At 62.8% G+C, this 57,671-nt stretch carries 44 protein-coding genes and 2 pseudogenes (1 of these 46 cut by a window edge); 23 read left to right on the top strand and 23 right to left on the bottom strand.

Features of this window, described 5'->3' with window-relative positions:
* Positions 1–24: 24 nt before the first annotated feature.
* From AC1Z3O_RS34360 to AC1Z3O_RS34330, 7 genes are all read left to right on the top strand, one after another.
* A complete protein-coding gene (locus tag AC1Z3O_RS34360) occupies positions 25–681 on the top strand; it encodes a sugar transferase (protein ID WP_483521671.1) in 657 nt (218 codons plus the stop codon).
* A 326-nt stretch (positions 682–1,007) separates the two neighbouring features.
* On the top strand, positions 1,008–2,093 hold the full coding sequence (locus tag AC1Z3O_RS34355) for an ATP-grasp domain-containing protein (RefSeq protein ID WP_483521669.1): 1,086 nt from the start codon (positions 1,008–1,010) through the stop codon (positions 2,091–2,093).
* Positions 2,094–2,603: 510 nt separating this feature from the next.
* Positions 2,604–3,881, top strand: a complete 1,278-nt coding sequence (gene tviB, locus AC1Z3O_RS34350; protein ID WP_483521667.1) for a Vi polysaccharide biosynthesis UDP-N-acetylglucosamine C-6 dehydrogenase TviB — start codon at positions 2,604–2,606, stop codon at positions 3,879–3,881.
* Between the two features lie 46 nt (positions 3,882–3,927).
* The gene (locus AC1Z3O_RS34345; RefSeq protein ID WP_483521665.1) at positions 3,928–5,013 is read left to right on the top strand and encodes an NAD-dependent epimerase/dehydratase family protein; all 1,086 of its coding nucleotides are present in this window, start codon (positions 3,928–3,930) and stop codon (positions 5,011–5,013) included.
* Between the two features lie 29 nt (positions 5,014–5,042).
* Complete coding sequence (gene asnB / locus AC1Z3O_RS34340; RefSeq protein ID WP_483521664.1) at positions 5,043–7,073, top strand: asparagine synthase (glutamine-hydrolyzing); 2,031 nt, start codon at positions 5,043–5,045, stop codon at positions 7,071–7,073.
* Complete coding sequence (locus AC1Z3O_RS34335; protein ID WP_483521662.1) at positions 7,061–8,179, top strand: glycosyltransferase family 4 protein; 1,119 nt, start codon at positions 7,061–7,063, stop codon at positions 8,177–8,179. Before asnB ends, AC1Z3O_RS34335 begins: the two co-directional genes overlap by 13 nt.
* 66 nt (positions 8,180–8,245) lie before the next feature.
* On the top strand, positions 8,246–9,880 hold the full coding sequence (locus AC1Z3O_RS34330) for a hypothetical protein (protein ID WP_483521661.1): 1,635 nt from the start codon (positions 8,246–8,248) through the stop codon (positions 9,878–9,880).
* A gap of 72 nt (positions 9,881–9,952) precedes the next feature.
* On the opposite strand, the gene AC1Z3O_RS34325 is transcribed toward AC1Z3O_RS34330, so the two are convergent.
* From AC1Z3O_RS34325 to AC1Z3O_RS34315, 3 genes are all read right to left on the bottom strand, one after another.
* Entirely contained in the window at positions 9,953–11,269 is a 1,317-nt protein-coding gene (locus AC1Z3O_RS34325) for a flippase (protein ID WP_483521660.1), read from the bottom strand.
* Between the two features lie 178 nt (positions 11,270–11,447).
* Positions 11,448–12,527, bottom strand: a complete 1,080-nt coding sequence (locus AC1Z3O_RS34320) for a glycosyltransferase family 4 protein (protein WP_483521658.1) — start codon at positions 12,525–12,527, stop codon at positions 11,448–11,450.
* Entirely contained in the window at positions 12,524–13,759 is a 1,236-nt protein-coding gene (locus AC1Z3O_RS34315) for a hypothetical protein (protein WP_483521656.1), read from the bottom strand. Before AC1Z3O_RS34315 ends, AC1Z3O_RS34320 begins: the two co-directional genes overlap by 4 nt.
* Positions 13,760–14,142: 383 nt before the next feature.
* On the opposite strand from AC1Z3O_RS34315, the pseudogene AC1Z3O_RS34310 reads away from it, so the two are divergent.
* The 5 genes and pseudogenes from AC1Z3O_RS34310 to AC1Z3O_RS34290 form a co-directional block, all read left to right on the top strand.
* Positions 14,143–14,475 (top strand): annotated as a pseudogene (locus AC1Z3O_RS34310) (transposase); the annotation flags it as partial.
* A gap of 195 nt (positions 14,476–14,670) precedes the next feature.
* On the top strand, positions 14,671–15,810 hold the full coding sequence (locus AC1Z3O_RS34305) for a polysaccharide biosynthesis/export family protein (RefSeq protein WP_483522142.1): 1,140 nt from the start codon (positions 14,671–14,673) through the stop codon (positions 15,808–15,810).
* Positions 15,811–15,820: 10 nt separating this feature from the next.
* Positions 15,821–16,285, top strand: coding sequence for a low molecular weight protein-tyrosine-phosphatase (locus tag AC1Z3O_RS34300; protein WP_483521655.1), 465 nt, complete (start codon positions 15,821–15,823; stop codon positions 16,283–16,285).
* A complete protein-coding gene (locus tag AC1Z3O_RS34295; RefSeq protein WP_483521654.1) occupies positions 16,282–18,519 on the top strand; it encodes a polysaccharide biosynthesis tyrosine autokinase in 2,238 nt (745 codons plus the stop codon). Before AC1Z3O_RS34300 ends, AC1Z3O_RS34295 begins: the two co-directional genes overlap by 4 nt.
* 89 nt (positions 18,520–18,608) lie before the next feature.
* Positions 18,609–19,280, top strand: coding sequence for an acetyltransferase (locus tag AC1Z3O_RS34290; protein WP_483521652.1), 672 nt, complete (start codon positions 18,609–18,611; stop codon positions 19,278–19,280).
* Between the two features lie 19 nt (positions 19,281–19,299).
* Here AC1Z3O_RS34290 and AC1Z3O_RS34285 read toward each other — a convergent pair whose 3' ends face one another.
* The 4 genes from AC1Z3O_RS34285 to AC1Z3O_RS34270 all read right to left on the bottom strand — a co-directional run bounded on the left by AC1Z3O_RS34285 (position 19,300) and on the right by AC1Z3O_RS34270 (position 23,422).
* On the bottom strand, positions 19,300–19,968 hold the full coding sequence (locus tag AC1Z3O_RS34285) for a hypothetical protein (RefSeq protein WP_483521650.1): 669 nt from the start codon (positions 19,966–19,968) through the stop codon (positions 19,300–19,302).
* 60 nt (positions 19,969–20,028) lie between these two features.
* On the bottom strand, positions 20,029–21,234 hold the full coding sequence (locus AC1Z3O_RS34280; protein WP_483521648.1) for a DegT/DnrJ/EryC1/StrS family aminotransferase: 1,206 nt from the start codon (positions 21,232–21,234) through the stop codon (positions 20,029–20,031).
* A gap of 209 nt (positions 21,235–21,443) precedes the next feature.
* Complete coding sequence (locus AC1Z3O_RS34275; RefSeq protein ID WP_483521646.1) at positions 21,444–22,061, bottom strand: sugar transferase; 618 nt, start codon at positions 22,059–22,061, stop codon at positions 21,444–21,446.
* 239 nt (positions 22,062–22,300) lie between these two features.
* Positions 22,301–23,422, bottom strand: a complete 1,122-nt coding sequence (locus AC1Z3O_RS34270; RefSeq protein WP_483521644.1) for an acyltransferase family protein — start codon at positions 23,420–23,422, stop codon at positions 22,301–22,303.
* Positions 23,423–23,856: 434 nt separating this feature from the next.
* On the opposite strand from AC1Z3O_RS34270, the gene AC1Z3O_RS34265 reads away from it, so the two are divergent.
* Complete coding sequence (locus AC1Z3O_RS34265) at positions 23,857–24,885, top strand: DUF1839 family protein (RefSeq protein WP_483521643.1); 1,029 nt, start codon at positions 23,857–23,859, stop codon at positions 24,883–24,885.
* A gap of 118 nt (positions 24,886–25,003) precedes the next feature.
* On the opposite strand, the gene AC1Z3O_RS34260 is transcribed toward AC1Z3O_RS34265, so the two are convergent.
* The 10 genes from AC1Z3O_RS34260 to AC1Z3O_RS34215 all read right to left on the bottom strand — a co-directional run bounded on the left by AC1Z3O_RS34260 (position 25,004) and on the right by AC1Z3O_RS34215 (position 38,014).
* Positions 25,004–27,568: a glycoside hydrolase family 2 protein gene (locus tag AC1Z3O_RS34260; RefSeq protein ID WP_483521641.1), complete on the bottom strand. Its 2,565-nt coding sequence runs from the start codon at positions 27,566–27,568 to the stop codon at positions 25,004–25,006.
* Between the two features lie 203 nt (positions 27,569–27,771).
* The gene (locus tag AC1Z3O_RS34255; protein WP_483521639.1) at positions 27,772–28,770 is read right to left on the bottom strand and encodes an amino acid--[acyl-carrier-protein] ligase; all 999 of its coding nucleotides are present in this window, start codon (positions 28,768–28,770) and stop codon (positions 27,772–27,774) included.
* A 10-nt stretch (positions 28,771–28,780) separates the two neighbouring features.
* Positions 28,781–29,980 (bottom strand): acyl-CoA dehydrogenase family protein, encoded by a 1,200-nt coding sequence (locus AC1Z3O_RS34250; protein ID WP_483521638.1) that lies wholly within the window; start codon positions 29,978–29,980, stop codon positions 28,781–28,783.
* Positions 29,977–30,228 (bottom strand): acyl carrier protein, encoded by a 252-nt coding sequence (locus AC1Z3O_RS34245; protein ID WP_483521636.1) that lies wholly within the window; start codon positions 30,226–30,228, stop codon positions 29,977–29,979. The genes AC1Z3O_RS34250 and AC1Z3O_RS34245 overlap by 4 nt, the downstream gene beginning before the upstream one ends.
* A gap of 339 nt (positions 30,229–30,567) precedes the next feature.
* On the bottom strand, positions 30,568–32,973 hold the full coding sequence (locus AC1Z3O_RS34240; RefSeq protein WP_483521634.1) for a polysaccharide biosynthesis tyrosine autokinase: 2,406 nt from the start codon (positions 32,971–32,973) through the stop codon (positions 30,568–30,570).
* A gap of 89 nt (positions 32,974–33,062) precedes the next feature.
* Positions 33,063–33,785 (bottom strand): Crp/Fnr family transcriptional regulator, encoded by a 723-nt coding sequence (locus AC1Z3O_RS34235; RefSeq protein ID WP_483521633.1) that lies wholly within the window; start codon positions 33,783–33,785, stop codon positions 33,063–33,065.
* 576 nt (positions 33,786–34,361) lie between these two features.
* Positions 34,362–35,345 (bottom strand): DUF1839 family protein, encoded by a 984-nt coding sequence (locus AC1Z3O_RS34230; protein ID WP_483521632.1) that lies wholly within the window; start codon positions 35,343–35,345, stop codon positions 34,362–34,364.
* Between the two features lie 812 nt (positions 35,346–36,157).
* On the bottom strand, positions 36,158–36,430 hold the full coding sequence (locus tag AC1Z3O_RS34225; protein WP_483521630.1) for a hypothetical protein: 273 nt from the start codon (positions 36,428–36,430) through the stop codon (positions 36,158–36,160).
* Positions 36,431–36,532: 102 nt separating this feature from the next.
* On the bottom strand, positions 36,533–37,018 hold the full coding sequence (locus AC1Z3O_RS34220; RefSeq protein ID WP_483521629.1) for a DNA-binding response regulator: 486 nt from the start codon (positions 37,016–37,018) through the stop codon (positions 36,533–36,535).
* Between the two features lie 231 nt (positions 37,019–37,249).
* Positions 37,250–38,014: a helix-turn-helix transcriptional regulator gene (locus AC1Z3O_RS34215; protein ID WP_483521628.1), complete on the bottom strand. Its 765-nt coding sequence runs from the start codon at positions 38,012–38,014 to the stop codon at positions 37,250–37,252.
* Between the two features lie 602 nt (positions 38,015–38,616).
* On the opposite strand from AC1Z3O_RS34215, the pseudogene AC1Z3O_RS34210 reads away from it, so the two are divergent.
* Positions 38,617–39,141, top strand: a pseudogene (locus AC1Z3O_RS34210) (phage integrase family protein); the annotation flags it as partial.
* Between the two features lie 1,280 nt (positions 39,142–40,421).
* On the opposite strand, the gene AC1Z3O_RS34205 reads toward AC1Z3O_RS34210, so the two are convergent.
* Together AC1Z3O_RS34205 and AC1Z3O_RS34200 are read right to left on the bottom strand one after the other, a co-directional pair.
* Positions 40,422–41,435: a ParB/RepB/Spo0J family partition protein gene (locus AC1Z3O_RS34205; RefSeq protein ID WP_483522141.1), complete on the bottom strand. Its 1,014-nt coding sequence runs from the start codon at positions 41,433–41,435 to the stop codon at positions 40,422–40,424.
* Between the two features lie 16 nt (positions 41,436–41,451).
* Positions 41,452–42,108 (bottom strand): AAA family ATPase, encoded by a 657-nt coding sequence (locus tag AC1Z3O_RS34200; RefSeq protein WP_483521626.1) that lies wholly within the window; start codon positions 42,106–42,108, stop codon positions 41,452–41,454.
* 353 nt (positions 42,109–42,461) lie between these two features.
* On the opposite strand from AC1Z3O_RS34200, the gene AC1Z3O_RS34195 reads away from it, so the two are divergent.
* Positions 42,462–42,665: a cold-shock protein gene (locus AC1Z3O_RS34195; protein WP_006159056.1), complete on the top strand. Its 204-nt coding sequence runs from the start codon at positions 42,462–42,464 to the stop codon at positions 42,663–42,665.
* Between the two features lie 131 nt (positions 42,666–42,796).
* Here AC1Z3O_RS34195 and AC1Z3O_RS34190 read toward each other — a convergent pair whose 3' ends face one another.
* Both AC1Z3O_RS34190 and AC1Z3O_RS34185 read right to left on the bottom strand, forming a co-directional pair.
* Positions 42,797–43,876, bottom strand: a complete 1,080-nt coding sequence (locus AC1Z3O_RS34190; RefSeq protein ID WP_483521620.1) for a replication protein RepA — start codon at positions 43,874–43,876, stop codon at positions 42,797–42,799.
* Positions 43,877–45,534: 1,658 nt separating this feature from the next.
* Positions 45,535–45,738: a cold-shock protein gene (locus AC1Z3O_RS34185; RefSeq protein ID WP_483521619.1), complete on the bottom strand. Its 204-nt coding sequence runs from the start codon at positions 45,736–45,738 to the stop codon at positions 45,535–45,537.
* 345 nt (positions 45,739–46,083) lie between these two features.
* On the opposite strand from AC1Z3O_RS34185, the gene AC1Z3O_RS34180 reads away from it, so the two are divergent.
* The 3 genes from AC1Z3O_RS34180 to AC1Z3O_RS34170 all read left to right on the top strand — a co-directional run bounded on the left by AC1Z3O_RS34180 (position 46,084) and on the right by AC1Z3O_RS34170 (position 49,869).
* Entirely contained in the window at positions 46,084–47,436 is a 1,353-nt protein-coding gene (locus tag AC1Z3O_RS34180; protein ID WP_483521617.1) for an NCS2 family permease, read from the top strand.
* A gap of 490 nt (positions 47,437–47,926) precedes the next feature.
* A complete protein-coding gene (locus AC1Z3O_RS34175) occupies positions 47,927–48,385 on the top strand; it encodes a hypothetical protein (RefSeq protein ID WP_483521616.1) in 459 nt (152 codons plus the stop codon).
* A 110-nt stretch (positions 48,386–48,495) separates the two neighbouring features.
* Positions 48,496–49,869, top strand: coding sequence for a sigma 54-interacting transcriptional regulator (locus AC1Z3O_RS34170; protein WP_483521614.1), 1,374 nt, complete (start codon positions 48,496–48,498; stop codon positions 49,867–49,869).
* 901 nt (positions 49,870–50,770) lie between these two features.
* On the opposite strand, the gene AC1Z3O_RS34165 is transcribed toward AC1Z3O_RS34170, so the two are convergent.
* Positions 50,771–50,932, bottom strand: coding sequence for a hypothetical protein (locus tag AC1Z3O_RS34165; RefSeq protein WP_483521613.1), 162 nt, complete (start codon positions 50,930–50,932; stop codon positions 50,771–50,773).
* A 307-nt stretch (positions 50,933–51,239) separates the two neighbouring features.
* Between AC1Z3O_RS34165 and AC1Z3O_RS34160 the strand changes: the two genes are divergently transcribed.
* Positions 51,240–52,217, top strand: coding sequence for a YihY/virulence factor BrkB family protein (locus tag AC1Z3O_RS34160; RefSeq protein ID WP_483521611.1), 978 nt, complete (start codon positions 51,240–51,242; stop codon positions 52,215–52,217).
* A gap of 133 nt (positions 52,218–52,350) precedes the next feature.
* Positions 52,351–53,925 carry a peptide chain release factor 3 gene (locus AC1Z3O_RS34155; RefSeq protein WP_483521609.1) on the top strand — a complete coding sequence of 525 codons (1,575 nt, stop codon included), beginning with the start codon at positions 52,351–52,353 and terminating at the stop codon, positions 53,923–53,925.
* A gap of 36 nt (positions 53,926–53,961) precedes the next feature.
* Here the strand turns inward: AC1Z3O_RS34155 and AC1Z3O_RS34150 are convergent, their stop codons facing one another.
* Positions 53,962–54,750 carry a sulfite exporter TauE/SafE family protein gene (locus AC1Z3O_RS34150; protein WP_483521607.1) on the bottom strand — a complete coding sequence of 263 codons (789 nt, stop codon included), beginning with the start codon at positions 54,748–54,750 and terminating at the stop codon, positions 53,962–53,964.
* Between the two features lie 254 nt (positions 54,751–55,004).
* On the opposite strand from AC1Z3O_RS34150, the gene AC1Z3O_RS34145 reads away from it, so the two are divergent.
* The 3 genes from AC1Z3O_RS34145 to AC1Z3O_RS34135 form a co-directional block, all read left to right on the top strand.
* Positions 55,005–56,081, top strand: a complete 1,077-nt coding sequence (locus tag AC1Z3O_RS34145; RefSeq protein ID WP_483521605.1) for a LysR family transcriptional regulator — start codon at positions 55,005–55,007, stop codon at positions 56,079–56,081.
* Between the two features lie 470 nt (positions 56,082–56,551).
* Complete coding sequence (locus AC1Z3O_RS34140) at positions 56,552–57,415, top strand: mechanosensitive ion channel family protein (RefSeq protein ID WP_483521603.1); 864 nt, start codon at positions 56,552–56,554, stop codon at positions 57,413–57,415.
* Positions 57,416–57,606: 191 nt separating this feature from the next.
* Positions 57,607–57,671, top strand: partial view of a porin gene (locus tag AC1Z3O_RS34135; protein ID WP_483521601.1) — the 5' portion only. Its footprint extends 967 nt past the window's final position; 65 of the gene's 1,032 nt are visible here — the first part of the coding sequence; the start codon lies at positions 57,607–57,609; its stop codon lies off the right edge, out of view.

Here is a 57,671-nt window from a genome sequence, read left to right as displayed (position 1 = left end):
CGCGAAGAACTGGATGGATCGATCATGAAGCGTTTGTTCGACATAGTTTTCGCCTCCATGGCATTGCTTGTGCTGGCAATTCCGTTGCTGATCCTGGCAGGGGCGGTGCGCTGGAAGCTGGGCAGTCCGGTGCTGTTCCGCCCGACCCGTGCAGGCCTCGACGGCAGGCCATTCAAAGTCGTGAAGTTCCGGACCATGACGGATGACCGAGGCCCTGATGGCGAACTCTTGCCGGATGCGGACAGGCTTACGCCGTTCGGCAGGTTCCTGCGCCGTGCCAGTCTCGATGAGTTGCCTCAGTTCTGGTGCGTTCTGATTGGAGACATGAGCGTCATTGGTCCCCGGCCTTTACCAATGAAGTACGTGCGGTGTTACTCACCGGACGAAGCACGTCGTCTTCTGGTCCGTCCCGGCATTTCCGGCTGGGCACAGGTGAACGGGCGGAACTCCCTGAGCTGGGAAGACAAGTTTCGCTTCGATACCTGGTACGTGGACCACCGCTCTTTCTGGCTGGATCTGGTGATCCTCTGGCGCACGGTGGGCACTGTCATACACCACCAGGGCATCAACGCAGCGGGGGATGTGGAGGTGCCGACGTTCACGGGCAGTCACGATGCCCAGCGTGTGGCCAGCGAGTCCGGGCCCGCGCGGAATGAAGACATTCCGATTCATACGGCATGATGAAACGAGCCCTCGTGCTGATTAGCGAACTTCTCCTGGCAAAGGCGAGTTGCCACTCCGTGGACGCGCGCACATACCGTACTTCCTTCCGGTAGGCCGTTCTGATTAGATGAGACGTGTTGTCGGTCGGGAGCAGGACAACAGCCGCGGTACTAGCGGGAGGGCTCTTGCGCGACCCGTAAGCCCTGGTTCAAGGCCGCAGGTAAGAAATGCCAGTGTCCCGGCGCAGGGCCGAAATCTGGTCCGACGAGCGTATCGCCAGACCTGCGTGTCGGCCTTGCTGGCTATGGCAGGGTCATTGTGATGGGGTCGAGATTGAGGTGATCATGAACGTCTTGCTGACATGCGTAGGTAGAAGGCGCTATCTGGTGGAGTATTTCAAGGCGGAACTGGGCAGTACGGGCATGGTGCTTGGGGTGGACATGCAACACGGTGCGCCGGCTGCAAGTGCGTGCGACCTGTTCCTGGCAGCGCCCGGCCTCTATGCGGATAACTACATTGATTTCCTGCTGGAGGCATGCAAGGCGCATCGGGTCTCGGCCATTCTGCCGCTCAATGACCTGGAGCTACCGCTCATTGCGACACACGCGCAACGGTTTCGCGAAATCGGAACGATACCGATCATCTCGTCGACAGAGGTCATTGATATCTGCGCAGACAAGTTCCTGACTGCGCAGTTCGCCGAGTCAATTGGAGTGTTCACGCCGCGCTCCTATGCGACCTTGGAAAACGCCGAGCATGCGATTGCAGCGGGCCTGGCAGCCTTCCCCCTGGTAGTGAAACCCCGCTGGGGCAGCGCGAGTTTTGGCATCTTCTTCGTCGAGAACCGGGACGAGCTTCGCTTCGCCCATGCTTACTGCGAGCGAATCTGGCGGCAATCGAATTTTGCAAGGATGGGGCAGCCGGGGGCACTGGTGCTGGTCCAGGAGGCGATCCGGGGTCAGGAGTACGGGCTCGATATCTTCAACGACCTTGAGGCTAGGCCGGTCGGATTCGCGGTGCGCAAAAAGCTGTCGATGCGGGCGGGGGAGACGGACAGGGCGATCACGGTCGAAAGCACACCTTTCAGCGACCTGGCCGCACGCATCAGCCGCGAATTGCGGCATATCGGCAATGTCGACTGCGATGTGATCGAGCGCGACGGGCGCCAATACCTCCTGGAGATGAATCCAAGATTTGGGGGCGGTTATCCCTTTACTCATCAGGCGGGAGCCAACCTGGTTCGGGTGCTGCTGAATTGCATGCGCGGCGTGCGACAGAGGCAGGAAGTCCACTATCAGGCTGGTATCGAACTGGCCAAGTGCGACTACCTGGCCAGCCCGCCCTATTCGGCAACGCAAGCAGCAGAGCAATGCGGCCCTGAAGGGGGAGTGCTAGGAAGTCCGCGAGCAGCGTCTCTCGCATCTCATTGATCCCGCGCATCGCATTGACCAGCCGTCTTGCGGCGGGACCTGCCCGGCTCGTCCAGGCCGCACACCGCCATCGTGGATCCGGGCTACCGCAGTGTCGATGCCGAGGTGGCGCCGATCCAGGTGATTCACCGGGGCTGCTCGAAGCCGAGTTCAGCGCGACGACGCCCTCGGGGAGGCCCGGAACGCCGCTGCAGGCGGTTTCTTGCCTTTGCGAATGAACGTGTTCATCGCGCGTTCAGGTTTGCTCGGGAGATTTTGAGGTCCGACCCCTTAAGTTAAAAACAGAATGGGACGCTGCACTAGGAACGCCTTCGGTGTGCCGTGTCGCGATGATCGGACGCACACGGGATCTTCATGGCCTTAGGCGCAGCGCACCCGCCGCATGCATGCGGCGTTCTGTACGCCAAGACACGAACCCCCGCCCACAGAGCGCTGCCTGCACTCGATAATCTTTCAAAAGTCCGCTTTCCTCTGCCGCCGTCAAGCTCACTCACCCGGGAGATCACGGTCATGGACCTCAGTAACGCACAAATCGCCATCATCGGCCTGGGCTACGTCGGCCTGCCCCTGGCTGTGGAGTTCGGCAGGCAGCGGCCCGTCCTGGGCTTCGACATCAATACCGCGCGCATCGACGAGCTGTGCAGCGGATGGGATGCAACGCTGGAGGTCAGTCCGGATCATCTGCGCAGCGCATGCCACCTGCGTTACAGCAGCGACCCAGCAGCCCTGAAGGACTGCCAGGTTTTTGTCATAACCGTACCCACGCCGGTAGACAAGACCAAGCGCCCGGACCTGACACCGCTGATCCTGGCGAGCGAGGCCGTGGGGCGCGCCATGGTGCCGGGCGCCGTAGTGATCTACGAATCCACCGTCTACCCCGGCGCCACCGAGGAAATCTGCGTGCCGTTGCTGGAACGGCACAGCGGCCTGAAGTTCAACACTGATTTTTACTGCGGATACAGCCCAGAGCGCATTAATCCGGGCGACAAAGAGCACCGTCTCCCGGACATCCGCAAGGTCACTAGCGGAAGCACGCCCGAGGCGAGCGAGGCCATTGACGAGCTTTACCGCAAGATCATTGTGGCCGGCACGCACCGGGCCAGCAGCATCCGTGTGGCGGAGGCCGCCAAGGTCATCGAGAACACCCAACGCGATGTGAACATCGCGCTGATGAACGAACTCAGTCTGCTTTTCCACAAGTTGGGAATCGACACGCTGGAAGTGCTGAAGGCCGCTGGCACCAAGTGGAACTTCCTGCCGTTCCGCCCTGGCCTGGTTGGCGGACACTGCATCGGCGTCGATCCCTACTATCTCACGCATAAGGCGCAGGAGGTTGGCTATCACCCCCAAGTGATCCTGGCCGGAAGGCGCATCAATGACCGGATGGCCATCCACGTCGCCGATGAGCTGGTGAAGCTCATGTTGCGCCGGGGTATTCCGGTGCTTGGCAGCCGCATCCTCTTGCTCGGCCTGACCTTCAAGGAGAATTGTCCGGACGTGCGCAACACCAAGGCCGTGGACATCGTGACGACGCTGCGTGGCTACAATGCCGAGATCGACGTCTACGACCCGTGGATCAATGTCGAGGAGGCCGAACAGGAATACGGCCTGGCGTGCCTGCACGAGCTGCCGCGGCACGACCAATACGATGCCATTGTGCTGGCCGTCCCCCACCACCAGTTCGTCACCATGGGCGCGAGGGCAATCAAGGCCTACGGCAAGCCCCATGCGGTGTTGTTCGACGTGAAGGGAGTCTTGCCGAAGAGCGAAGTCGACGCCCGGCTGTAGGGCCGCCCGGCAAGCCGCCGAAACCAGCACAGCGGAAGCGCAGCACATGGAAGCCAACAACTACGCGCGCCTCAAGGCCCGCCTGGCTGCCACGCCATGCACGTGGCTTGTCACCGGTGTCGCCGGATTCATAGGCAGCAACCTGCTGGAAGCATTATTGCGGCTGGACCAGCGCGTTGTGGGCCTGGACAACTTTTCCACCGGGCACCGCCGCAATCTCCAGGAGGTCGAGACACTGGTGTCACCCGGGCAGTGGGCCAATTTCCAGTTCATTGAAGGTGACGTCCGTAACCTGGAGCACTGCCACAGCGCCATGCTCTTTCGCGCCCCTCAGCCTAAGGGAGCAGCCGCCAGCCTGTATCCGGTCGATTTCGTGCTGCACCAGGCGGCTCTTGGCTCCGTGCCCCGCAGCCTGGAAGACCCCATCTCGACTCACAGTGTCAATATCAGCGGCTTCCTGAACATGCTGGTCGCCGTCCGCGACGCCCGGATCAAAACCTTCGTCTATGCAGCAAGCAGCAGCACCTACGGCGACCATCCGGACCTGCCGAAGGTGGAAGACCGCATTGGCAAGCCCTTGAGCCCGTACGCCGTCACCAAGTACGCGAACGAGCTGTACGCCGACGTCTTTGCCCGCTGCTACGGCGTGCATGCCGTCGGGCTGCGCTACTTCAATGTGTTCGGACCGCGCCAGGATCCCAATGGCGCGTATGCGGCCGTGATCCCGAGATGGATCGCGGCCCTGCTGCGGCGTGAAACTGTCTACATCAATGGCGACGGGGAAACGAGCCGCGACTTCTGCTACGTCGCGAACGCAGTGCAGGCCAACCTGCTGGCTGCGGTGAGCGAAGGCCGGGAGGTCGAAAGCCCGGTCTACAACGTCGCCGTCGGTGACCGCACCACACTCAGCACGCTGTTCAGGCTTCTTTGCGTCGGGCTCGGCCCCTACGGCATCCCTGCCGACACCGAGCCGGTCTATCGCGACTTCCGGGCTGGCGACGTGCGCCACAGCCAGGCTGACATCGGCAAGGCGCAACGGCTGCTGGGATACCGGCCCACCCACCGCATCTCCGACGGCTTGGCCGAGGCGATGCATTGGTATGTTCAGATGCATCATGCGCTGGGCACCTGAGCGTAACAGGTGGATAGCGGGAGAGAACGATGTGCGGATTCGCAGGATTTCTCGGCGGCTTGCCTGCCGCTCTGGCCGACCGTGGGGCCACGCTGTCCGGCATGGCACACCACATCCGCCACCGTGGACCGGACCACGGCGACCTCTGGTGCGATCCGAACGCACCGTTCGGCTTCGCGCACCGGCGCCTCGCGATCGTTGACCTCTCTCCCGCCGGCCAGCAGCCGATGATTGCGGCCAGTGGCCGCTTCGTCATTGTGTTCAACGGCGAAATCTACAACCATCCCGAAATCCGCGCCGAGCTAGAAAGCGTCGGCGCCGCGCCGCAGTGGCGAGGGCATTCGGACACCGAGACGCTGCTCGCCGGTATCGATGCCTGGGGTGCGGAGGCCACCATCCGGCGCGCGGTGGGGATGTTCGCCTTTGCATTGTGGGACCGGCAGACGCACACACTGACGCTGGCGCGCGACCGGCTCGGCGAGAAGCCGCTCTACTACGGCTGGCAGGGAACAGGCCTGGCCCGCACCTTTCTCTTCGGGTCGGAACTCAAGGCACTGCGCCCACACCCGGCATTCGAGGGCCGCATCGACCGCGACGCGCTGAGCCTGTATATGCGCTACAACAATGTGAGCGGCACCCATTCCATCTACCAAGGCATTGCCAAGCTTCCGCCAGCGCACTTGTTGACCGTCTCCATGCGGGCGCCCGAGCCTGTGCTGCACGCTTATTGGTCTGGCGCCGCGGCAGCGCTGAAAGGCATGCAAGACCCTTTCGCCGGCGACCCCGAAGAAGCCGTGGACAGGCTGGAGGAGCTCTTGCGCAAGGCGGTGCGTCGCCAGATGATGGCGGACGTGCCACTGGGTGCCTTTCTCTCCGGCGGCATCGATTCCTCGACCGTGGTGGCGCTGATGCAGGCCCAGTCGTCACAGGCGATCCGCACATTTTCCATCGGCTTCCACGACGCGAACTACAACGAAGCCGCGCACGCGAAGGCTGTCGCCGGGCACCTGGGCACAAGCCATACCGAGTTGTACGTCACGCCTGAGCACGCGATGGCGGTGATCCCGGGCTTGCCCGAAATCTACGACGAGCCGTTCGCCGACTCCTCGCAGATTCCGACGCTGCTTGTCAGCGAACTGGCCAGGCAGCACGTGACGGTGTCGCTCTCGGGCGACGCGGGCGATGAGTTGTTCGGCGGGTATAACCGCTATCAGATCACGGCAGAATTGTGGCATCGGCTTGCGCACATTCCCCGCCCGTTGCGGGCGGCAGCGGCATGGGGGCTGACCCGGCTCTCTCCGCGCCGGATCAATCAGATCGCAGCATCACTGCCGAAGGCGTCGCGCTGGGCCAACGTGGGGGAAAAGATCCACAAAGGTGCCGGCGTCATGGCCGCGCGCTCTGCAGACGAGCTCTATCGTGGCATGGTCTCCCAGTGGCAATGCCCGAGGGCGGTCGTCGTGGGTGGCACGGAGCCGGCCACAGTTCTTGACAGCGCCGTGGGTTCACTCGACTCGCTGAGCGACGTAGAACGCATGATGGTGTCCGACATGCTGACCTATCTTCCCGACGACATTCTCACTAAAGTCGACCGCGCGGCGATGGCGCGAAGCCTTGAAACGCGCATTCCGTTTCTCGATCACCACGTGGTCGAGTTCGCATGGCGACTGCCCATGGCTTACAAGATTCGCCGGGAAGTTGCGGGCTACACGACCAAGTGGGTACTCAGGCGTGTGCTTGACCGTTACGTGACCAGTGAACTGATCGAACGGCCAAAGATGGGCTTTGGCGTCCCGATCGACGCGTGGCTACGTGGGCCACTAAGTGACTGGGCTGAGGACCTTCTTGACGAGCAGCGCCTGCGTCGCGAGGGCTATCTGAATCCGGAACCGGTTCGAAGGCGGTGGGCCGAACATCTTTCCGGATGGCGTAATTGGCAGCATCCGCTGTGGTGTGTGCTGATGTTCCAGGCCTGGATGGCACACGAGACCGCACAGAAGACTTCCCCTGAGCAGGCCTGCGGGGTTGCACTCAATTGGAGGCCGGCATGCGCTTTCTGATGATCGCCAGCTTTGCAGAGTCGCTGCTCGCGTTTCGCGGCCAGCTCATGGAGGCATTGCAGGAAAAGGGACTGGAAATGCATGTCGCCGTACCGGACTTGCCAGTGGGAGACCCACTCCGCGCTGCACTGAGTTCGCGCGGCGTGGTCGTGCACCACTTTCCCCTCGAACGTAACGGCAAGAACCCGCTGGCCGACGTGCGCACGCTACTCGCCCTGCTTTCCCTGATGCGGCGGGTCAGGCCCGACTGCGTGATGGGCTATACGATCAAGCCGGTAATCTACGGCATGTTGGCGGCCTGGCTGTCCCGGGTGCCGCACCGCTTCGCGTTGATCACGGGCCGAGGCTACGCCTTTGGCGAAGACAAGGGCAGGAACGGCCTGCGCGCCGTGGCGCAGCGCCTGTACGCGCTGGCACTCAGCCGGGCACATATCACCTTTTTCCAGAACCCGGACGACGAGGCGCTGTTCCGTCAGACCGAGATCCTGCCGCCTGACAGGCGTTCATGTATCGTGAATGGCTCCGGCATCGACGTCGCCAGCTTCCGAGTCACGCCCTTGCCCGACGATGGCCCCCGCTTCCTGCTGATTGCCCGGCTACTGGGCGACAAAGGTGTGCGTGAGTATGCAGAGGCGGCGCGGCGCATCCGGGCGCGGGGCACCAGGGCGCGCTTCAGCCTGGTCGGCTGGATCGACCATGGCCCTAACGCGATCGCGCAACGGGAACTGGATGCATGGGTGGCTGACGGAACCGTCGACTACCTCGGTCGCCTGTCGGACGTCCGCCCCGCCATTGCAGGCTGCAACATCTTCGTGCTGCCGTCCTACGGAGAGGGCACGCCCCGTTCTGTGCTCGAAGCCATGGCGATGGGGCGCCCCATCATCACGACCGATGCTCCAGGCTGCCGCGAGACGGTGGTCGATGGTGATAACGGCCTGTTGGTGCCCGTCAAGTCCGTTGGCGCGCTGGAGCAGGCGATGATGCAGTTGATCGAGGACTGGGAAAAAGTCGTGCGCATGGGCCAGCGCTCGCGCCAGATCGCCGAGAGCAAGTATGACGTGCGCAAGGTCAATGCGGCGATGCTGCGCGAGATGGGGCTTGAGTAAGTGCGGGAGGCGCCGATATGTCCCTGCCGGCAAGCGGAAAACCAACAGGAAGGAGGCAGTCTGACCATGAGCGAACCGAGGCGTAGCTTCCTTGCCGGGCTGGCGGCAGGCGCCGGCACCGTGCTGGCTGCAGGGTCGGGATCGGTTGCCGCTCACGCTGAGGCGGCCAATCCGAGAAGCCCGGCTGATGTGGCAAGTGTCAGGGACTTTGGTGCAAAGATGGATGGCACGGATGAAACCAGAATTCTTCAGACTGCCATCAATTCCTGCCGGGGAAAGACGCTCGTCATCCCCGATGGGCAGATCATGGCGGCGGGCGTCACGATGTTGGACGCGTCGTATAACAATACGACAATCATCTTCCTCGGCGAATTGCTGCTGAAGCCAATGCCGTCCGGAAGCGTCAACTTCGGCGGCTCATGGGTGGGTCTGATCATAGGCCGTTGCGATGGAGTGAAGCTGGACTTTCGCGGTCACGGCAACAGGGCCAAGCAGCCTGCCAATGAACACATACATTTGCTTGGTATCGCAGGCGCGACAAATCTGGAGATCCGTAGCTTTCGCGCGCGCGAGATTCGCGGTGACGGCATGTATATCGGCCAAGCCGACTGGATGGCTAACAGCGCCAATCCGGTTGGGATCAATATCGGCACATTCGAGGCCTACAACGCTGAGGACGACGGTCGCAATGCCCTGTCGATCATTAGCGGCGACAACATCAGCATTGGCACGTTTCGATCCTTCCGAGTCGGAGGAATCATCAATGGCTGGGTGATGCCTGGCGGCCTGGATGTGGAATTGGACCATCCTTACCAGTCAGTCACCAATCTCAGCATTGGATCCGTCTCTGTCGTGACCAGTGGCACGTCGGGGCTGGCGTTCTCCGGAAAGAGCGATGGAAAGACCGCCAATGTAGTGGGCATATCCGTGGGATCATTCGCAGTCAAGAATACCTGTACGCCAACGGTTGCCGATCAGTTCGGCAGGGTGACACAAACCCCCAACCACTGCCTGGTGGTCGGCGATGCGGTTAGGAATCTGATAGCCAAAGGATCCACCACCTTTACAAGGGCGCGAGGCGATGCAGTCATCGTGACGGATTGCCATTCCGTGCACATCCAGGTCAACGTGCAGCATGTCCGGGAGGGGGCGAGGATCGGAGGCGACACCGGCGTGAAAACAGGACCGGTCAACAGCCATATCCATATCAACGCCGAGGACATCGGGCAGCGCGGGATCCGAATAGGCAATGCAGTGAATACCAAGATCAGCGGTCGCGTGTCCGGTCCCGTAAAGAATCACTATGCCACCATATCCGGTGTGTACTTGCTGAGTCCGACAATGAAGGATGTGGTCATCTCGGTCGACGTTGAATACAGCGCTGCCTGGACGCGCACATACCGTCAAGAGGGAACGGCGAAATATGAGAACTGTGCTATTCGCGATTGCGCAGTTCACGGGACATATTCCGATTGGACTACGTGGGTAGGGGATGCCCTGCTGCCCCGCATCAACGTGCAAGGCATCACCGAGCAAAGCACGATGCCCAAAGGCGGCACTTGGGCTCGCGGAACATTTGTGCGAAATGCAATGCCTTCTGAGCAATCGGGCAAGGTGCTGCTGGGCTGGGTGCGCCTGAAGGATGGCAATGGGACCACGCTTGGCGTCGACTGGTCTGCCGCTTATGCGGTCGCCAGTTGAAGGTTGCTGGCGATGATAGGCATGATAGGCGGTTGAATCAAATTCCCGCGTACCTGGCCGCCGGGCGATTGTTCAGCCCTCTCTCTGCCCTACGGTACGCTGACGTGACCACCTTTGGATCAGGTCACACTCCGCAGCGATCACCAAGAGGATTGCATCCAGTGAGGTGCGAAAGACCCAGGCATAAGCAGCCCCAACGATGCCGAACCGCAGAACAAGGAGATAGGTCAGAGTCAGGAAAACCGGAAATTCGACGATATTGATCTTCGCCGTCACGTCGGTACGGCCATCTGAATGTAACAGGGCGATATACATCGTGCCCACTGTATAAGGCAACAATCCCAGGCTCAGTACGCGGACGATCTGTCCGGAAACTTCAGGAATCGCCGCTCCCAGCCACAGCGAGATGATCCATTTGCCAAGGAAGGCAAGCCCCGCAGCGACAACCGACATGACAATCAGCGCAAGCGACAGGGTAAGGTAGAACATCCGCTTGGCATCGTCGGGCGCGCTGACTCTGCGTTGGCTCAGGTAGGGAAATGCTACCGTGGTCAGGGCGCCTATGAGAATCAAGCTTTGTGCCACCATTTCATACGGAATGGCGTAGGCCGTTGCCGCGGCAGTAGAGACAACGGAAGCAACAAAGAATCTGTCTGCCGACGCAACAATAGGACTGAGCACGCCGCTAAGCGTGAACCATCCTCCGAACCGGGCGAGCTTCCTGGCCAGTTCGCCAGAATACGCAGGCGGAGGCGAGCCTCGCTTCAGGCCAATACAGCGCCGAGCCAGCCGTCGGTACATCAAGGCGGCAAGGGCTCTCGATAGCATCAGGCTTAGAATCAGCCAGTACAACTTCGGGCTGAACAATGCAACGAGGCAGGGCACCCCAAAGTTCGCGGCGCCAAGCAACATGCGCAAGAGGCTGATTCCCTTGAAGTTGAGATAGGCTTCATTGACGCCACGATAGACTGCCGAAATGGCTTGCAAAGGAAGAGTAAGCGCCAGCAGCGCGATGGAGCACCGGATCTCGAAGCTTGACACTTGCTCCGCCTTCAGCAAGGAATCGGCGCCAAGAGCAAGGGAAGCCAATACGACAAGGGTGCCGACCATGCCCGTGACCAACGTAATGCGCTCCGCGGTCGTCAGTACGCCAGGGATGGATTTATCCAGGTCGGTCGACTTGCCGCGCAGGGCCGCGATATGGTGCGTCGCAGCGCGGCCGATGCCGAAATCAAGGGTCGTGGCATAGCCGATCAGTGCCCAAGCGAGCGTCAGCAGTCCGAACCGTTGGACTCCGATAGACCGCAGCAACTGCGGCACCGTCAGGGCCGCAATCACGACGGGGACGCCAAGCCCCACCAAGTTCCACGAAATTTGAGAAGTCCTCATATGCCGGCACCGCGAATGGAGGCAGTCGACACGATCTGGTGACCAGGCCGGCGCCTCACCTGCTGGTGAAGAGCATCGTCAAGCGCGCATGGGATGGTAGCCGCGCTCAGGAGTCCGACGAGCTGACCGTCTTCCTCTTCGTGTCCGGTGGGAGTGTCAGGCATAAGACGGGATGTCATCATGTTGATCTTGCGGCCTGTGAGAGCATGGTCGCCATTTTCGGACCTACCTTTTGCACGCAGTAGAGACTCTCAACGAGCCCTCGTCCCGCTTTTCCCATGGTATGCCGAAGGTCGGCGCTATTGAGCAATAGCGACAATCGCGAGATCCAGTCCGCCTCGCCCTGCGCCAGAAAACCATTAAAGGCCTCCCGCACAATCTCTTGGTTGACGCCTATTGGCGAGGCGATCACCGGTAGGCCGCATGCCATGTACTGGATCAGCTTGTACCCGCATTTGCCTCGCTCCCACGGAGAATCAACAAGCGGCATGATGCCGATATCACAATCTGCAATGGAGGTCGCCTCGGTATCCTCGGTCCAGGGGACACACTCCACATCCACGCCCGGGGTGCTGAAGCGGCCGCCTATCACACGCAGTACGAAATCATGGTGGCCGGCAAGGGAAGCCAGCGCTGGCTCCAGAATGCCCAGGTACCTGACGGTGGAGGGCGAGCCGATCCAGACGATGCGCAATGGCGTGGCAGGACCCTCGCTTAATCGACGCTGAATGGCGTAGCGTCCCAGGTCGACGACGGTCGGGACAATCTCGACCCGAGGCGCGCCTGCGTGCCTTGCGCGCTCCGCCAGGTACTCGTTTCCAGCGATGACCAGGCAGGCGCCGGACATCAGGGTGTCCAGGCGACGACCGTACAAGGACCGCACCAGCGTGGAACGATGACGATCATAGACATGGAACTGCGGGTCATCGTAGTCCAGAACGTACGGCACGCCCTCTAGCAAGCCTCTCTCCAGCCAGACCGGGAACCAGGGCAGCGCCTCCTTCTCGATCCAGATCAGGTCAAAGTCTTGCCGCCTGGCCAACGCGAGCAGACGTCGCGCATAGGACTGAAGCAGCGGTGTGATTCCGTAACGAGCACGGCTGTAGCGGTGTCTGAGCTGTTCATCAGATAGCAGCGGCTGTATGGTCAGCGATAGCCCGGCCTGCTCCAGCCACGGCAGAAACTGCAGGAAACGCTGACGGGACGAGGCGCCAAGCCGTCCGTACTTTGACAATACCAGGACTCGGACGGCTGTCATCGTAGATACCCTTCGGCAGCAAGCTGCCCTCGCCTGCTCATAAGATAGGCCACGGGAAGGATGTACATCCATTGGAAGGTGAAGCCTTCAATATACGGGTTGGTGTTGGACGCAATGAAGGCCGCCATGAAGCCGCCGAACATGAAAACATCCAACTCGGATACCCGCCGGTGAGCCCACTGGCTCAAGAACGTGACAATGTAGATCAGGAACGGGAGCAGGTAAATCAGGCTCCCGATTATTCCGACGCGAAGCAGAGTCGCTACCCATACGAGTTCGTATCGCCACGGAAAGTCATCATTCCTTATATAGTCCACACCAATCCCATGACCCGCACCCATTGCCCAGGTTTCGCCTATGCCGTTCATCAGGGCATTAAACTGCTCCGATCTTGCCTCTCCGCCTCCCGATGATATCTTTCCGAAAACATTGTCAAAAATGTATTCTATATTGATAGACCCAAGGAGAATTGACGCTCCGACCAGAATTGCGACAACGGCCAGCCCGAGATGAAGGGTGGATAAGGCGCCCTGGCGTTTCGGCTCAGTACCGGCAGGGGCACGGATGCGTGAGTTCAGCATGATTCCGATCAACAGGCCAGTCGGTATTGAAAGCATCAGGGCAGTGCGCCCGGACGTAATCGCGGCAATCGCAAGGGCTGTCAGGACAAGGATTCTTGAGGCATAGCCTCGCACCAGCCCGGGAGCCGCGTAAAAGCCGCCCGACAGGAAGATGAGCGAACCGTAAACGTGAATGGTAGCGGCCACATTCCCATCATTCAGATTGACGTTGGCTTCCTTGATGAAGAAGTGGACTGCATCTGCACCGCCGCTGAGATACAAATAGAAGAAAAGTGCAACGCTCGCGACGCAAAGAATCGCGAATATGATCGACCACCGTCGAAAGGTCTCTTCATCCAGCAGCGTTGTCAGGCCGGAAGCGATCAATATCCAGAGGAAGGGGGAAACAATATAGACGATTACAGTCTGTCGAGCGGCCTCCATCTCGGCTCCTTGGGCAAGGCCGACAATAATGTAGAAGACGGTAACCAGGCTGGATAGCAGAAAGAGAACGAGGAGCAGGTTAAGCCTGCGGCTGGGTCGAATGAACTTCACAGACAACACCGCACACAGAATCATGCCGCCGGCAGTGATGCCCTGCAGCGCGTTCGGTATTACGACCGACAGGAAGAAGAGAGCAAGGGAGCCGAGCAAAAGCAGGTTCTTAAACATGGCGTGTCGCTGGCACGTGGCGTGCAGCGTGCAGCGTGACGCTGTCACTATTTGCAATTATCGTCAGGCGTGAACCTTCTTCAATACTGGTTCGTGGGTTGCCGAACGAATTACCTTGTCAGGCGCTATGTGTCCGCAGTCTGAAAGAGAACGCACTTGCCATGCCCTTGGGCTTGGAGGCCTCCATCCCGTCAACGGTGTTTGCCGGGTCGCGCGGATACAGGGCAGAGAATGGGAACCCCACCAGGTCAGCGGTGTCGTCAGTGCGCTGCTGAAGTCCTGATCGTTAGCGCCACAACCGGCCGAAGTCAAACTGCCCCACCTGGTGGAGGATGGCGGACCTACCGCCGTTGCTGACACAGGAGCAAGCAGTCGGGGGGCGCGACCCGCAGCACCCAGTGGGGTGCTTCGATGAAAGCCCGACGCAGCACATCGGCGAGGTGCGCCAACCGATCCCGGCAGAGCCGGACAAGCCCTTGCGCTACGGCCGCGAATACAAGCACAACGGCACTGCCGATCTGTTCGTCTTTCTCGATGCTCACCGTAGTTCGTGCAAAGTGAAGATTACCGAACAGCGAACGGCCGATGAATTCGCCCATTGCATGCGCGATCTCGTCGACATCCACTACCTCCGGGCAGAGCGGATCTGGGTCGTGCTGGACAATCCATCGTCCCACGCGCCCACTGCGCTCCCATCCTTTTGGCAAGCCTCCGAACAGACGTCCGAACGCAGCCCGACAGCCTTCCAATCATTGACCGGCGCCACAGGCGAGTGTGCGCGAGCGCACTGAAGTATGGCTAGCGGCTTCCTACGATGCAATTGTGGGGACAGGCATGGGGTGCGAGGTCCAGTCGTATCCATTAAGGAGACTGCTATGAGATCGATCCCAGAACGGATGGAATCCGGTGGCATGGGACAGGATAGGCTCTGCCATGCCATCGCATCATACTTGGTCTCGCTTGGCGCTGCATTGCTGCTGGCCGCATGCGCGGCATCGCCAGGCATGTATTTCGATCCAAAGGCGAAAGTCGACGCGATCGGGCCGGACGCCGTGCCAAACGTGACGCCAATCACGCTGGATCTGATCCGGGAATTGAAGACCAAGGCCAAGGAGGGCAATGACCACGTAGAGGAACTGTTTGCAAAGCCGGAGCCGTATCGGATCGGCCCCGGCGACATCATCTCCGTCGTGGTATGGGACCACCCAGAACTGGTCTTCCCTACACAGACATACAGCATCGGCGCGGCATTCGAGGTCCCCCTGTCGAGCGGGGGTTCCAATGTGCCAGGCTATGTGGTCAGCGCGCAAGGGGACATCCAGTTCCCCTATGCCGGCGTGATGCGCGTGGCCGGACGCACGGCAAATGAAGTCAGGGATCAGATGGCCCGCATTCTCTCGCGCGTGGTGAGAGATCCGCAGATGACCGTTCGCGTGCTTGGTTTTCGCAGTCAGCGCGTATATGTCGACGGTGAAGTAAAGACGCCTGGCATGCAGGCCATTGACGATGCCCCCATGACACTGGTCGAAGCGCTCAATCGCGCCGGCGGTGTACTCAACCTGACCGGGGACAACAGCCGCATCCGTGTCACGCGAGGTGAACGGAGCTGGTATGTCAATATCCCGGCCCTGCTGGCCAAGGGCATCGATCCAGCTCGTATTCTCTTGCGCTCCGGCGACATCGTGCGTGTCGAACAGCGCGAGGACAACAAGATCTTCGTCACCGGCGAAGTGGTGCGCCCCACCACATTGCTGATGCGAAACGGTCGCATGACGCTGAACGAGGCGCTGGGTGACGCCGGCGGTGTCAACCCCAACTCCGCCAATGCAGAACAGATCTTCGTGATCCGGAAGATGGCCGATGGCGAGCCCAAGGTGTTCCACCTGGACGGCAACTCGCCCGTGGCCCTGGCCATTGCCGAAGGCTTTGAGCTGGAACCCAAGGACGTCGTCTATGTCGACGCGCGTGACCTGGTGCGCTGGAGCCGTGTGATCAACCTGCTACTCCCCGTCACCCAGCCCGTGCTCAGCACGGCCAGCGTTGTCAAGTAGGCGCGCAGGCATGATCCGGTCCATCCTTGTGATCTGCGTAGGCAATGTTTGCCGCAGTCCGATGGCGGCGTGCCTGCTTCGGCGCGCTTTGCCGGATTGCGACGTCGCCTCGGCGGGGCTGGCGCCCCCCGTGGGCGCGAATGCCGATCCGCGTGCGGTCAGGCTGCTGGCGAGCGAAGGCTGCGACCTCGCCAGCCACCGCGCGCGCGCCGTCGACGCGATCATGGTAGCTGCTGCCGACCTGGTTCTGGTCATGGACAACGAACAGCGCAGAGAACTGGAGTTGCTCTTTCCGCAAGCCCGGGGAAAGACATACCGACTTTGCGAATTCGTGCATGCGGACGTACCGGATCCGTACGGCTGCTCCGTCAGCATGTTCAACATCGTACTTGAGCTGATCAAGCAAGGCGTCGCAACTTGGTTGGCACAATTTGAGGCGGTTGCATCCGCTCGAACCGATGGAGAAGCACCATGAAAACAGTCGGTAAACGCGATGATATGTCCAACGGTCAGGACGCCCATGGCGAGTCGATCGACCTGACTGCCTATCTTGACGTCCTGATGCGCTACCGCTGGACGTTCCTCTTCACGGTGGCACTGGTAGTCGGCGCAGGCAGTATCTATGCGATCTTGGCCCGCCCGGTCTATCGCAGCGACGTCGTTGTGCAAGTGGAGGAGACCAGTGCCGCCCCCAACAACAAGCTCAGTGCCGGCCTTGCACAGGCATTCGACCTCAAGCCGGGGGCCAGCGCGGAAGTCGAGCTATTGCGTTCGCGCATGGTGGTGGGCAAAGCTGTCGACAGCCTGCGGCTCTACATTGAGGCAGCACCTCGCTATTTTCCTTTCGTGGGCGCCGCCATCGCCAGCTTCAATCACGAGCTGTCCAACCCAGGCTTGTTTGGCTGGGGTGGTTTCGCCTGGGGGAATGAATCGATCACGGTCTCGCAGCTAGACGTGCCCCCAAACATGGAAGGCCGCAAAATCCTGGTGACCGCACTGGGCGGTGGCGAGTTCCGGGTAACGTTCGCCAGTGACAGCGCCTCGGCAACGGGCACGGTGGGGAAACCGCTGTCGATTGCGACGGCCGCAGGCCCGGCCACCATCCTGATAAGCGGGCTTGACGCCAAGGCCGGCAGCCGCTTTGTGCTGCGACGGCTGCCACGCAGCGATGCCATTGCACAGCTGCAGAACCGGCTGGCTATCAGCGAGCGGGGCAAGCAAAGCGGCGTGCTCGGTGTCTCTCTGGAAGGCGATTCGCCGGAAATGATCGCTACCATCCTGAATGAGATCGGCAACGCCTTTGTGGAGCAGAATGTGCGGCGCAAGGCGGCTGAAGCTGAGAAATCGCTGGCATTCCTCGAACAGCAGCTGCCTCAGCTCAGACAACAGGTAGAGACTGCGGAAAGCCGCTACAACGCCATGCGCAATCAGCGCGGCACCATCGACCTGAACGAAGAATCCAAGCAGGTCCTTGCGCAATCGGTGCAGATCCAGACCAAGCTGCAGGATCTCAAGCAGCGGCGGGAAGAACTGGCCTCACGCTTCACCCCCAGCCACCCGGCCGTTGAGCTGATCGACAGCCAGATAGCCAGCCTAAGCAACCAGCTCAACAGCGTTTCGCAGCGCATCCAGAAGATGCCGGACGTTGAACAAAACGTGTTGCGACTGATGCGTGACGTCAAGGTCAGCACGGAGATGCTCCAGTCTCTGCTCAACGACGTGCAGCAGCTTCGGCTGATGAAGGCCAGCAAGGTTGGCACCGCCCGTCTCATCGATCCGGCGGAAGCTCCATTCGAGCCAGTACGGCCGAAACGGGGAATGATTGGGGTGCTGGCGGTCGTCCTGGGCCTGGTGGCCGGCGTGCTGCTGGTCATCGTGCGCCACGTATTGAATGGCGGTGTGGCTGATGCGGACGAAATCGAAGAGAGAACCGGGATGATTGTGTACTCGACCATCCCGTTCAGCGTGCAGCAGGCGCATCTGGAGGCCCCAGGCAAAGATCTGGCCGGCTTGCTGACAAATGAGCATCCGGATGATCCTGCCACGGAAAGCCTGCGCAGCTTCCGCACCGCGCTGCAGTTTGCCCTGGCTGGCAAAGGCAATCGGGTGGTGGTGTTTGTGGGTCCCGCGCCGGGTGTCGGGAAATCCTTCGTCTGCTCGAACTTCGCGGCCATTGCCGCGGCAGGGCACCGCGTCGTGCTGGTCGACGCGGACCTGCGGCGCGGAGAATTGCATCGCCGGTTCAATGACAAACGCAGTCCCGGGTTGACCGAACTGCTAATGGGCGCACCTCTGGATCGCGTGTTGCGGCGCCAAGTGGTGCCGGGCCTGGACTTCATCCCGACTGGCACAGAGCCGCCACATGCCGCGGATCTGCTGTCAAGCCCAGGCATGGACGCACTGCTTGACGAACTCCAGTCGCGCTATGACATGGTGCTGATCGATACGCCGCCCGTGCTGGCCGCTTCCGACGCCGGCATCCTGGCGGGCAAGGCGGGTGCGGTCTTCATGGTCGCGCGCGCAGAAAGCACCACGATCAACGAGTTGATCGCCTCGCAACGCGAAATCCAGAAAGTCGGCGCGGACATCAAGGGGGTGCTCTTTAACGGGCTGATAGTCGAGGGGCGTTGGTACCGGGCGCATTATTACTTCGGCAAGTATCGCTACCCCAGCCAATACGGCAGCACGCAAGCCAAGCAGCGGGCTTGAATCGGGCTTCGGGCACAGATGGGCCGCGGATAGCCTGATCGATGTCAGTCATCAACTTCGTCCTTGTTCCCTAGGAGGATCGAGTCGCTATGCCACTTGTCCAAGCGCCTGCCGTTTCCTCCATTGTGATCGCCGGTGCCGGCGGCCTTGGACTGGAGCTTTATGACTATCTCCAGGAAGAGGCGTTGCACTGCCGCGGACCGGCAGTGGCGGGTTTCATTGATGATGCGCCAGGCAAGGTCCCCGATGGCGTGCATCTGCCAAACCTGGGAACTATCAGCCAATTCCGCCCTGCGCCAGGCCAGGCGGTGCTGGTCGCGATAGGCACTGTGCCAGGCCGGATGGACGTACTTTCGCGGCTCTCGCGCACCGGGATCATGGTTCCACCATATGTACATGGAACGGCCCTTGTTTCGCCTTCGTCATACTTGGGCATCGGAACATTGATTTTCCCCTTCTCCGTCGTCAGTCGGGGCGCGATAGTAGAAGATGGCGTGGTAGCCAATGTATTCTGTGGGATTGGTCACGGTGTTCGCGTAGGCGCGTGCTCGATTCTTTCGCCTCATGTGGTACTCAACGGCAACTCTGCCGTCGGACCGGGGTGCTTCCTCGGTACTCGCGTCACACTCTACCCCGGCGTAAGAATCGGTGCGGATTGCATTGTCGATTCTCACACCGGCGTTTCGTCGAACGCAAAAGACAGGCAGTTCATCACTTCAGGCACTTACCAAATTAACTCACGCCGCATTCGCGAATCGTGATGCGCCCCTGGTTCACGACTCAGAATGTTGATGAACAATCCCTGTGAAAGGGCAGGCGGCATTGCTTGACAGTCACCACGGTCCGACCGGATATTGGATCGAAACCGATGGACCTTGAATAGCGCTCAGTGACACCAAGCCAATTCAGTCCCGAGGATAACAACCGGACTTTCAGAGGTCTGATAGATGCCGGCACGACGATCATCAGGAGCCCACACAGCATCAATTGGGTGAAAATCGGCGATGGACGTACATGCGCTGGCCAGCGAGGAGGACGTACGTGCGATAGCCAGTGAGGAGGACGTATGTTGATCCAGGTCACGATCAAACCGACAATCGTGCCGATCAGAGTTTCCGCAGGCGTATGGTAACGCCCGGCAATCAGGGCGCCAGCCCCCAATAGCGCGAGACATATTCCGGCAAACAATCCGAATCTGGCCGTGCGCGTGCTCCATATCGATCCCAACACCGTCAACAGCACAGGATAGACGGAAGCGGTGAGCATGGCGTGCCCGCTGATGCTGTATATGTTCAAAGACGGCACGAACCATCCACCGAATTCGAACGCCAGCTTGCCCGTAAGGATGACAGCTGCACCGAGACCCAGCGATAAGCACCAGTAGAATGCTTGCTTCCACAAGCCCAGGTAGGCCAGACGAAGTGCGACAATCCCCGCGAGGGGAAACATCAGGGAGGCATCTCCGAAATATGTGACCAGAACCCAGGGATTACGCACTGTCTGCCCCATTCACGCCAGGATCTGCACCCCTTTGGCCTCGTAGTATGTCGCGCTATCGACAATGTCGCACACAACTGACGCGGTCTTGTTGATTTCCTTCTCCGACAGGGTCGGGTGTACCAAGAACATCAAGCTGGTTTCTCCCATGGCCTTGGCAACCGCCAGCCGCTCGGCCGGGCGAAACCCCGTATGGTCGAACGCTTTCTCCAGGTACACTTCCGAACAAGATCCGGAGGAGCACGGCACGGCGGCCGCATTGATCTCGGCCATGATCCGGTCTCTGTTCCAGTCGGGCTTCAGATTCTCCGGCCGGACAAATGCGTAGAATTTGTACCAGGCGTGCTGAACGTCCAAAGGGGGTAACGGGACGCGTAGCGCCTTACACTGCGCGAGCGCATCACTCAGCCTCGTCGCGTTAGCCGTGCGACGCTCGGTCCATTGCTTCATCCGCCTGAGTTGAATTCGACCGATCGCTGCCGACATCTCCGTCATGCGCCAATTGGTGCCGAAGGAGTCGTGTACCCAGCGGAAACCTGGGGAGTGTGTGCGGCCATACACTGCCTCCCAGCTTTTCCCATGATCCTTGTATGACCACATGCGAGACCACAGCTCGCTGTCGTCGGTCGTTACCATCCCACCTTCCCCGCCAGTGCTCATGATCTTGTCCTGGCAGAAGGACCATGCCCCGATGTGACCGATCGTGCCGACTGATCTCCCTCTGTACATGGCGCCATGTGCCTGGGCGCAATCTTCAATGACTTTGAGTCCGTGCATGTCGGCCAACGCCATGATTGCGTCCATCTCGCAGGGAAATCCTGCAACGTGTACACAGATGATCGCGCGCGTACGTGCGGTCAACGCACGCTCTATGGCTGAAACAGAGATATTCCCGCTGTCGATATCGACATCCGCAAAAACGGGAACCGCCCCTGCATTGACTACGCTGGAAATGCTGGCGATAAACGTCCGAGGCGTCACAACCACCTCGTCACCAGCGCCGATGTTCAATGCCTTGAGTGCGACATCAAGTGCAAGCGTGCCGTTCGCCAAGGCCACCGCATGACGCGCGCCGCACCACTCGGCAAACTCCTTCTCAAACTTGCGACATTCATCCCCCGTCCAATAGTTGACTCGATTGGACAGCAGGACTTTCTGCACAGCTTCCGCCTCTTCATCGGTGAAGCTCGGCCATGGGGCAAATTGGGTGTCCAGCATGAAAAAATTCCCTCCTTCTGGAAAGGGCCGTACCACCATTGACTTGGCCACGACAGCGCGATGGAGCCCGCGCTGGCCTGCTTAGGAATGCCCTAGGATTGACCTGCACGCAACAAGATCAGGGCTCCATGGGAAATACGCTGTGAAGGGAGATTGGCAGAACCGCCGGCACCTTAATCTCTGGCGTTCCCCTGCAACTTCCCGATACTTCATATTGCGTCGGCATCCGGGCCCGCTGGCTTGCTTCCCCGGAATCGCGGGGCCGAGAATTCTCCGGCGGCGCTGATACCTTCGCGCGCCAGCACCTTGACGACGGTTTTCCACAGGATCACGATGTCCAGCCAGATCGAAACATGGTCTACGTACCAAACGTCCAGCCGGAATTTCTCCTCCCAACTGATGGCGTTGCGCCCGCTGATTTGTGCCAGTCCGGTGATGCCGGGACGAACGTGATGGCGCCGCGCCTGCTCCCGACTGTAGAGCGGTAGATACTCCATCAATAGCGGGCGCGGACCAACCAGGCTCATGTCGCCCTTAAGGACATTCCAGAGTTCCGGCAGTTCATCGAGACTGGTAGATCGCAGGAATGCGCCAAATTCCGTCAACCGGTCTGGATCAGGCAGCAGCTCGCCATCCTCTCCGCGAGCATCGGTCATGGTCCGGAATTTTAGAATCTGAAATGGATTGCCGTGCAGGCCCGGTCGCACTTGCCGGAAGAAGACGGGCTTGCCCAGTCTCAAGCGGATCATGCAGATCAGGACCAAAAGCGGGATTGCAAGCAGCGCAAAGCCCAATAGGGATAAAACAACATCAAAGATGCGTTTCATGATTCATCAATTAACCATTGCCCTTGCCCCAAGCAGAGGGAAAATGCCTTAATGTCTCTAACCGCACAGGGATGCTCCCGGGGGAGAATTCAAGCGTTGCCAGCTCCCGGACGCCGTGGCCCCCTCAGGGCTTCTGCTACGCGCGCAAACAGTGAGTGCCTGGGCCCCACTGTCTCAATGTAGTCGAGTGGGGAAGCGTACACAGCATCGGTATGTGGCCGTGCTCACATAACGCAAGCTTAGCTTTCCACACCGCTATCCCGCGGTGTGGACGACCGGGCTGTCTCGTCCCACCTGCCACCATAGGAAACATGAATTTCCCGAACTTTCTTTCGGAATGTCCGCAGCTTCTCTTCAATCGGTCGCTCTAGCATCCGGTAGATGATTTCTCCCACTATCACCGTCGCCACCACCAAAAGGAGACAAACAATGTCGCCCGGCAAGATGCGTAGCTTATCAATTCCGGCCAGTAACCGCGCGAATGCCGGAATTGATAATGTCTGCACCAGATATAAAGAATACGAAGAATCTCCGACTCTCGGCAGCAATCGACTCTCCACCCAGCCATCGTCAGCCTCCCAGAACACCACCCCACTAACCAGCAAGGCACCCGGAATCCCCGCGCAAAGAACCCTGTGCTCCATGGAGGAGCTAGGAGTCCATACCAGGAACCCCACAAGACCCATTGCAGCAATAGCAAGGGAAGCCGATCTGGATATTCTATGACCCGCAACGTAGGCCCAACCAAACAAAGAGCCCAGCACGAATTCGAGAAGCAACGGATCCGTCAAAAACCTGAAAATAAACTGTATAGGCCTGATTAGCGACATTGTGGAAAGCAACACAAAAAAAACAGGCAGCGCGAACCGCATGCGTCGCTCCGAGAAGCAGACCGACGCAGCAAAGACAGCATAGAAAAACATCTCATACGTCAGCGTCCAGCCTACATAGAGGACGGGATAAGCGTTACCGTGCTCTTTGACCTCGTATGGGATAAAGAGATATGACGTCACTATTTGCATCATAGTGAAATCGGAGTTCCTAAGACTCGGAACCGCCCACGCAATGATCAGCATCACGCTTGTGAGAATCCAGTACATCGGCGCTATTCGCATGATCCGAGCGACCATGAAATCCCTCGCCGCTTGAGGCCCGCGGTGCCTCTCCGAGGTCGTGATCACCATCACAAACCCGGATATAAAGAAGAAGATATCAACGCCTGCCCACCCCCACTGGCCCGCATTGCCGACGACACCTGACGTCCATCCGAAGATTCTTGACGTTGCGGCGGAGTGATAGGCAACTACAGCAATCGCTGCGACGGCGCGCAGCGATTGCACAGCAGACAGCTTGTGTTTCACGATGCGCTCCAGTGCGTTGCCCCTGGCATGAGGCTCTCGTTAGCACCCCGCGAAAATTCTGGCTCTTGAAGCGTTTCCGCACCGTTAGCTAGCTCACATTTCGCGCGCTGTTCGAGACTTGCGCAATGCCATTCGGAGAGGCGTTTGCGACGAACGGGTGCGACGGCGCGGTGACTTCTGCGGAGTCAGTGCCCCCCGGGCACCTACGCAGAAATTGGTACGCAGCGATACCGGATCACTCCTGGCGCATCACTCCGTGGAGGCAATGCCCATTGAAGCTGACCGGATCCAACCCTTCGTTTGCCCACACCGACGGGCACGTCGCCGCTTCTGTTGGGAAGCGTACCGATAGGCGGCTGTGGAGTCGCTGCAATGGGAGTCGACACGCATGCCCAATGGCAACGCATGGGGGAATGACGGTGCGGAGGATCTAGATGAAACAGACGACAGCACGCCGTGAGGGCGGAGGCTCACTCGGTAGCACCGAGCCGAAGATTTCGCATTCGCACCCGCTGCATGGATCGGATGCCATCTGGCAGGAAACCAATTGCTATATCGACCTGTGGGTGGAGTTGCTGCATGGCTGGACGCTCGAGCCACGCGCGGCACTTGCGTTCACCGTTGCACAAGACTTTGAAGGCGACCACTTCACCTTTTTCAAGTACCCCCAAATGGATCTGGAGAAGGTGTATGGGATCGTTGTGCAGGAAATGGCGGTCTATGACACGCTGCAGGCGCACGTTGTGGCGCAGGTAGAGCGCGGTCACACAGTGCTTGTCGAAGTCGACAGTTATTATCTGCCCGACACTCATGCCACCGCCTACCGACGAGAGCACGTGAAGACCACGGTGGCAATCGACCGCATCGACAGCCAGGCCCAGCGTGTCTGGTACTACCACAGCCTGGGCTACCACAGCGCGCAGGACGAAGACTATCGCGGCCTGCTAAGGCTTTTGCCCGAACTCACCAGCAATGGCAATATTCTGTTCCCTTACGCTGAATGTGCGAAACGCATGTGGGCACCGCTCGCGTCGTCCGCGCTGGTCGACGCCTCGGTCGAGCTGATGCGCCACCATCTGGCCAGGCGTCCTGCGGACAATCCAGTGCGACGCTGGCGACAGGTGTTTGGCACGCATATGGACTCCCTGTTGGCGCGTGACGACGCCTATTTCCACCTGTATACCTTCAATTTGCCGCGCCAGTTCGGCGCAAACTTCGAGATGCTGCACCACTGGATGCGATGGCTGGACGAGCAGGGATGCATGGTGCCCCGCCCCGTGTCAGACGCCGCACGCACGATCGCGACGGAAAGCAAGGTGTTGCAGTTCCGCCTGGCACGGGCTGTAGCGCGCCGGCGTGCCGACCCCTGCATGGAAAGCCTGGACATGCTCGAATCCTGCTATGAGCAGATCACGGCGGGCCTCGTGTCCGCCTTCGGTTGCGCTGACCACGCAAGGGCGTGAATCATGTAATGAACACACTCAGGCGGCAATTCACAGCATCAGTTTCCCCGTGAATCTGTGCCTGGCTCTTGCCGGGTTCGCCGCCTTGCTTCCGAAGCGCGATTGAGGGTCGAAAGAATCAGCCGTCATAGCCAAGCGGGCGCTCCGCGTTGATCGCGTAGATTTCGCCGGAAGGGTTGGGAACAGCATTTCCCCCGGCCTTACCCTCGTACTGCAGGCGCAGCCGTCGGCTGCTACCGGGCGCGAGATGAAACCAGTTCTCGGAGGCCTGGTAAACAGGGTCCTCGATGTGCACCCAGCGGGCAAAACGCTGCGTTGACACCGTCAGCCACCATTCGCCTTCCACCCGCTCAAGCTGCGCCTGCAATGCCGGATCCTTGAGCGTGGCAGCACGGCGGTCAGGCAGGTACGCGGCCTGGCTCAGCTGCTCGCCGCTGTCGGCGGCAAGCAGCTGGGCCAGTACCACATCGTGCGTCGGCGGGCCGAAGCGGTAGGCATAGGTGAAGTCGAAGAAGCGGTCCAGCAGCGCGGCCGCCTCAATACGTTTCGAGCCACGGGCGGGCAGTTGCAGACTGTGTCGGGCCTCCGCCGCCACGGTCTCACCGTCGCGCAGGCAGCGCAGCACCAACAGCAGCTCGCGCGGCTGCGGCGTTTCGTTGAGCACGTGCAAATGCAGTCCATTGAGGCCTTCATCGGTCATCAGCACCTGCAGCGGTTGCCAGACTTGCCGTAAAGCGTGCCAGGCTGACTTGGGGCGCCCGAACGCATCGACAATACCCCAGCCGGCGCCGGGCAACAGGTCCTGCAACTGCCAGACCAGGCCGCCGGCGCAACTCGACCCGACCCGCCGCCACTCGCTGAAGACTTCACTCATTATCTCTGCCACCACGGCACGCGACAGCATCAGGTAGCGCTGAGGCTGCTCATATCGCAGGCGCGGCGGATCCACGTCATACAAGGTGTGCAGGTAGTGCTCGCGCACATCCTCAAAATCCCACGGCGCACCCGCGTCGCGCGGTACCGCGGCCTTCCAGCGGGGAGAATGCAATGGCGGCGTCAGGCCGTGCTCCGAAAGCGAGCGGACACAGGGCACATTGGCGAAAGCCAGGCATTCGGTTGCGAAGCGCACCTGCGCCAGGCGCGCGTCTGCCAATGGGCGCTGGTAGGCACCGACACCGTAGTAGTGGCTCACGCCGGTGTCCGGCTGGAACGGCCAGGCGCCTTCGCTTGGAGAATTGCTGACATACACCACATCTGGCCGATGGGCGGCAACCAGGCGGGGAATCAGTTCTTCGAACAGCGGTTGCTTCCACTCGCTGCGCGATGCGCCCAGCATGGCGGCCTGCTGCTCAGTCTCGCTACCTCCGCACAGCACCGCAACACTCGAATGGGATCGGGTTGACGTCAACCACTCGCTGACTTCGCGCGTGATGTCCTCGGTAAGAGCCATGCCAGGTCCGATGCTGCCATAGTCAAAGTTGGCGAACATGAAATCGTGCCAGACCAACAAGCCGAGTTCGTCGCAGATTCGGTAGAAGGCTTCGCCCGGATAGCAAGTGACGCCGCTGATGCGCACCATGTTCATGCCGCCCTTGCGCGCCAGCGTCAGCCAATGCCTGGACGCCTCCTCAGTGTCTGCAAGGCCGGGCAGATCGTTGCTGGAGACGCACGCCCCGCGGCAGAACAGCCGCTCGCCGTTGATGTGCAACGCGAAGGCCCCGGACTCGCCGGTACGGTCCAACGACACGGTGCGAAAGCCCACCCGGCCACAGGTAAATGCGTGCCCGTCGATGGTTGCATCGACGCCGTAGAGTCGTGGCTCACCATGCGTATGCGGCCACCACAACCCTGGATGTTCGATACGTAGTATGCCTTCGAGGGTTGACCTGTCGGCGCGCGACAGGGAACCACGATAGCAGCGCCCCTCGCCGTCAACGGCCTCGAATGTTCCCGAAGCCGGCGCGGATGCCGGGAAATGCAGGCGCAGTGAGATCACGCCGTGATCTCCTTGCACCTGCCCCCATAGGTCGACGCGCATGCCATGCAGGATGTCGTCACTGGCGAGATCGATCAATTCCACCGGCCGCCAGGGGCCCACCGCATGCACCGGTGGGCACCAGCCAGGCATGTGGCCAAGCAGCGTCGTGCGTACCGCCCGCAGACCGGGCGGTACGATCATCCGCGGCTTCCACCGCACCGCGCCGCGCTGCGTGCGCAGCCATGGATGGAGTGCTCGAAAGCAGAGGTACAACAGGTTGTCGCCGTCGAGGTGGACCTCCACCTCATGCGCGACAAACATATGCCGCGCGCTCAGGACAAGTTGTCCGTTGAGCCAGGCTTCAGCCACCGTTGCAAGGCCGTTAAAGCGCAGCAGATGCCGGCCATAGCCCGCAAAGCTCACACGATACCAGTGGTCATGCAGGTGCAATGGCGGCGGCAATGCGTCGTCCCATCGCCCGGCCGCGCGCAGCGCGCTCGCTACAGTACCGGGGACCGGGGCCGGCAGCCAAGCTGCATCCGCATCCAGCGCGGCCGGACTGTCGGCCGCACCGGCGCGAGTCTGCACCCAAGTCCACTCTCCATCGAGCGCGGCACTTGCGATAGCGACCCCGGAGCAGCCGCCAGGCAGTGCCTGCTGACCGGGCGCAGAATTGCTGGTGTTCGGATCAATGAGGTCCTTCATGACCTGCAGCCGCTGTGATAACGAGCCAAGCTCGGAACGCTGGCCTGACGGAACGCTCCCAAATGCTCCCTGCCGTCGCGGGACGCGCAGGCGCTCAAGCCATTAGCTGACGCGACCGATCGCGTAAGTCTGGCCTAGCTTGCCATGGCGCCATCACGGAGGGGCTTGGCACGTACCGACGCCCGCATGCGCTGTTCCGTGCGCTAGATGCCTCCGAGCACGTCACGCACGTGCTTCGGCCAATTCGCCAGTTCGAAGCCGTGGTGGCGCAGCAGGGCCAGTGTCAGGCGCTCGATGCCAAAGCCTACACAGCCGGTGTGTGCCGGCGCATCGTCCGCGGTGCGCAATGGCCAGGCATGGGCGAAATGGTCCATGTGGTAGTTGAAGCTCATGCAAGCCGTGGGCGGTGCGCCATGGTTGATCGGCACCAGCAATTCGAACTTCAACTTCAGTTCCCGCTGACTATCGGCAACGATCTTGCCGCCGCGGCCGAAGAACGGGTCGTTCGCCACATCGACCTCATGTGGCAGACCCAACATGACGGCCAGTTGTTGACCTCGCTCCATCCACAATTGACGGAATGTCACGATCTGCTCGGCTGTGCCGAGCCGCACATATTCGCGCTGGCGAAACATCTGCATGCGCGCAGGGTCAATCGAAGGCTCATGGCGAAAGCAGTATGTCAACACATCGATCACCAGCCCCTCTCGAGGCATCGGCCCCCGATCGGCCACTACCGGATACACCGGGTAGCATGCTGCGGGCGTCAGCACCACCCCTGTCGAACGCTGCTGATCGGTCCACTCCTCGCCCTGTTCCACTCGGGCCAGGAGGCGGCGATGCTCGCGCTCGCTGCCACAGAAGCTGTGCACCGTTCCCGCCAATTGTGGAAAGCTCTTGAGGTATTCACTCGCTTCGAAGTCCTTTCGCGGCATGGCGGGAGGAAAACGCATCACCTCTGCGTGCTGATCGGCTCCGAGTTGGCTGATTGCGAAGTTCAACCCGTCGGCAATGTTCTCGAATAGTGCGCTGCGGCCAAAGATGCCGTCGACCGCCGTCGGAAACAACACTCGGGCATCGATCAGTGCCTGCCGGAAGGCGCGCCGGCCTGCGTCGGCATCCTGCACGGCGACGGCCTGGCGATCACCTGAGGTGGCTGGTGCGTCGTCGTCGGCAGCGTACATGCTGCTGGTATCGTCCATGAGCGGCTCCTCAAGCGGATCGGTCCGCCAGCAGCAGATTGGCGGTATTGGTCAGAATGCGATCATTGTTGATCATCAGGGGAGCGGACCACAGATCGCGCAGGTGGCGTCCCAGGCTGAACGGGGTGCCATGCTTGTACCCTGCCATGCCGCACACCAGCATCGCGATATGCACCGCATCGAGTGCCAGCGCTGACACGCTGGTCTTGAGGCCATTCATTTCCGCCGCCAGGTTGAAGGCCGCCGAAACGCTCTGGCTTGCATGACGCTGACGCTGGTGAGCCAACGCCAACTCCAGCCGGCCCTCCATCATCTGGATAATGGCCACGGCTTCGGCCACACGCGTGGCCGAGGGAGGAAGGGTACCGGGTCGAGCACGGGCCTGTCCCTGAAACAGTGCCTTGGCGCGCTGCACCGCGTCCGCAGCGATACCAGTCCACAGTGCCGACCACAGGATGTGCGACACGGGGGTCATGGTAACGTCGGCAATCTCGCCGAATGGCACCGGCAATATCTGGTCGACATGGCCACGGGCTTCCAGACGAAAACCATTGCTGCAGGTGCCTCGCATGCCCAGGGTGTCCCAGGTGGAGAGGCTTTCCAGCGTGTAGTCTGGTTTGAGCACGCTGACCATTACCTGGTCCGATGGCGATGCATCGGGGTGTCGACGAGCGGTCAGGAGAATGCCGTCAGCATGAGCGCCATAGGATATGGTTGGCGCCATCTTGAGCAGATGCAGATTGCTACCGTCGGCATTGACCGCGCAGCCACTGCTGCGCAAGGCGCCGCCAATTGCCTCTTCGGAAGTGGCCGACGCCAGCAGCAGCTGTTCGCTGGCAATACGCTGCAACAGCTGGGCGTGCCATGCACTGGTACTGGCATGGTTGACCAGGCATGCGACCTGGATCTGGTGCATGGCGTAGATCATCCCGGTCGATGCGCAAGCACCGCCCAGAACGCGGCAAACCGCTGCGATCGTTTCAAGCGTTGCGCCACCGCCCCCGCACTCCGTAGGCACCATGGCGCCTAGCAACCTCTGCTCACGCAATACCGCAAGAGCCTGGTGCGGAAAGCTTGCATCGCTGTCAACCTGATCGGCATGCCGCGCAGCCTCTGCTGCTGCGATCTGGGCCCCGCCCAGCCAGTGCCCGGTGGTGCCAGTCTCGGTTTGCGAATGGACCAGTTCAACACTGGCGTGGGCGGCGCTCATGCGGCCTCCTGTTCTTGCTTGATTTGCTCGGCCGCCGCAGCCAGCGAATTGATACTGCGGAACAGCTGGCGTGTCAGCATGTGGTCAGGTATCTCGATGCCGAAGGTGTTCTCGATCGCGAGCATCACGTGCACGGTGGCCAGCGATGACAATCCCGCTTCGTACAGATCGGCCTGGTCGTCCAACGAATCAACCGGCACTTCAAGCCGGGCCACTTCTGAAAGGATGCTGCGAATGGTCGCTTTCATACCAGGGGCCTCCATGTGTTGGGTTCTACTCAGTATTGGCTTATTGAGCGACAACCTTCGGCTTGCATCAGTGCGTTCCCACACTGAAACGTGTGGGAACGCAAGCCTTTCTCCGTGTTGACGTCTGCCGTGCATGACTGGACGCAATTGGTGGCAATGAAAGGGCGCGATGGCGATGCGGAGCGCAGAGCGAACTGGACTACTGGCGAAGTACGACGCCCGCTGCCTATGAGGTCCGATTCGGCAGTGCGTCACTGCTGACACGATTGATGCCGGAAGCTCCATCAGCGCACGCAGAAACGGGTACGCTGGAGCTCCCGGCCAAGCGGATTGCGTGCTTCAGCCCTTCTCCATCTCATCGGCCTGCCTGGTCAATGCGGGCCGCTGCGGCTCGGCCGGCGGCAGCGGCAGCCCCAGGTATGGATTGACATTATTGAAGTCCGCGCGGTTACTGCGTCTTGGCATGACACCGTTCAGGATGCCGCCGGCCAGGCGGGCGCTGGCATGCGCCAGGCGCTTGAGGGTTTCGTCGACCTGGGATGTCGGGGTGGCATCGGCGCGCACCACGACCAGCGTCGAGCCTGCCAGGCTGGCTACCAGCGTCGCATCGGCCACCGCCATGACCGGCGGCGTGTCAACGAGAACCAGGTCGAATCGGCCGGCACACTGGTGCAGGCTTTCGGCCAGCGTGGGCAGCATCAGCAGCTCGGACGGATTGGGTGGCGTGGCGCCGCGGTTGAGAATGAACAGCCCACTGACAACAGTCGGGCGGATTGCGTCCGATATTGGCATGCGGCCTGCCAGGACTTCGGCAAGGCCTGGTTCCACGGGCTGGTCGAACCACTCGGCGACCTTGCCGCGGCGCAAGTCTGCATCAATGAGCAGGACACGCTGGCCGGCCTCGGCGAAAAGCACCCCCAGGTTAACGGCGGAAAAGGTCTTTCCCGCGCCCGCGGCAGGGCTCGTAACGGCCACTACGCAGTTTGGCGCATTGCGCAAGGAAAAATGCAATGCGGCGCGCACAGTGCGCAGGCCCTCCACCGCACGTGAATGGGGCGCCCGCCGCGCCAGCAGGAACTCGTCATGCAAGCCCTGGCGCAGCAGTCCGTCGCTGTCGGCCAACCATGGCTGCGCGGTCTGGCCAATGAAGGGTGCGTCGACGACAGCGGCGCCCGGCTGGGGGCGTTCCAGCCGCGCGCAAGCCGGCATGGCAAAGCCTGCGGCAATCCCCAGGCGCCGCCTGGCTTCAATGGCGCGTTCGAGTCCGGCCTGTTCCTGGCTGAATGCGATGTCGCCCAGCATGGCCATGCCAAGCCGCTCCTCGGCGTCGGCTGCGCTAGCCACTGACGGCTTCAGGCGCTGACGCACACCAATGCCGGCAATGCCAAGGCAAAGGCCCAGCAGCGCGCCGCCGGACACGAACGGCCACGTGCCCGGACCGACAGGCGACAGTGGCGCAATGGCGGCGTCCACTACGCGCAGCTGGCTTGAACCGTCGGATCGGATCAGGGACAACTGCTCGACCTTGCTGCGCAAGGCCATGTACATGTCCTCGGCCACTTTCACATCACGCGACAGCGCAACGGATTCGCGCTCGGAAGCAGACAGGCTCTGCATGCGTGCGTCGATCTCGGCGCGCTCGTGCGTCATCTCCTGGATCTGGCTATCGACGGTCTTGACCTCGTTGGCATCGGTGGTGAAGCGCTGCAGCAGACGCGCGCGTTCCAGCTTCAATGCGGCAATCTGGCGCTGGTATTCCATGCTGTTGTTCAGGAATGACTGGGCGTCGCGGCTCGGCTGCAACGACCCGGTGCGGGCGCGATAGCGTGTCAGCGCATCTTCGGCGCGCGCCAGTTCGGCCTGCACGCGCGGCATCTCCTTGTTCAGGAAGGCCAGCGTGCCGGCCGCGTCGTCGCGGCGTTGCGCAGTCTGGCCGGTGATGTAGGCGCTGGTCACGCCGTTGACAAGGGCGGCAGCAAGTTGGCGGTCCGGATATTGCCAGGCCACCCGCACGGTGCCGGCGCCGGCATTCCCACTTTCGCTTTCCACGCTAAGGTCGCGCCGAACCTCGTCTGCGGTCCGGGCCAGGTCATGCCGTGTCAGCACGAATCGGGTGCCAGGCGCGGCTTCAATGCGCGCCACGCTTAGTTCTACTCCATTGCCGGCAGCGTTTTCGCCGACCCTGCCCTCCACCAGGACCGTGTCCTCATGGATGACACGATAGTAGCCTTCGCGCAGCACCTCGAGGATCAACGGCTGGTCGACCAGGCGCTCGGGCACGGCCAGGCTGTCCACGACCAGCCGCTCGCCGCCCCACGCGTAGCCCAGGCTTTCCGGCCACGTGCCGCGCGGCTGGCCGGGTGTGGAAAGCCGGTTAATGAGGGCGCCGACGAGCGGGGCCCGCAGCGGCTCTGCGGTGATGTCCAGGCGCAGCCGCTCGACCACCGGCCCCACCACCGCCCGGCTCTTGAGCAAGCCGGCATCGAAGGGGGTGGCCTGGGGCGACTGGGCGACATTGCGTACTGCTCCGTCGCTGGCTTCAATCTGCACCAGCGCGTGGGCGCGGAATTGCTGCGGCGTGGACAGCGCCAGCACGCCGCCGATCGCGGCGCCGGCGGCGCTGGCGGCCACGATCCAGCCCAGATGGTCCATCAAGGTACGCGCTGGCGGCAAGCCGCCTGCTTGCGCTTCACGCCGGGGCGCCTCCCGGTTGGCCGGTCCGCCGGCATAAGACAGTCTGCTCACGAATCCAGCTCCTCAATACGATACGACGGCAGATGCAACGAGTGGTGTCTGCGGCCAGATCGGTTCGCGTGTGCAATGCAAGCGTGTCGTCACGCATGCGCCATTGCGGGCAGCAGGCGGTCATACTCGCGCTTGACGAGCTTGTAGCATTCGCAGGAATGCTTCTCCAGTCCGCATCGGTCCAGTACGGTAATGTGGCCGCGGCTATGATGGATCAGGCCGAGGTCTTCAAGCTTGCCGGTAGCTTCGGTCACGCCTTCGCGCCGCACGCCGAGCATGTTGGCGATCACCTGTTGGGTGATCACCAGTTCGTTCGAGCTCAGGCGATCGATCGCAAGCAACAGCCAGCGGCATAGCTGCTTGTTGAGCGGATGGTGCCGGTTGCACGCTGCGGTCTGTGCGATCTGGGTCAGCATGGCCTGGACATAGAGCAGTGTCACGCGCTGCAGTGTAGGTGTGCGCTGCAGTTCGGCGCGCAATGCGCGCGCCGGGATGCGATAGGCCAGGCCGGGGCTACGCACCTCGACGCGGCTGGGCATGGTGTCCCCGCCGGTGACGACCGGGATGCCAACCAACCCTTCATTGCCTGCCGCTCCGATTTCGACCGTCGCGCCGTCTTCGAGCAACGACAACAGGGAAACCACGGCACTAGTCGGAAAATAGACGTGGACGATGCGCTGCCCGGAGTCCGTCAGCAGCTCGCCGGCACGCAGGCGCACCAGCTCGAAATGCTGGGCGAGCGCCTCCCATTCGCTGCGCGGCAGGGCATTCAGCAGATAGTTGACATGCAGATCCGAACGATGCGTGATCATTTTCGTACCCCTGTCCAACCCCAATACTGGGAAAACTGCTATCCGGTGCCTGTGAACCCTGTCCCATGCTGCGAAATGGTTCATCGCGCCGGGCCGATGCTCCGCCGGCCCCGAGAGAGGTCCGCACACTCTGTGTCTGACTACCTCGCCTGCATGGCCGCTGAGCTAGCGCGGCAACCCAGCAGACGTGGTGACTTTAATTAAGTGCTATAGAACACCAAAGGGACAGTAGGCATACGGCTGGTACGCCGTCATCCATTGGTAGGTCGGCCGGAAGGGCGAACGCGCCGGGTCAGCGCCCGACGCTTGGCAAGGCAGGTGGGCAGCGGGACTCAGCCCGCAGGGCTGGCCGGCGTAGTGCACGGCGCTGGCTTCATCCACGGCGTGCACGGCCCGCCATCGTGCAAAAGGCGGATACGCCGGCTGAGGCCCCGTGCGAAGTGGAACCAGTCCTAAGCCGACTGGAATTCGATATCTTCGACATGCGCCCCTTGGGCAAAGTGCGCAGACGACACCTCGAACCACCATTCGCCGTTGACGCACATCACCCCGGTGTGCACGGGGCCGCCAGTGCGCTCATGGCCCACTTCCGCCGAAATGGCTGGCCAATGCCGGCACACTTGCCTGGTAGGACGCTTCGAGCTGGTCAAGGCAGTCCTCGCACTTGTCGGGCTTGCGGCTGATCACCGCGCGCATCAGCCGGAACTGCATGACCATTGCTTCGGAGGCCATCGTGTAACACGCCTCGGCCATTTTTACGGGCACGCGCTCGCCGTGCATCACCAGCCAGCGCAGGTAGCGCGCCAAAAGCTCGAAATTGGCCCCAAGCTGGCGCAGCACGCCTGAGGCATAGTGGTGAAACCCGGACTCGCCCCGACACATCAGCCGGTCGAGATGCTCCGGGAAAGCGGTGCGGAACGTTGTGACCGGGTTCTCCCGTGGCCGGTTGGCAAGATGAAAGCGCAGCAGCGCAAGCGAGGCCTCCAGCAGGGCGGCATCGCGGCGCGGCTCGGCAGTGCGCCTCACGACGTCCGCATGCGTGAAGGACAGAGCCTCGGGGCTGCGTACGCCCGGGGCCAGGCGAAAGATGGCAGCATAGTCGCCGCCGCTTGCCGTGTGGTATCCATCCCAGTGGAAATAGCCCACCTCGGATGCCTCGGGTATCAGTACGTCGATGCCTATGCACGTGGAAGAGCCCTGGCGCTGGTAGCCCGCGCCCGGTGTCGGCGGCAACTGGGCACTATCGACTTCCATCACCACGATATTGCCCCGCCTGGTCTGCGCGGCGACGTGCGCTTCGAGCGAATCATAGAGGGTCATCGCGTGGACCTTGATGCCGAAGAGCCGTTCCAGGTCTGCCTCGGGAAAGCGGCACTGGGTAAAGTGGTCGGCTTCGAAAGCCTGCCGCACCGTGCATGGCAGTGCGGCAACCGGTGCAAAGTCCAGGCCATGAAGGAGTTCGATCCAGAGATCGATGTGGTTGTTGGCGTGAGACCAGACCGGATTGCCACCGCGCAATCGGGAATCGCCGCGCCTACCTGTTCTCGTGTCGCCGTACACTTAGTGACCTCCGGGCAGGCCATCACAATCCGTTCGCGCACGCGCATGACCAACATCGAACCAGCGCCTTCGCGCGGACAGTTCGACAGTTTGTGCACTGACTTCAGTCATGCGCGCCTCCCCCTGTACCGTGCCAGATGCTCGTGCCATCGGTCGTGCAGGGATGTTTGCGCGCGCGTTTGCAGGAGTCTGTTGGACGGCGCACAAAGCCTTTAGGTCTTGTTAGGACGGCACTCACTGCGTCCCCAACAACGTGGTCCGACACGCATTGCGAATGCCGCTGGATCGCAATCGCCTCCATCCAGAAGGTTGAGCCAATGTGCTCGCTGCAGCGGCGGCGTGAAGGCTGTCTGACGGGATCCCACGACAGTTCCACCAGCGCTGCCCGCGGCATGCTGCTTCTGGTTGATACAGGACGCGCCGGCGATTCGCTATCGTCAATGAAGTGGCCGGGCATGCAGTATCGTCCGGCCCTTTCCAAAGCCCGCATGGTCCCCCGGTCGGCGGGCTTCTTTTTTGGCGCGTGCCGCGCCTCGCTCGTCTCGCTCGCATGCGGGAACCAACGCCGGGGAAGATTGCAAAAGAAACGGGCCGCGGCACGCCGGCTTGTCGCTGCCGGCTCCACCGCGGCCACCGAGGTCCGGCGCAGCCTGGTACTGCCGCCGAAGTGCGCGTGTGCGCATCGCTTGATGCTGGCGATTGCGCACCCGGATCGCTCCGGGTCCCCCGAACACGCGTTGGCTATCGCCCCTTCCGATGGTGCAAGCGGCACCACGGCCTCCAGGCCATTCCGGCCTCAGCGGCGGTGCCTGTCATCCGTTGCTTATGCTGCAATATGCGTGTAGCGCCAACAATTGAGCGCGGACCGACTCGACTCTGCGCATGGCTTCGCGCTCGCCCGCCTCGTGCGCCGCGAGAACCGCGGCCGATTCAGTCGCGAAGGACCTGCCATGCAGTTCCCCACGATAGAGCAACGGTTCATCGCGTGCCGTGGCGAGCCGGATTTCATAGCAGCACGCCCATTTCCCTCGTCCTTCGCGCAGCGCGAACCCGCGCACGACGAGAACGTCCAGACCGTCATTCATGCGACCCCCTCCCTGCTACAGCTTGGCGGGCGCGCCTGCTTGTTGGGCGCTGCCTCGTCGACGACTTGCACTACAGCATAGCCGCGGGCGCGCCTTTGCGCCTCATCCGGTGGGTGTAGTACGCATCGAACAAAGGGACGAGACGGAAGATGGGAACGAAAGCGGGGCTCGCGCGGTCGCGGCGCTCGCCATGCGTCCGATACGGGGGAAGCATTGGCCGCCGGCGCGCACCAGTTCTGCGGCACGCCACACGCGCTCGATGGGCGCTGGCGCAACTACGCAGCCGGCCGCGCCCAGAGTCAGCGCCAGACGCACCAGCCCGGGATCCGACGCGGGCAGCAGGGCCAGCCAGCGTGCGGGCGCCAGCCGGGCACGCAACGCGCGCAGCAAGACCGCCGGTTCGGCCCGCGCATCGGTGCAGTCGAGCAGCGCGAAGTCCACCGTGCGCGTTGACAGCCTGGCGCCGGCTGCACTGATCAGCCATTCCGGTGCCTGCCTGACGAGGGGTGCGGAAAAGCGGCCCGCCCGCAGCCGCCGCGCGAGCGTCTGGCACAGCAAGCGATTGTGTGCGAGCAGGATGGTCGTCATTGACGTGTTCTAGTGGCCCGGGGGCGGCAATGCCCAGGGTGCAGGCGGCAGGCACGCGCGGGAACCGCGCATACCCTGATCCAAGCGTAGCAAGGATGATCGTGCGTCGCGTCGTGCGTTTGGCCTAGCCGGCTCCGCCGAATGGATGAGACCCCGGCCGCGGTCTCCCGCGCAAGGGATGCTGTGCGGCGGACTTGGGTTGGCTGGGTCCGCCGCAAGGAGAGCATCTGCTCAGGCGGCTTCGCGGATCGGGCGCTGGGCCGGCGCCGGTCCGGCCCAGTTCAGTGTGGCGCCGCGCTGCAGGGCAACGTAGACCGCCTCGCCCTTGTTGCGCACCTGCAGCCGGTGGTAGAGCGTGCAGGCATGCGTCTTGGCGGTCGCCACGGAAATGTTCAGCACCCGGCTGACGGTCTTGATGGGGTAGCCCCGCGCCAGCAGCGCCAGTACTTCGTACTGCCGCTCGGTGATATTGAGCAGGTGCGAACCGGACAAGGGCGTCTCGTCACGTTCGGCGCCCCCCGTGATCGCGTCGACGTCCAGCGGCATGCGCCTGGGAGGCTCGGCGCGGCCTGCCTCCGTGCTGAGCGCCCCTGCCGCAGCCGTCAGGGCATGAGCGGGAAAGCACTCGCCACCGGCCAGCACGAGGTGGATCGCCGCCTCGAGCACGCCGGCGCTGCTGTCCTTGGTCAACACGCCGCGCACGGCGTCCGGCAGTTCACCAAGCGCAAGAGGAGGGCCGCCGGCCGCGTCGACCAGCAGCAGGATGCGCTGTGGCCGGTACCGCGCACCGACTTCGTGCAGCAGCTTGGCGGCCGCGCCGGGATCGGCGGACAGGCCCAGCAGAAGGAGATCCGCATGACTCGTACCGACGCCCTGAGGCGCCGACTCGTCGGGATCGACATCGATGATCGCGTCATGCAACCGCGATTGCGCCAGCAGATGGCGCAGACCCAGGTGCAAGAGTGGATGAGGCTCGATCAGCAGGATGGAAGCCATGGCCGCTCTCTTTCTTATTCACCACAACGGCGCGCGTCAGCGGTACCGATGTGCGACTGGAAGCACGCCGCTATGTTGCGGCTATGCATCCCAACGGTCCGTCGGCATCCGGGCTTGCGGGCCGATCCGTCCAAGTGCGGCCACGCAGACTTCCCCCCCGAGACGATGTCGGACCACCCCGGTTGCGTCACGAGGACGCTTCAATTCGTTTAAATCAGATTTAAGGAAATCTAATTCTTGGGGTCAGCATAGGCATTGGCCATGTCGATTTCAAGGAAAGCCCGGGCGGTTGGTGCGGAGCGCAATGTGGCCAGGCCGGAGCATGACCGCGTCACCGATCAGCCTTAGATTGGCCTTGGATTGGCCGTAGGCCGTCCGATGGCGAAAGCGCTCGGTGCGGGCCGACAGTCGGCTCCATTTAATGTTATTTTTGATCCACTTTTGTGTTTGACCGACACAACGCATGGGGTGCGCCTTTCCTTTGGCAGTCTTCCAAGCGACGCAAAAATAATTTACATTGCACTTCAAGTGACGAAATCGGCCGGATCAAAGCACGGGCCGGAAAATTGGGTTTTCGATCAATCACTTAGCTCAGGATTGCCATGTCTGCCAGCCAGGATGCTGTCGCCGCCACAAAGCTGACCCGTACGGAGTTCGCCGTCGTGCGTGCCTATGCACAAGGCATGCGTCCGGTCGAAATCGCCAATCGCTACCTGCTGGATCCGGACGATGATGGCGAGCTCTCCGAACACCAGGCCATCCAGCGCATTCTCGGGCTGCGAGATCGTCTGGTGCAGTTTGCGCTGCAGCATGAACGCCACGACATCGCCGAGATGTTCGACGCGCTCAAGGGGCGCTCGAATACCGGGATGGGGCGGCGGGTGGATGCCCTGTCGCAGCTGGAACGGCTCGGCCAAGGCACGCCGCACCTGGATCATGCCGTGGGACTCTGGTTCGGCCCGAGCCTGGCGCGCCGTCTCCAGGCTGCCGGCATCGGACGTATCTCGGACCTCGTGACGCTGGCCAATCGGCGTGGCGGCGGCTGGTGGCGCAGCGTGCCGCGGATCGGAGCGCTCTCGGGTGAAGTGGTGACACGATGGCTGCTGGCACAGAAAGGACACCTGCGTGCGGCGAACGGGCATGCCTCGCTGGCCCCGCACGTGGTGCCCAGTTCGGACCACGCCGCGCGGCCGCGGCTGCAGCCCTTGCCATTGGCATCCGCCATGGCGTACCCGGTGCCGCTTGAATCCATGTTGCGGGGTCAGCGTGCCGCCATCGACGTGCCCAGCCATGCCGATGCATTGGCCTTGGTCCGGCAATGGCTCGCCCATCGCGCGCGCAGCACCAGTACCTATCAGGGCTATCGGCGCGAATGTGAGCGGTTACTCCTATGGTGTACTAAGCAGGAGAAGGATCTGCTATCCCTGGCCGCGCCAGATATTCTCGCTTACGATGAATTCCTGGCGGATCCGCAGCCCGCGGCCTTCTGGCAGGGCCCGTCAGGGCCGCGCGACAGGCATCACTGGCGCCCGTTCGAGGGCGGTCTGTCACAAGCGTCCCGCCGGGCCGCGCTGCGCATCGTACGCGCCCTGTATACGTTCCTGCACAAACATGGATATACCGCACACAATCCGGTAGCTGCGCTGGAAACCCTGGCCGGTGCATCGGCGCGCCCTGCCCCTGCCCGCTCGGAGCCGGCCGGCGCCGTACCTGATCTGCTCGACGCATTCATCTCCTGGCTTGGCCACCCCGCCCACGGCGCACGGCACCGTACCGCGCACGCAGTCACCCTGCTGATGCGCCGCAGCGGACTGCGGCTGCGGGAAGTGGCGGCACTGCGTTGGAGCCAGTTGCGCAGGGAGGGTGAGGCGATGTGGATTCAGATCGAGGCCCGCAATCCCGTCAGGCGCAGGCGCCCCGTGGACAGTGAGACGATCGGCGTATTGCAGACCCATTGGCGCGACCGGGGGCTATCCGATGGCGCCATGCCGGCACAGTGCGCACTGGTGGGGCCCCTGAATCTGCCGGATACACAGCGCGGGCGCAACAAGGCATTGGCCGGCCCGCTGGCTGCCTATTCCGGCAGTGGGCTCGAGACGCTGTTGCGGGCTATGTGGTTGGAGTTCGCCCGGCAGGCGGGGGGAAACTGGCGCAGGAGACTCGCTTCACCCCGCGAGCACTCGTCGGCGCGGCCTGAGTGGCCTGAGTGGCCTGAGTGGCCTGAGTGGCCTGAGTGGCCTGAGTGGCCTGAGTGGCCTGAGTGGCCTGAGTGGCCTGAGTGGCCTGAGTGGCCTGAGTGGCCTGAGTGGCCTGAGTGGCCTGAGTGGCCTGAGTGGCGGGAGATTCGGACGGAGGCGGCATCGCCGCCCCATCTTGGCTGGCGGACCCTTCCCGCCAATGCCCAGTTTCAGATCAGCGCCTGGTCCAGTCCGAATCGCGTCTTCAAGGCTTCGACCAGTGCCTCGCGTGCGTTGCGATCGGCGATCTGGACATCGAGCATGACCCGGCCGGAATCCCACTCCTTGATGGTACCGAGCAACTGACCATTGTCCGTTCGGATCTTGTACTGGCGGCTGATTTCCTTGACCTTGCGCGGCTTGCTCTCCTGTGCGTGCTTGCGGATGGCTTCCACCTCGCGGCTGGACAGCCCGTCGTTCATGATGCGCACCGCCAGTTCGCGGGTGCGTTCCTCGCCCGCCGTCTTGTGATACAGCGTCAGCTCATATCCTGCGGCAATACCGATGGCGCTAGGGCGCTCGCGCATCACGGCGAGAACGGAGTCCGGCAACTTGAGCAAGGCCAGGGTCTTGTTTACGGTGCCGGCCGACATGCCCGTCAGTTCGCAGATCTCCTCCTCCTTCTGTACCTTGCCCTCGTCGATCAGTTGTCGCCAGGCGATTGCGTTATCCAGCGCCGATTGGTCCGAGCGTTGCTCGTTCAGGAGGAAGGACAGACGGTAGAAATCAAGGTCGCTCAGGTCGTCCTCGACGAAGCACTCCATCTCGAGTTTGCCGGCGGAGGCAAGCGCTCGTTTACGGTAGTGACCGTCGATCAGGATGTAGTGCCCAGGCCGGGCAGGATCCGGAGCGGCAAGGCCGGGAGTCTTCTGGCCATGCGTGGCGATGGACGCAGCACGTTCCTGCACGACCGCCGGGTCATAGATGCGCCGGGCGTTGAAGGGGTTGTCGTGTAGCTGGATCAGCGGGATCCGCTTGAGCGTGCGTCCGCCCAGTTCCTCAGGCGCACTTTCAGCGCTGAAAACGGCCGCAATCTCGGTCGCCCTGCCCTGCAACAAGCCATTGGGGTGCTGTGAGATGGCGGCTTCCGCCCGCGCAAACCTGTCTATTGCGCCGCTGCGGCTCTTCTCGGCCGCCATGCCTGCCAGCATGCCTGCCTTCAGACTCTTTAGTTTCGTTGCCATGCTCAATGCCTATTGCTTATTCAATCAGGGACAGTATTTCGTCGACCATCAGGTCGACTTCCTGCACGGATTCGCGTGCACCGGCCACGCCATGCACCGTGCAGCCAATGGCCTGGCACTCGCGGAACGCCGAGCGCGAGCCCACCATGGAATGCATCAGAGGGACATCCGCGTCGTCGCCAAGAATTTCGATGGCCTGGCGAGCGATAGAAACGCGCCGTTGCACCATATTCGCCAGCACGCGGATCAGCAGGCTCTCGTTCTGGACCTGGGCATGCTGGGCCAGCGTCTTGGCGGCGACCGCTGCCCACAGGTCGGGCGGGGATGGCACCACGGGAATGACCGCGAGATCGGAAATCAGCAGGGCACTGGATGGCGCTGCCGAATGCACGGCCGGAGGACAGTCGACGACGATATAGTCGTAGTCCTGCACGAACTTGCGCACCTCGCGGTGCATGGCGCCGCCGGAAGGCGCCAGCCCGATCACGGAGGCCGGAAACGGGCGCTCATCGCTGGCCTGCGCCGCCCATCGTGTCGCCGTGCCTTGCTCGTCCATATCCACGAGCATTGACCGCGCACCGCGCAATCCAAGCGTGCCGGCCAGGTGCATGCTGACCGTCGTTTTGCCGCACCCGCCCTTCTGGTTAAAAACAGTGATGATCTTGGCTGCCACTGCGACCTCTCTTTCAGCGCTGAAAGCGCGTTTGTCATTAGCCGCCACTTTAGACAAAGAGGCTTAATGATTCAACTACAGGGGAAAATAATATTTGTAAATAATGACGTGATCGGTGATTGCGAACGCCCAGCACCTTCCTCTTGAAATCCGAGCCTGGATGCGCCTACAGTATTAAGAGGTGCGCTGTACGACGCACATGACACACGCAGACAAAGTGGTTATGATGCCCTCGACAGTCGAGTCAAGTCGTGTCACCCTCGTCGGCTTCCGTTCGGTATCTACGAGAACTCAACGTGCTTGAACGGTTGTTTGCGTCGTGTACAAGAACTTGCTTCGAAAAGGAAATCCCTATGGCAACCGGTACGGTCAAGTGGTTCAACGAGACCAAGGGCTTTGGCTTCATTACCCCGGATGATGGTGGCGCGGATCTGTTTGCGCATTTCTCTGAAATCCAGGGCAGCGGCTTCAAGACCCTGAAGGATGGGCAACGCGTCACCTTCGAGGTCAAGCAGGGTCCCAAGGGCCTGCAGGCTTCGGCCATCAAGCCGGCCTGACTCTCGGGGCATCGCCCGATCCCTTGCAGCGGGCCAGCCCTACTGCAAGGGTCCTGAAATGTGAAAGGCAAGCGCATCGCGCTTGCCTTTTCTCCACTGGCCCCTGACGGCCGCGGCGGCCTCGCCTGCGGTCAGGCCAGCTTTCGCACGCTGGTCCTGGAAGGCTGCAGAATCAGAGCCTTCGATGAGTCCGCATCCACCTTCGCGTCCGGGTAAACGACCAGCACGTCCTTCAGCGCCTTGCGGAACAGTGCTCGGAACTTCCGTTCGCTCTCCGTCTCCGTGCCGAACTGCATCTGCAGGGCTTCCCAAGGGATTTCCGTGCGCCGTTGGATCGTGAAGAAGCGATAAGTCAGCCACGAGTAAACGTCGAGCGCGAACGGCGACTGCTTGAGTGCCTTCAGTGCGCGCATATCCACCGGCACAGGCCGGTTTACCAGCTCGTTGAAGAACGGCTCGGACAACACCACGAAGCTCTCGAACATCGAGCCCTGCCCAGGCTGCATCGGATCCCACCAGGTCGACAGCTGGTCGGCCAGCAGGTAGCCGACACGGTCGATCGATAGCGGCTCGTTGCTTGGCGTCGTCGACTTGTTCTGGACGATGGCAATGCTGGCCGAGAACAGGCGGATCATCTGCTGACGCACCAGCGTCATCGTGCCCCGTTTGCCACCTGTGGCCATCGGAATGCCCAGGTTGTACATGAACTCGGACAAGGAGTTGCCAAGCGAGATGCGGCGGTCCTCGACCGTCCCCGTAAACTCGCCGCGCTTCTTCTTGGCCATGATCTCCTTACCGATCCACGCCAGCATCAGCCGGGGATAGGAACCGTAGGGATAGCCGAGCGAAACCGTCTCCGAAACCAGCTTCTGCCGGCCGTTGCTGGCGCGTTCGGAGCGTTGCTGGGTGAAGTAGCCCGGCTGGATCATCAGCGAGATGTTGCCGCTGGTACGCGTCCAGACAGGTGGCGCGCCTTTCGGCGCACGATACGGCAAGGTCACCTGGACGCTGGCGCGGCTCAGAAAGCCGACTTCGCCGCTTTGCCACGCGTCTTCCCGTTCCATTGCTTGAGCCTCGTCGAACAGGCGCTGGAACTTCTCGGACGGCACCAGGCCGTTCTCGTTGCCGGGAACGATGATTCTGGGAGGCTCGCGATCCGCATCGGTGAACGGGCGATCTCCCGCAATGACCGGGGAGCGTTTGATAGGCATAGGTGGCTTGCTTCGGATTACCCGCCTTTGTACTCGAAGCTACCAGCCTTGTCACGCAGAAACAGGTACGACTAGCGAATTTCGCCAGTGCTAGTGGTTGGACTTTGTGGGTCTCTTGCTTGCTGGCATGGAGGCCTGGCGGTGGGCAACCCGGGCAGGGTTGTCCACGGACGGAATCCATCCACTACCGGTAAAAAGTAAGCGTATTGGTTAACTACTCGTAAACCGTATACGGAAGGCTAAGTCCTTGATCTGATGGGGGTCTGGACCGCCAGTCGAACCCGATTCTGCGGAGGTTCGTACTCGATTCTGCGAAACCCTGAACCTGATTCTGCGCCGGGCCGAACCTGTTTCAGCGCATAGCCCGAACCGATTTCTGCGGGGATAAGTCGCGAAACCCACAGTCTTGTCCACAGCACCTGGCGCGAAAGCGTACCCAATTCTGCGTGCTAGAGGCGCCGGATGGCGTGTTTACCAGCCTTTTTCGCCCGAATCGCTCCCTGAGACGTCCAAAAATTGCCGAATCAGGGGCGGGCGTACCCGTTTCTGCGTGCCGACAACGCGCCGAGCGTACCCAGTTCTGCGGGCGGGTTGCGGCATCCCCTCGGTTTACCGTCCCGTACCCGTTTCTGCGGCGTACCTGATTCTGCGAAAGACGTATACGTGCCTGTTTGCGCTCCGCCGTACCCATTTCTGCGCCCAGAAACACACTCGGTATACGGTGCGCCGTACCCATTTCTGCGGCGTCCGTGCCAAGCCTGTGACACCAAAAAGAATACGAAACACCATTATACACCTGCCATATATTGAAAGCGAGCACTTGCGTACAAATCGATGATGGGCGAGCTAGCGCTCTGCTGTGCGTACCCGTTTCTGCGTACCGTCCGGCAAGAGGTTCTGGCTGCAAAATGGCGGAGGGCGGGGTCGATCGCCCTGCCCGTACCTACTTCTGCGGACGATTCACCACCGGCTACCGGTCGCAAGGGCGTACCCACTTCTGCGTAGCGTGATGTCTGGCGCAGAAACGGGTACGCCTGCCCGGCAGCCGCTTGATCGGGAACTGACCGTGTCTGCTTACGGTGAGGCATGGCGTACCCATTTCTGCGTTTGCAAGCCAGGGATGAAAGTGGGGGCGTACCCGTTTCTGCGTGGAATTTCCGATCAGAGCGGCCTATGAGGCACTTTATCCGCGAGGGGCGTACCCATTTCTGCGGTGGCGGCGGCCCAGCACGGCGTGTCTGCGGTCACCAGGGAGGCATCCAATCGCCCGGGGCGTACCCGTTTCTGCGAGGCTCTGGGACAGTGCCGCGAGCCCCAGTGAGGGCCGCCGCGGTCAGTCGGGACGCGAAGGCGTACCCATTTCTGCGTTCGTCGTCATGGCAGGGCGGGATGGACCAGGCATTGCCTGAGAGACTGGGCGTACCCGTTTCTGCGGGCAACCGGTCGACCGCAGATGCATGCAAGCGCCTGGCGCCGGGAGATCACGAGGCGTCGCGCGCCGCAGGGGCTGCGGTCACGCGCCAGATGTGCGTGTGCCTGCCTCGGCGAACTGCGGGCAGGCGGTGTGGGCCGAAAAAAGGCGAAAAAAAACCCCGCCTTGCGGCGGGGTTCTTTGCTGACGGCAAAGCCTGCAATTGCAGGCTTGTGCGTCGCGCGACTTACAGCGGGGTGATGTTCGCTGCTTGCAGGCCCTTCGGGCCATTCTTCACTTCGAACGAAACGCGCTGGTTCTCTTGCAGCGTCTTGAAGCCGTCGGCGCGGACTTCGGAGAAGTGAGCGAAGAGATCGTCACCGCCGGCGTCCGGCTTGATGAAGCCGAAGCCCTTGGCGTCGTTGAACCATTTCACGATACCGGTTTGCATGGGATTGCTTTCCACAAAAAAAATAAACACACGGCTGGTGCCAGGCACCGCCGAACAAAGCAACTCAAGGAAAGGACACCATGGACAACCGAAGTACCAAGACGGTGGCTAACGAATGTGCTGTTGCCTCGTCGCTTGAATCTAACGGCTTTATACGGGGGATTGACGCCAGCGTCAAGATGGGGCTATCCCAGGCCGCGCTTCGCGCCGAGGACCGCGCTGTGGGATCATCACGCCTTTTCACAAAACGTGTATTCGCTGGCATTGCAGCCCGCGTCACATATGCCCCGCGTCGTCCTTCGCAGACACAGGTGCATGCGCCAGGACGATGCCAGCAGACAGACCATGCACAACCCTGAATCCGCATCCCATCCGCCCCGCCACCAGGCGGCGCCCGCTTCGCTCGTCGAACGACTGTTCAAGCTCCGTGAGCACCAGACCGATGTCCGCACCGAGGTGCTGGCGGGCCTGACCACCTTCCTGACAATGGCCTACATCATCTTCGTCAACCCGAGCATCCTGGGCGATGCGGGCTTGCCGAAGGACGCTGTCTTCGTCGCGACCTGCGTGGCAGCCGCGCTGGGCACACTGGTCATGGGCTGCTACGCCAACTACCCGATCGCGATGGCACCGGGCATGGGCCTGAACGCATATTTCGCCTATACGGTGGTCAAGGGCATGGGCCTGCCTTGGCAGGCGGCGCTTGGCGCGGTCTTCATTTCAGGCTGCCTGTTCCTGCTGGTGACGCTGTTGCGCGTGCGCGAGGTGATCGTCAATGGTATTCCCCATTCGATACGCATAGCGATCACTGCGGGCATCGGGCTCTTCCTTGCCATTGTTTCACTGAAGAACGCGGGCATCATCGCAGCGAGTCCGGCGACGCTCGTCACCATCGGCGATCTGCACAGCAGATCGGCGGTGCTGGCCGTCATCGGTTTTTTCGCGATCGTCTCTCTCGACTACCTGCGCGTCAGGGGCGCCATCCTGATCGGCATCCTGCTGACCACGGTGCTGAGCTTCATCGTTGGCGACAACACCTTCCACGGCGTCTTTTCGGTGCCGCCGTCGATCGAGCCCACGCTGTTCAAGCTCGATATCTCGGGTGCGCTGTCGATCGGCATCGTCAACGTCGTGCTGGTCTTCTTCCTGGTCGAGTTGTTCGACGCCACCGGCACGCTGATGGGCGTCGCCAACCGCGCAGGCCTGCTCAAGGCGGGCCGCATGGACCGGCTGAACAAGGCACTGATGGCAGACAGCACGGCCATCATGGCCGGCTCGCTGCTGGGCACCTCGTCCACCACCGCCTTTATCGAGAGTGCGTCCGGCGTGCAGGCGGGCGGTCGCACGGGGCTGACGGCCGTCACCGTGGCGGTGTTGTTCCTCGCCTGTCTGTTCATCGGGCCGCTGGCCGGTACGGTGCCTGCGTATGCTACTGCGCCGGCGCTGCTCTACGTGTCCTGCCTGATGTTGCGCGAGCTCGTGGAGATCGACTGGAACGACGCTACCGAGGTCGTCCCCGCGGTGCTGACCGTGCTGGGCATGCCGTTCACCTACTCGGTGGCCAACGGTGTCGCGTTCGGCTTCATCACCTACGCCGCGCTGAAGCTCCTCACCGGCAAGGCGCGCCAGGTGCCGATGATCGTCTGGATCATTGCGGCGGTCTTTGTATTCAAGTTCTACTACCTCCCCGGACACTGACACCGAGGCGTAGAAGCGATGGGGGGCGATTGCCCGCCGTCGCGCCCGTCGCGGCGTACCCAATTCTGCGAGCGCTCCCGACCGGTTGAGCGTACCCGTTTCTGCGTTGAAAGTGAGTGCTCAATTACATTTAGAGTGCGGAATTTTGACCCGAACGGGCGTCATCCTTAAGGATGAAATTCATGCACTGCGCGCCGAGAAGGCTGGACAAACTGCTGCAAATGCACTGAACTAAAGGCGTGGCAAACACAGGGGCGCTTCGAGGCGCCCTTTCTTGACTCCCGGGTCTTCCGGAAGTCGCCCGCGCGTGCCTTGCCCGATGCAAGGGTCCTGACCGCGAACAGCAATGACTGAAAAATGACCGTCGGATAGACGGCTTCGCCACCACGAAAAGAGCGCGCGACCCTACGCGCGCCGGATGAATACAAATTAAGACAAGTGGTAATCGCGAACGAGCAGTGCCGGGGGTGTTGTAAAACGGGGATCCACCATGAATGCAGGAGAAGTTCAGCAAGCCGCAATGGGGCCTATCAGCGAGTCAGCCAGTCTTCCCATTCACCGAGCCTGGGCCGCCCTGCGTGCTGCGGGCTGCCGGGACGCACTTGACGTCACCGGCGATGAGCAGGACGACGGCGTGGCCGGCGGCCTGTCGCGCGATGCCATCCTGCCGGACAGCGTCCAGCAGTCGCTCGACGCCTTGCTCAAGCGCAACCGCATGCTCGAGGCCGAGCTGTCGCGACAGCGTGCGATGCTGCAGGACTGGATGCTCAGCCAGCTCACTTACAAGACGCTCTACTTCCAATATTCCGGCCAGAGCCCCGACGCACCCCGCACTGAACTGATGCGGGAGAAGGAAATGGTACGGCGGCGCATTCGCGAGCAACTGCTCGCTGGCGGCGACCACGAGGCCATTCTCGGCGACCAGACTCGCCGTCTGTCCAAGCTATGACGTTCTCGTTGCGGGTGCCCGATCCGCGCGCCGCCTTGCCCCGTTCCTGCAATGGACGGCGGGCAACGCGAGCCGGATCCAATAACAAGCCCAACAACCGGGAGAACGTCATGGAGCGACTCTGCAAGGCAGCGGCACGCACCGCGCAGGTGCTGGTCGTGTCGCGCCATGAGGACTACAGTATCGAACCCTCGCAGTTCGGTGCCGGCTGGGAGATCCGCCGGGTCCACCAGCTGCGCGAGCTCGAGCGAATCGTGCGCGTGAGCGCGCCGATGGCCGGCCTCATCGATCTGGAAAGCGATTACAGCGATGCCGAGCTCGTGCTGCTCGAGCAAAGCCTGCAGCATCCGCAAGTCATGTGGGTGGCGATCACCAACAGCCATATGCTGGAGAACGAGCGCGTGCGGCGGCTGATCCGCGATTACTGCGTCGACTATGTGCGCACGCCGTTCTCGTTCGACAACCTGCTCTATACGCTCAAGCACGCTCATGGCATGGCGTGCCTGCATGGCACCCAGACCGGCGAGGCGGTCGGCCAAGGGAAGATGATCGGCGAATGCGCGCCGATGCGCATCATGTTTCGCTCGCTGGCCAAAGTGGCCCACAACGAGGCGCCGGTGTTCATCTCCGGCGAGTCGGGCACAGGCAAGGAGCTCGCCGCGCAGGCCATCCACGAGGCGTCCAGCCGCCGCAAGGGGCCGTTCGTCGCCATCAACTGCGGCGCCATTCCCTCGCATCTCGTGCAGTCCGAACTGTTCGGCTACGAGAAAGGCGCCTTCACCGGGGCCAACCAGCGCAAGATCGGCTGGATCGAACAGGCGCAGGGCGGCACGCTCTTCCTGGATGAGATCGGCGACCTGCCGCTGGAGAGCCAGGTGGCGCTGCTGCGTTTCCTGCAGCAGGGCACCATCACGCGACTGGGCGGACACCAGTCCATCCCGCTCGACCTGCGCATCATCTCTGCCACGCACGTGGACCTGGTGGCGGCACAGGCCGACGGACGCTTCCGCTCCGACCTGTTCCACCGCCTTTGCGTGCTGACGCTGGCCATCCCGCCCCTGCGTGAGCGAGGCGAGGACATCCTGCTGCTGGCCAATGCCGTGTTGGCCCAGCACGGGCAGGAGGCGCGGCGGCGCATCCGCGGATTCTCGCCGTGCGCGACGCAGGCCATGATGCAGTACGAGTGGCCCGGCAACGTGCGTGAACTGATCAACCGCGTGCGGCGCGCCATCGTGATGACGGACAACCGCAAGATCACCGCCGAGGATCTGCAATTGCACGGCGGCGCCGAGAACCCGCGGCGCACGCTCGATGCGATCCGCGAGGAGGCAGAGCGCGAGGCGATCCGCAACGTGATGGCCAGCCATGGCTTCCATGTCGTGCCGGCTGCGCGCGAGCTCAACGTGTCGCGCGTCACGCTGTACCGGCTGATGCACAAGCACAATATCCGCGTGGAAAGCCAGCCGATGCCGGGCGGCGAGTAGCCGTCATCCGCGCAGCCGACGGGCGCAACCGCATCCACGCCTGGCCCTGGGTTGCGCGGCCACGTCTCGCCGTCACGTCTCTCTATGGAGGACCGCCAGCGCCCCGCCCGCCGTGGCGGGGAGGCGGGCCATCACGACGACGGTGGTGGTCTGGATGCCCCTGGCCTGCCTCCCTGCTGCCTATAAAAAAGTGCCCGCCGGGGGACGGAGCACAATCGGATGCTGTCCTGCGCGAGACACCGGTACGCGCCACCTGGCGGCCTATCGCATTGCCTTGCTGCGATAGGCCACGAGGGGCAGGGCGTGACTCGACGCCTGACAAAACTTGGGTGCATCCCGCGCCGGCAGGCGCGGTCGGGGGGCCTCGGGCGACAGCTGCCGCATCACCGGGGGCATGGGCCGTCCCAGGTGAAGCAAGCGCCTGCGCGCCGTCATGCGTGCTGCTGGTTGACGCATGGCTCCGAGCTCCCCCAAATCTGTTCTCACATGTTCTTGTCATGCCTGTAGGCTGACTGTCACCGGATGCATAGCGACAAACATGCCAGTGCGCGCAAATGCTTGATTTGTGAAGAGTTGAGAGGCCGGCATCGACACTTGCGGCGCCGGCGGCGCCGATTCTGTTGCGGCCATGCAACCCGGATACCGCGCTGCCGGCGGTCCGCGCGCGGTCAGTTGCCTGCCGGGTCCGCCTGCATGGCGGAAAGCGGGCACGTGCAGGCATGTGCACGGTGGCGAGGCGCACGGAAGCGCGTCGGTTGCACTGCTGATACAACGGTTTCGGGGGCGCGGTACGCACCGGGAAGGATGCCTTGCCGCGTGCCGTTCATCGTGAACGGCGTATGCCTGGCACCTTCGCAGAAACGGGTACGGACGCCGCCGCGGCGAAGCAGCGGCAACCGTCTTAGCGGGCAGGTGGCTGGCTGGCCGCCGTCGGCGCAGGCGCCTGGCTGGAGATCGGTTTCGGGCCCGGGCCGGGCTTGGCACGGTCGCAGCCCGACGCACACAGTACCGGCAAGGCCAGCGCCGCGACGGCGGCAAGCCGTGCGAAGGTCGAGCGGTTCATTTGGCGTCCTCCTTGCGGGAATCGCTGCCATTCTGCCGGTGGCGGCTGCGCACCGGTGTCCGTGCATGTACTGTAGCAGGCGTATCGGCATGCGCATGGTGGACGTGCCCAGGGCCGCCCGGCTTGGGGGATGTGCGCGATGCGCGCTATCATGAACCGTTCGTGGGCTGGTTTTGCCTGTGCCGCCTGTGCCGGATTGGCATGGCGGCAGCCGGCCCTTCTCTGCATGCGGGAGTTCCAGGAAGGGGGAAGACACGCATATGCGCGCAACGTCGACCGGCGGCCCGCGCGGCCGCGTCCCGCTGCCATGAACGCCCAGGACCGGCGACGCCGGCTGCTGCAATGGTTGCCGAACCGCCACACGCTGGCGCGCACGGGACTCGTCGTGAGCGGCGCCGTCCATTCCTGGCTGGAGCATCGTGCCGCGAGCAAGGGCGCCGCGCTGTCCTTCTACATGCTGTTTTCGCTGGCGCCCATCCTGGTGCTGGTGATTTCCATCGCCGGCCTGTTTTTCGGCGCGGAGGCCGCGCGCGGTGAGATCTTCGCCCAACTGCGCGACCTGGTCGGGGAGCAGGGCGCGGCTGCCATCCAGGAGCTCCTGGCTGCCACCCATCGCACCGGCGGCAGCGGCCTGGCCACGGTCATCGCCACCGGCATCCTGTTCGTCGGCGCGACCAGCGCCTTTGCCGAACTCAAAAGCAGCCTCGACGAGATCTGGCAGGCGCCAGCCGACCAGACCGCGGGCTGGCAGCAGCTGCTGCGGGCCCGCCTGCTGTCCTTCAGCCTGGTGCTGGTGCTGGCCTTCATGCTGCTGGTGTCGCTGATCGTCAATGCGGCGCTGGCGGTGGTGGATCGCTTCTGGGGCCAGATCTGGACCGAGTCCTGGTTCGCGCCGGTGGCCGAGGCTATGTCGGAGGGTTTCTCGCTGGGCGTGGTCACGCTGCTTTTCGCCGTGATTTTCAAGATGCTGCCCAAGGCGCGCGTGGCCTGGCGCGACGTGGCCATGGGGGCGGTCGTCACGGCGCTGCTGTTCGCCGTGGGCAAGCGCCTGATCGGAATCTACCTGGGCAACAGCGCGGTGGCATCCTCCTATGGCGCTGCTGGTTCGGTCGTGGCCCTGATGCTGTGGATCTACTATTCGGCGCAGATCTTCTTCTTCGGCGCCGAGCTGACCCACCAGTACGCACTGCAGTTCGGCAGCCTGCGTGCCGCGGCCCTGCGCGCCGGCATGCACGAGCCCGGCCAGGGCGGACCGCAGCCCCCGGCGTCGAACCCGGTAGAATAGCGGCCAATTCCCCCGTGCGTGTCCCCGGGGCCACCGCCTGTCCAGTTCGCCAACCCCGGCGCAACGGCCGCGCCGCGTGGCCGGGCAGGCGCATTCCGGGTCCCATTCTCCCCTTTTCCAGCCAGTCGAATCCGTGAGTTCGCTCGTTTCCGAAATTGCGCGCCGGCGCACCTTTGCCATTATTTCCCACCCCGACGCGGGTAAGACGACCTTGACCGAGAAGCTGCTGTGGTTCGGCGGCGCCATCCAGGTGGCGGGCGAGGTGCGGGCGCGCAAGGCCGACCGGCATGCCACCTCCGACTGGATGGAGCTGGAAAAGCAGCGCGGCATCTCGGTGACCTCCTCGGTGATGCAGTTCCCCTACCTGGAGAACATCGTCAACCTGCTCGACACGCCGGGCCACGAGGACTTCTCGGAGGACACCTACCGCACGCTGACCGCCGTGGACTCGGCGGTGATGGTGATCGACTCGGTCAACGGCGTGGAAGCGCAGACCATCAAGCTGCTCAACGTCTGCCGCCTGCGCGCCACGCCCATCCTGACCTTCATCAACAAGCTGGACCGCGAGGGCCGCTCACCGATCGAGCTGCTCGACGAGATCGAGGACGTGCTGCAGATCCAGTGCGCGCCGATGACCTGGCCGATCGGCATGGGCAAGGCCTTCCGCGGCGTGTACCACCTGATCGACGACAAGGTGCAGCTGTTCGACCCGCACGGTGACAAGGGCACGGCCGCCATCGTCGACGGACTCGACAATCCCGAGCTGGACCGCATCCTGGGCAGCCAGGCCGACGAGCTGCGTGTGGAGATCGAGCTGGTGCGCGGTGCCTCGCATGCCTTCGACAAGGACGCTTTCCTCGCCGGCAAGCAGACCCCGGTCTACTTCGGCTCGGCCATCAACAACTTCGGCGTGCAGTCGCTGCTCGACGCGCTGTGCCAGCTGTCGCCGCCGCCGCTGACGCGCAATACCGAGACGCGCCAGGTCGAGCCGCAGGAGTCCAAGTTCTCCGGATTCGTGTTCAAGATCCAGGCCAATATGGATCCGCGCCACCGCGACCGCATCGCCTTCGTGCGCGTGTGCTCGGGCCGCTTCGAACGCGGCATGAAGCTGCTGCACGTGGCCGCCGGCAAGACCGTGGCCATCAACAACGCCATCACCTTCATGGCGCAGGACCGCAACACCACGGAAGAGGCCTACGCCGGCGACATCATCGGCGTGCCCAACCACGGCACGATCCGCCTGGGCGACGTCTTCACCGAGGGCGAGACGCTCAAGTTCACCGGCATCCCGTCCTTCGCGCCCGAGTTCTTCCGCCGCGCGCGGCTGAACAACCCGCTCAGGGTCAAGCAGCTGCAGAAGGGCCTGCAGCAGCTGGCCGAGGAAGGCGCCACGCAGCTGTTCCGCCCGCTCGGCTCAAACGACCTGGTGCTGGGCGCGGTCGGCATCCTGCAGTTCGACGTGGTGGCGCACCGGCTGGAGCACGAGTACGGCGTCGATGCCATCTTCGAGAGCTACGACTGCGCCACCACCCGCTGGATCAAGGGCGACGCGGCCGAGATCGAGAAGCTGATCGACAAGGCCGGCCACAACGTGGCCCTCGACGGCGCCGACGACTACGTCTACCTGGCGCCCAGCATGGTCAACCTGCGCCTCACGCAGGAGCGCTTCCCGAACTTGAAGTTCCTGGAAACGCGCGAGATCGTCTGACGCTGCCGCGCGGCGCGGCCGCCGTGCCGCGCCGCTTCAGCCCAGGCGCAGCAGGTAGCGCGCCACCAGCGCCACGCCGGAGCACAGCACCACGGCGTTGACCATGCGCAGGAACTGCTCGCGCGACATCCCCAGCGTGATGCGCCGGCCCGCCCACAGACCCAGCACCATCGCCGGTGCCAGCGCCAGCGCCAGCTTGAGCAGCCCGGCGCCGGCGTAGACACCGGCGGCCAGGAACAGCAGCAGGCGCGTCAGCGTGCTGGCGCCGATTAGAGTCGATTGCGTGACGCGCATCGCATCCTTGCCCAGCCGCCCCGACAGGTAGATGGCATACAGGAAGCCGCCGCTGCCGAACATGGCCGAGCACACCCCCCCGAACAACCCGAACGGCAGCGCCGCGCGTGGCGTGAAGCTGGCGGCCGGCCGCTTGCCGGCCAGCGACCACAGCGCGTAGCCGGTCACGAACAGGCCCAGCAGGGGCGGCAGCAGGTCGGCGCGCAGCCGGAGCAGCAGCGCGGCCCCCGCGAAGCTGCCCGCCAGCAGCCAGGGCAGCACGCGCCGCAGCTCCGCGCGGTCGGCGCTATGGCCGTCGCGCAGCAGGTTCAGCGCGGCGGCGCTGCAGTCCATCAGGGCCAGCAGCGGCACGATCTGCGCCACCGGCATCATGCAGGCCAGCACCGGCGAGGCTACCAGCGCGGTGCCGAAGCCGGCCATGCCGAAAATCACATAGGCGCAGGCGATGGCCGCGCACATAGCGAGGAATTCGGCGGGAGCGAGTCCGGGCAGCAGGGCGCCGGGGAGGTCGAGAAGCGGAGAGAGTTCCATGCGCAGGGGTGAACACAGCAGGCCGGCATCCGCGCCGGCGGGGTCAAGGGCAACGAGGGCAACGAGGGCAACGAGGGCAACGAGGGCAACGAGGGCAACGAGGGCAACGAGGGCAACGAGGGCAACGAGGGCAACGCCGGGTCTGGCGACGGACGGCTGGCGGCTCGCGCGGCGAGCTGCCAGTCGAGGCAGAGTAGGGCAGCGGGCGCGCGCCGACCAATATCAAATCGGACAGCGACCGATCGCAAAGCGGCATGGCAGCGGCTCGCCGCTCGCCGCGCTGCTGCCGCCGTGGCACACTGCGGCGTGTTCCGCCGGCCTCGCGCCGCGACGGCCTGTGCCGAACTGTGCCGACCTGCGCCGACCGCACCCATGCCGAGATGAATCCCACCCTGAAGCAACTGCGTTACTTCGTCGAGATTGTCGATGCCGGCAGCTACAGCCAGGCCGCCGAGCGGCTGTTCATCGCGCAGCCGGCGTTGAGCCGGCAGATCAAGGAAATGGAGGCCATGCTGCAGGTGGCCTTGCTCGTGCGCAAGCCACGCCATGTGGAACCCACGCCGGCCGGTCGTGCCTTCTATGCATCGGCCCGGCGCATTCTCGATGCGCTGGCGGACGCCTCCGCGCAGGCGCGCCAGGTCGAGCGGGGCGAGCATGGCACGGTGCGGCTGCTGCATTCGAGCTCGGTGCCGCTCATGCCCGACTGTACGGCGCTGCTGCGTGCGTGCCTGGCCGACAGTCCGGGTTTGCGCTTCGACATCTCGCAGGCGTCGAGCGAGCAGCAGGCGGTGGAGATCGAGGAGGGGAGGGCCGACCTGGGGCTGGCGCGAGAACCGGTGCTGCGCCGCTATCCGGGGGTCGCAGTCGATCCGCTCTACACGGAACGCCTGGAACTGGCGGTAGCTTGCACACATGCGCTGGCCGGTGCGCCGCAAGTGGCCGTGGCCGCGCTGCGCGACGAAGACTTCGTCTCGCTGCCGCACCCGGATCGCGGCGGCCTGAGCCACCGCGTGACGCAATGCTGTCTCGATGCCGGCTTCTATCCGCGCGCGGCCGCCGCGATCTCGCGCAAGCTGTCGCAACTCGCGCTGGTGGAAGCCGGCTTCGGCGTGGCGCTGGTGCCATCTTCGCTCAGGCGCATGGCGCCGCCTGGCGTGCGCTTCGTGCCGCTGTCCGACCCCGGCTGTGAAACGCGCGTGGTGCTGATGTCGCGCCGAGACGCCGGCCCCGCGGTGGCAGGACTGGTCGGGCGGCTGCGGCGCGGGCTGGCGCGGGAGGAGGATCCCGCCCAGGGCGGGCCGGATCCTCGGGCCAGCGAAGCCTTTACGTAGCCAGGGACCGGGCGCGCCACCAGCTCGACGACATCGCCCCGTCCCGCGCCCCGGCCAAAGCGTACCCATTTCTGCGTGGGCGCGGCCGCCGTCCCGGGCCGGCGGAAATCGGTCTTGCGCACTGCGCAAGGTCTTCCCGCTGGCCGTCCGGGGCGTTCCGCCGGAAAAAAGTGCGGATGGCGCAATCCCTTGCCCCACAAGGGATTGCGCCAGCAGCGCGGGCGCACGTGCGCATGGCGATGAAACCAAATTCGCGCAGGCTTGTCCCTAAAATGTGTCAAATAAGAACAACCTGGGTTGATCTTCTGGTAATTTCACGTGATCCCGCAGGCGGCAGCCAGTGCCGGCCTACGCCTGCATCGCGGTCCTGATCCGCAGAAACGGGTACGGGGCGCATGTGGGCGAACGTGGGCGGACGACCGCGCCGCCGCCAACTTTCTCCAGACCAACCCCGCCAGGAGCCGACTCCCATGAATCTGAACTTCATCGAAGCCGACAAGTTGCAGGCCGCATGGTCGTATCTGCTGCAATCGGCCATTCACCAGGGGCTGAATTTTCTCGCCGCGCTGCTGATCCTGGTGGTCGGCTGGTGGCTCTCTGGCCGTGCCGCGGGCGCGGTGCAGCGCCTGTTCGACCGCCCGAGCGTCGATGCGACGCTGCGCCCGATGCTGGCCAGCGCTACCCAGTGGACGGTGCGCATCCTCACCCTCGTGCTCGTGCTCTCGCAATTCGGCGTGCAGACGGCCAGCATCATCGCCATGCTGGGCGCCGCCGGCCTGGCCATCGGCCTGGCGCTGCAAGGCACGCTGCAGAACATCGCCGCGGGCATCATGCTGGTGCTGCTGCGGCCTTTCCGTGTGGGCCAGTACATCGACGCCCAGGGCGTGGCCGGCACCGTGCGCGAGACCGGCCTTTTCATGACCGAGCTGACCACGGCCGACGGGGTCTGCCTGCGCGTGCCCAACGGCAAGCTGTGGGGCAGCGCCATCACCAACTACAGCGAGAATCCCACGCGCCGTCTCGATATCGAGGTCACGGTGGCGTTCGACAGCGACCTGCAGGGCGCGCTGGCCGCGCTGCACGCGATGCTGGCGGCCGAGCCGCGCCTGCTCGCGGCACCGGCCGCCGATGCCATGGTGGTCAACTATGCGCCACAAGGCGTCACGCTCAATGTGCGTTGCTGGACGAGCACTGGCGACTACTGGGCCGTGCGCTTCGACTTCTATGGCCGCATCAAGAACACGCTGGAAGCGGCAGGCTGCGTGATTGCGCTGCCGCTGCAGGAACTGCGCGTGCCCGACGCCGCCATGCCGGCCGTGACCGCCGCGCGCTGAGTGCCGGCTGACCTCCCGCCGGACCTCCCGCCCGTGGCCTGACGCCGCAGGCGGCGCAACCAGCGCCGGCGTTCCCCATCCCACGCTTCCCGACCTGCCCGCCGCCGGCGGGCCAGGTGCGCCGCGCTGGCGCGCGCGCCCGTCCGCCTGTTTCATCCCTGACAACGACAACTGAGAAAGGACCTCCGAATTTGCACGCTCCACGCCACCTCGCCCTCCGCTTCCTGCCGGCCCTGATGAGCCTTGCCGGCGCCGC

This window comes from Cupriavidus sp. 09_S30 (assembly GCF_056930435.1).
This window is presented reverse-complemented; position numbering and strand designations above follow the sequence as displayed.

Bases quoted from the DNA above. Each gene is read 5' to 3' on its own strand.
- AC1Z3O_RS34360 (WP_483521671.1), top strand. From the start codon at position 25: ATGAAGCGTTTGTTCGACATAGTTTTCGCCTCCATGGCATTGCTTGTG.
- AC1Z3O_RS34355 (WP_483521669.1), top strand. From the start codon at position 1,008: ATGAACGTCTTGCTGACATGCGTAGGTAGAAGGCGCTATCTGGTGGAG.
- tviB (WP_483521667.1), top strand. From the start codon at position 2,604: ATGGACCTCAGTAACGCACAAATCGCCATCATCGGCCTGGGCTACGTC.
- AC1Z3O_RS34345 (WP_483521665.1), top strand. From the start codon at position 3,928: ATGGAAGCCAACAACTACGCGCGCCTCAAGGCCCGCCTGGCTGCCACG.
- asnB (WP_483521664.1), top strand. From the start codon at position 5,043: ATGTGCGGATTCGCAGGATTTCTCGGCGGCTTGCCTGCCGCTCTGGCC.
- AC1Z3O_RS34335 (WP_483521662.1), top strand. From the start codon at position 7,061: ATGCGCTTTCTGATGATCGCCAGCTTTGCAGAGTCGCTGCTCGCGTTT.
- AC1Z3O_RS34330 (WP_483521661.1), top strand. From the start codon at position 8,246: ATGAGCGAACCGAGGCGTAGCTTCCTTGCCGGGCTGGCGGCAGGCGCC.
- AC1Z3O_RS34325 (WP_483521660.1), bottom strand. From the start codon at position 11,269: ATGAGGACTTCTCAAATTTCGTGGAACTTGGTGGGGCTTGGCGTCCCC.
- AC1Z3O_RS34320 (WP_483521658.1), bottom strand. From the start codon at position 12,527: ATGACAGCCGTCCGAGTCCTGGTATTGTCAAAGTACGGACGGCTTGGC.
- AC1Z3O_RS34315 (WP_483521656.1), bottom strand. From the start codon at position 13,759: ATGTTTAAGAACCTGCTTTTGCTCGGCTCCCTTGCTCTCTTCTTCCTG.
- AC1Z3O_RS34305 (WP_483522142.1), top strand. From the start codon at position 14,671: ATGGGACAGGATAGGCTCTGCCATGCCATCGCATCATACTTGGTCTCG.
- AC1Z3O_RS34300 (WP_483521655.1), top strand. From the start codon at position 15,821: ATGATCCGGTCCATCCTTGTGATCTGCGTAGGCAATGTTTGCCGCAGT.
- AC1Z3O_RS34295 (WP_483521654.1), top strand. From the start codon at position 16,282: ATGAAAACAGTCGGTAAACGCGATGATATGTCCAACGGTCAGGACGCC.
- AC1Z3O_RS34290 (WP_483521652.1), top strand. From the start codon at position 18,609: ATGCCACTTGTCCAAGCGCCTGCCGTTTCCTCCATTGTGATCGCCGGT.
- AC1Z3O_RS34285 (WP_483521650.1), bottom strand. From the start codon at position 19,968: ATGTTTCCCCTCGCGGGGATTGTCGCACTTCGTCTGGCCTACCTGGGC.
- AC1Z3O_RS34280 (WP_483521648.1), bottom strand. From the start codon at position 21,234: ATGCTGGACACCCAATTTGCCCCATGGCCGAGCTTCACCGATGAAGAG.
- AC1Z3O_RS34275 (WP_483521646.1), bottom strand. From the start codon at position 22,061: ATGAAACGCATCTTTGATGTTGTTTTATCCCTATTGGGCTTTGCGCTG.
- AC1Z3O_RS34265 (WP_483521643.1), top strand. From the start codon at position 23,857: ATGAAACAGACGACAGCACGCCGTGAGGGCGGAGGCTCACTCGGTAGC.
- AC1Z3O_RS34260 (WP_483521641.1), bottom strand. From the start codon at position 27,568: ATGAAGGACCTCATTGATCCGAACACCAGCAATTCTGCGCCCGGTCAG.
- AC1Z3O_RS34255 (WP_483521639.1), bottom strand. From the start codon at position 28,770: ATGGACGATACCAGCAGCATGTACGCTGCCGACGACGACGCACCAGCC.
- AC1Z3O_RS34250 (WP_483521638.1), bottom strand. From the start codon at position 29,980: ATGAGCGCCGCCCACGCCAGTGTTGAACTGGTCCATTCGCAAACCGAG.
- AC1Z3O_RS34245 (WP_483521636.1), bottom strand. From the start codon at position 30,228: ATGAAAGCGACCATTCGCAGCATCCTTTCAGAAGTGGCCCGGCTTGAA.
- AC1Z3O_RS34235 (WP_483521633.1), bottom strand. From the start codon at position 33,785: ATGATCACGCATCGTTCGGATCTGCATGTCAACTATCTGCTGAATGCC.
- AC1Z3O_RS34225 (WP_483521630.1), bottom strand. From the start codon at position 36,430: ATGAATGACGGTCTGGACGTTCTCGTCGTGCGCGGGTTCGCGCTGCGC.
- AC1Z3O_RS34220 (WP_483521629.1), bottom strand. From the start codon at position 37,018: ATGACGACCATCCTGCTCGCACACAATCGCTTGCTGTGCCAGACGCTC.
- AC1Z3O_RS34215 (WP_483521628.1), bottom strand. From the start codon at position 38,014: ATGGCTTCCATCCTGCTGATCGAGCCTCATCCACTCTTGCACCTGGGT.
- AC1Z3O_RS34205 (WP_483522141.1), bottom strand. From the start codon at position 41,435: ATGGCAACGAAACTAAAGAGTCTGAAGGCAGGCATGCTGGCAGGCATG.
- AC1Z3O_RS34195 (WP_006159056.1), top strand. From the start codon at position 42,462: ATGGCAACCGGTACGGTCAAGTGGTTCAACGAGACCAAGGGCTTTGGC.
- AC1Z3O_RS34190 (WP_483521620.1), bottom strand. From the start codon at position 43,876: ATGCCTATCAAACGCTCCCCGGTCATTGCGGGAGATCGCCCGTTCACC.
- AC1Z3O_RS34185 (WP_483521619.1), bottom strand. From the start codon at position 45,738: ATGCAAACCGGTATCGTGAAATGGTTCAACGACGCCAAGGGCTTCGGC.
- AC1Z3O_RS34180 (WP_483521617.1), top strand. From the start codon at position 46,084: ATGCACAACCCTGAATCCGCATCCCATCCGCCCCGCCACCAGGCGGCG.
- AC1Z3O_RS34175 (WP_483521616.1), top strand. From the start codon at position 47,927: ATGAATGCAGGAGAAGTTCAGCAAGCCGCAATGGGGCCTATCAGCGAG.
- AC1Z3O_RS34170 (WP_483521614.1), top strand. From the start codon at position 48,496: ATGGAGCGACTCTGCAAGGCAGCGGCACGCACCGCGCAGGTGCTGGTC.
- AC1Z3O_RS34165 (WP_483521613.1), bottom strand. From the start codon at position 50,932: ATGAACCGCTCGACCTTCGCACGGCTTGCCGCCGTCGCGGCGCTGGCC.
- AC1Z3O_RS34160 (WP_483521611.1), top strand. From the start codon at position 51,240: ATGAACGCCCAGGACCGGCGACGCCGGCTGCTGCAATGGTTGCCGAAC.
- AC1Z3O_RS34150 (WP_483521607.1), bottom strand. From the start codon at position 54,750: ATGGAACTCTCTCCGCTTCTCGACCTCCCCGGCGCCCTGCTGCCCGGA.
- AC1Z3O_RS34145 (WP_483521605.1), top strand. From the start codon at position 55,005: ATGGCAGCGGCTCGCCGCTCGCCGCGCTGCTGCCGCCGTGGCACACTG.
- AC1Z3O_RS34140 (WP_483521603.1), top strand. From the start codon at position 56,552: ATGAATCTGAACTTCATCGAAGCCGACAAGTTGCAGGCCGCATGGTCG.